The 57,671-nt window shown below is 35.0% G+C and carries 60 protein-coding genes (2 of these 60 cut by a window edge); 2 read left to right on the plus strand and 58 right to left on the minus strand.

The window, feature by feature from the left end; genetic code table 11:
* The 14 genes from asnS to I7822_RS19655 all read right to left on the minus strand — a co-directional run.
* On the minus strand, positions 1-1,247 hold the 5' portion of the coding sequence (gene asnS, locus I7822_RS19590) for an asparagine--tRNA ligase (RefSeq protein WP_207980770.1). Its footprint begins 46 nt before the window's first position; 1,247 of the gene's 1,293 nt are visible here — the first part of the coding sequence; the start codon lies at positions 1,245-1,247; the stop codon falls past the left edge of the window.
* A gap of 110 nt (positions 1,248-1,357) precedes the next feature.
* A complete protein-coding gene (locus I7822_RS19595; RefSeq protein ID WP_207980771.1) occupies positions 1,358-1,852 on the minus strand; it encodes a cell wall elongation regulator TseB-like domain-containing protein in 495 nt (164 codons plus the stop codon).
* Between the two features lie 15 nt (positions 1,853-1,867).
* Entirely contained in the window at positions 1,868-2,038 is a 171-nt protein-coding gene (locus I7822_RS19600) for a YpmA family protein (RefSeq protein ID WP_066331820.1), read from the minus strand.
* 204 nt (positions 2,039-2,242) lie between these two features.
* Complete coding sequence (gene dinG / locus I7822_RS19605) at positions 2,243-5,068, minus strand: ATP-dependent DNA helicase DinG (RefSeq protein ID WP_207980772.1); 2,826 nt, start codon at positions 5,066-5,068, stop codon at positions 2,243-2,245.
* 303 nt (positions 5,069-5,371) lie between these two features.
* Positions 5,372-5,755, minus strand: coding sequence for an aspartate 1-decarboxylase (panD, locus tag I7822_RS19610; protein WP_207980773.1), 384 nt, complete (start codon positions 5,753-5,755; stop codon positions 5,372-5,374).
* 68 nt (positions 5,756-5,823) lie between these two features.
* Positions 5,824-6,672 carry a pantoate--beta-alanine ligase gene (gene panC / locus I7822_RS19615; protein WP_207980774.1) on the minus strand — a complete coding sequence of 283 codons (849 nt, stop codon included), beginning with the start codon at positions 6,670-6,672 and terminating at the stop codon, positions 5,824-5,826.
* The gene (gene panB, locus I7822_RS19620; protein ID WP_207980775.1) at positions 6,669-7,508 is read right to left on the minus strand and encodes a 3-methyl-2-oxobutanoate hydroxymethyltransferase; all 840 of its coding nucleotides are present in this window, start codon (positions 7,506-7,508) and stop codon (positions 6,669-6,671) included. The genes panC and panB overlap by 4 nt, the downstream gene beginning before the upstream one ends.
* A 477-nt stretch (positions 7,509-7,985) precedes the next feature.
* Positions 7,986-8,966: a biotin--[acetyl-CoA-carboxylase] ligase gene (locus I7822_RS19625; protein WP_207980776.1), complete on the minus strand. Its 981-nt coding sequence runs from the start codon at positions 8,964-8,966 to the stop codon at positions 7,986-7,988.
* A complete protein-coding gene (locus I7822_RS19630; protein WP_207980777.1) occupies positions 8,936-10,150 on the minus strand; it encodes a CCA tRNA nucleotidyltransferase in 1,215 nt (404 codons plus the stop codon). The genes I7822_RS19625 and I7822_RS19630 overlap by 31 nt, the downstream gene beginning before the upstream one ends.
* Positions 10,151-10,276: 126 nt before the next feature.
* A complete protein-coding gene (gene bshA, locus I7822_RS19635) occupies positions 10,277-11,410 on the minus strand; it encodes an N-acetyl-alpha-D-glucosaminyl L-malate synthase BshA (RefSeq protein WP_207980778.1) in 1,134 nt (377 codons plus the stop codon).
* Complete coding sequence (gene bshB1 / locus I7822_RS19640) at positions 11,407-12,120, minus strand: bacillithiol biosynthesis deacetylase BshB1 (RefSeq protein ID WP_207980779.1); 714 nt, start codon at positions 12,118-12,120, stop codon at positions 11,407-11,409. Before bshB1 ends, bshA begins: the two co-directional genes overlap by 4 nt.
* A 176-nt stretch (positions 12,121-12,296) precedes the next feature.
* A complete protein-coding gene (gene mgsA, locus I7822_RS19645) occupies positions 12,297-12,704 on the minus strand; it encodes a methylglyoxal synthase (protein ID WP_207980780.1) in 408 nt (135 codons plus the stop codon).
* Between the two features lie 13 nt (positions 12,705-12,717).
* Complete coding sequence (gene dapB, locus I7822_RS19650) at positions 12,718-13,515, minus strand: 4-hydroxy-tetrahydrodipicolinate reductase (RefSeq protein ID WP_207980781.1); 798 nt, start codon at positions 13,513-13,515, stop codon at positions 12,718-12,720.
* A 76-nt stretch (positions 13,516-13,591) separates the two neighbouring features.
* Positions 13,592-13,918, minus strand: coding sequence for a nucleotide pyrophosphohydrolase (locus tag I7822_RS19655; RefSeq protein WP_207980782.1), 327 nt, complete (start codon positions 13,916-13,918; stop codon positions 13,592-13,594).
* Between the two features lie 146 nt (positions 13,919-14,064).
* On the opposite strand from I7822_RS19655, the gene I7822_RS19660 reads away from it, so the two are divergent.
* Positions 14,065-14,937: a YitT family protein gene (locus I7822_RS19660; protein WP_207980783.1), complete on the plus strand. Its 873-nt coding sequence runs from the start codon at positions 14,065-14,067 to the stop codon at positions 14,935-14,937.
* Positions 14,938-14,998: 61 nt separating this feature from the next.
* On the opposite strand, the gene ypjB is transcribed toward I7822_RS19660, so the two are convergent.
* From ypjB to I7822_RS19845, 37 genes are all read right to left on the minus strand, one after another.
* Positions 14,999-15,790 (minus strand): sporulation protein YpjB, encoded by a 792-nt coding sequence (gene ypjB / locus I7822_RS19665; protein ID WP_207980784.1) that lies wholly within the window; start codon positions 15,788-15,790, stop codon positions 14,999-15,001.
* An 85-nt stretch (positions 15,791-15,875) separates the two neighbouring features.
* The gene (gene lhaT, locus I7822_RS19670) at positions 15,876-16,472 is read right to left on the minus strand and encodes a lipoprotein heptaprenylglyceryl N-acetyltransferase LhaT (RefSeq protein WP_207980785.1); all 597 of its coding nucleotides are present in this window, start codon (positions 16,470-16,472) and stop codon (positions 15,876-15,878) included.
* Between the two features lie 307 nt (positions 16,473-16,779).
* Complete coding sequence (locus I7822_RS19675) at positions 16,780-17,547, minus strand: menaquinol-cytochrome c reductase cytochrome b/c subunit (protein ID WP_066331899.1); 768 nt, start codon at positions 17,545-17,547, stop codon at positions 16,780-16,782.
* A gap of 79 nt (positions 17,548-17,626) precedes the next feature.
* On the minus strand, positions 17,627-18,301 hold the full coding sequence (gene qcrB, locus I7822_RS19680; protein ID WP_066331901.1) for a menaquinol-cytochrome c reductase cytochrome b subunit: 675 nt from the start codon (positions 18,299-18,301) through the stop codon (positions 17,627-17,629).
* 4 nt (positions 18,302-18,305) lie between these two features.
* On the minus strand, positions 18,306-18,812 hold the full coding sequence (locus I7822_RS19685) for a Rieske (2Fe-2S) protein (RefSeq protein ID WP_207980786.1): 507 nt from the start codon (positions 18,810-18,812) through the stop codon (positions 18,306-18,308).
* A 144-nt stretch (positions 18,813-18,956) separates the two neighbouring features.
* On the minus strand, positions 18,957-19,409 hold the full coding sequence (locus I7822_RS19690; protein ID WP_207980787.1) for a YpiF family protein: 453 nt from the start codon (positions 19,407-19,409) through the stop codon (positions 18,957-18,959).
* A 519-nt stretch (positions 19,410-19,928) separates the two neighbouring features.
* A complete protein-coding gene (locus I7822_RS19695; RefSeq protein WP_207980788.1) occupies positions 19,929-20,480 on the minus strand; it encodes a ReoY family proteolytic degradation factor in 552 nt (183 codons plus the stop codon).
* Positions 20,481-20,559: 79 nt separating this feature from the next.
* Positions 20,560-21,828 (minus strand): tetratricopeptide repeat protein, encoded by a 1,269-nt coding sequence (locus I7822_RS19700; protein WP_207980789.1) that lies wholly within the window; start codon positions 21,826-21,828, stop codon positions 20,560-20,562.
* A gap of 375 nt (positions 21,829-22,203) precedes the next feature.
* Positions 22,204-23,124 (minus strand): hypothetical protein, encoded by a 921-nt coding sequence (locus I7822_RS19705; protein ID WP_207980790.1) that lies wholly within the window; start codon positions 23,122-23,124, stop codon positions 22,204-22,206.
* A gap of 226 nt (positions 23,125-23,350) precedes the next feature.
* A complete protein-coding gene (gene aroA, locus I7822_RS19710) occupies positions 23,351-24,646 on the minus strand; it encodes a 3-phosphoshikimate 1-carboxyvinyltransferase (protein WP_207980791.1) in 1,296 nt (431 codons plus the stop codon).
* Positions 24,647-24,700: 54 nt separating this feature from the next.
* Complete coding sequence (locus I7822_RS19715) at positions 24,701-25,804, minus strand: prephenate dehydrogenase (RefSeq protein ID WP_207980792.1); 1,104 nt, start codon at positions 25,802-25,804, stop codon at positions 24,701-24,703.
* A 201-nt stretch (positions 25,805-26,005) separates the two neighbouring features.
* On the minus strand, positions 26,006-27,091 hold the full coding sequence (hisC, locus tag I7822_RS19720; protein ID WP_207980793.1) for a histidinol-phosphate transaminase: 1,086 nt from the start codon (positions 27,089-27,091) through the stop codon (positions 26,006-26,008).
* Positions 27,092-27,212: 121 nt separating this feature from the next.
* On the minus strand, positions 27,213-28,028 hold the full coding sequence (trpA, locus tag I7822_RS19725; RefSeq protein WP_207980794.1) for a tryptophan synthase subunit alpha: 816 nt from the start codon (positions 28,026-28,028) through the stop codon (positions 27,213-27,215).
* Entirely contained in the window at positions 27,994-29,220 is a 1,227-nt protein-coding gene (gene trpB, locus I7822_RS19730) for a tryptophan synthase subunit beta (protein WP_207980795.1), read from the minus strand. Before trpB ends, trpA begins: the two co-directional genes overlap by 35 nt.
* Complete coding sequence (locus I7822_RS19735; protein ID WP_207980796.1) at positions 29,201-29,857, minus strand: phosphoribosylanthranilate isomerase; 657 nt, start codon at positions 29,855-29,857, stop codon at positions 29,201-29,203. The genes trpB and I7822_RS19735 overlap by 20 nt, the downstream gene beginning before the upstream one ends.
* Positions 29,850-30,614, minus strand: coding sequence for an indole-3-glycerol phosphate synthase TrpC (gene trpC / locus I7822_RS19740; RefSeq protein ID WP_207980797.1), 765 nt, complete (start codon positions 30,612-30,614; stop codon positions 29,850-29,852). The genes I7822_RS19735 and trpC overlap by 8 nt, the downstream gene beginning before the upstream one ends.
* Entirely contained in the window at positions 30,607-31,626 is a 1,020-nt protein-coding gene (trpD, locus tag I7822_RS19745; protein WP_207980839.1) for an anthranilate phosphoribosyltransferase, read from the minus strand. Before trpD ends, trpC begins: the two co-directional genes overlap by 8 nt.
* Positions 31,595-33,142: an anthranilate synthase component I gene (trpE, locus tag I7822_RS19750; RefSeq protein ID WP_207980798.1), complete on the minus strand. Its 1,548-nt coding sequence runs from the start codon at positions 33,140-33,142 to the stop codon at positions 31,595-31,597. Before trpE ends, trpD begins: the two co-directional genes overlap by 32 nt.
* Before the next feature lie 405 nt (positions 33,143-33,547).
* Entirely contained in the window at positions 33,548-33,913 is a 366-nt protein-coding gene (gene aroH, locus I7822_RS19755; RefSeq protein WP_207980799.1) for a chorismate mutase, read from the minus strand.
* On the minus strand, positions 33,910-35,004 hold the full coding sequence (gene aroB, locus I7822_RS19760) for a 3-dehydroquinate synthase (RefSeq protein WP_207980800.1): 1,095 nt from the start codon (positions 35,002-35,004) through the stop codon (positions 33,910-33,912). Before aroB ends, aroH begins: the two co-directional genes overlap by 4 nt.
* Complete coding sequence (gene aroC, locus I7822_RS19765) at positions 35,004-36,176, minus strand: chorismate synthase (protein ID WP_207980801.1); 1,173 nt, start codon at positions 36,174-36,176, stop codon at positions 35,004-35,006. Before aroC ends, aroB begins: the two co-directional genes overlap by 1 nt.
* A 77-nt stretch (positions 36,177-36,253) precedes the next feature.
* Positions 36,254-37,030 (minus strand): CheR family methyltransferase, encoded by a 777-nt coding sequence (locus tag I7822_RS19770; protein WP_207980802.1) that lies wholly within the window; start codon positions 37,028-37,030, stop codon positions 36,254-36,256.
* A 207-nt stretch (positions 37,031-37,237) separates the two neighbouring features.
* Positions 37,238-37,684, minus strand: coding sequence for a nucleoside-diphosphate kinase (gene ndk, locus I7822_RS19775; protein WP_207980803.1), 447 nt, complete (start codon positions 37,682-37,684; stop codon positions 37,238-37,240).
* A 112-nt stretch (positions 37,685-37,796) separates the two neighbouring features.
* Positions 37,797-38,759, minus strand: a complete 963-nt coding sequence (gene hepT / locus I7822_RS19780; RefSeq protein ID WP_207980804.1) for a heptaprenyl diphosphate synthase component II — start codon at positions 38,757-38,759, stop codon at positions 37,797-37,799.
* 188 nt (positions 38,760-38,947) lie between these two features.
* Positions 38,948-39,661, minus strand: a complete 714-nt coding sequence (locus tag I7822_RS19785) for a demethylmenaquinone methyltransferase (protein ID WP_207980805.1) — start codon at positions 39,659-39,661, stop codon at positions 38,948-38,950.
* A gap of 2 nt (positions 39,662-39,663) precedes the next feature.
* Positions 39,664-40,449: a heptaprenyl diphosphate synthase component 1 gene (locus I7822_RS19790; protein WP_207980806.1), complete on the minus strand. Its 786-nt coding sequence runs from the start codon at positions 40,447-40,449 to the stop codon at positions 39,664-39,666.
* 374 nt (positions 40,450-40,823) lie between these two features.
* Complete coding sequence (mtrB, locus tag I7822_RS19795) at positions 40,824-41,048, minus strand: trp RNA-binding attenuation protein MtrB (protein ID WP_066331986.1); 225 nt, start codon at positions 41,046-41,048, stop codon at positions 40,824-40,826.
* A 218-nt stretch (positions 41,049-41,266) separates the two neighbouring features.
* The gene (folE, locus tag I7822_RS19800) at positions 41,267-41,833 is read right to left on the minus strand and encodes a GTP cyclohydrolase I FolE (protein WP_207980807.1); all 567 of its coding nucleotides are present in this window, start codon (positions 41,831-41,833) and stop codon (positions 41,267-41,269) included.
* A 285-nt stretch (positions 41,834-42,118) separates the two neighbouring features.
* Positions 42,119-42,397 (minus strand): non-specific DNA-binding protein Hbs, encoded by a 279-nt coding sequence (gene hbs / locus I7822_RS19805; protein ID WP_034332307.1) that lies wholly within the window; start codon positions 42,395-42,397, stop codon positions 42,119-42,121.
* Between the two features lie 712 nt (positions 42,398-43,109).
* Positions 43,110-44,588, minus strand: a complete 1,479-nt coding sequence (spoIVA, locus tag I7822_RS19810) for a stage IV sporulation protein A (protein WP_207980808.1) — start codon at positions 44,586-44,588, stop codon at positions 43,110-43,112.
* Positions 44,589-44,918: 330 nt separating this feature from the next.
* Positions 44,919-45,641 (minus strand): YphF family lipoprotein, encoded by a 723-nt coding sequence (locus I7822_RS19815; protein WP_207980809.1) that lies wholly within the window; start codon positions 45,639-45,641, stop codon positions 44,919-44,921.
* A gap of 26 nt (positions 45,642-45,667) precedes the next feature.
* Positions 45,668-45,868, minus strand: a complete 201-nt coding sequence (locus tag I7822_RS19820; protein WP_066331999.1) for a DUF2768 domain-containing protein — start codon at positions 45,866-45,868, stop codon at positions 45,668-45,670.
* Positions 45,869-46,689: 821 nt separating this feature from the next.
* Positions 46,690-47,721: an NAD(P)H-dependent glycerol-3-phosphate dehydrogenase gene (locus I7822_RS19825; protein ID WP_207980810.1), complete on the minus strand. Its 1,032-nt coding sequence runs from the start codon at positions 47,719-47,721 to the stop codon at positions 46,690-46,692.
* A gap of 95 nt (positions 47,722-47,816) precedes the next feature.
* Entirely contained in the window at positions 47,817-49,127 is a 1,311-nt protein-coding gene (gene der, locus I7822_RS19830) for a ribosome biogenesis GTPase Der (RefSeq protein WP_207980811.1), read from the minus strand.
* Between the two features lie 324 nt (positions 49,128-49,451).
* On the minus strand, positions 49,452-49,643 hold the full coding sequence (locus I7822_RS19835) for a capping complex subunit for YIEGIA (protein WP_066332019.1): 192 nt from the start codon (positions 49,641-49,643) through the stop codon (positions 49,452-49,454).
* On the minus strand, positions 49,640-50,533 hold the full coding sequence (locus I7822_RS19840; RefSeq protein ID WP_207980812.1) for a YIEGIA family protein: 894 nt from the start codon (positions 50,531-50,533) through the stop codon (positions 49,640-49,642). The genes I7822_RS19835 and I7822_RS19840 overlap by 4 nt, the downstream gene beginning before the upstream one ends.
* A gap of 1 nt (position 50,534) precedes the next feature.
* A complete protein-coding gene (locus I7822_RS19845) occupies positions 50,535-51,134 on the minus strand; it encodes a YphA family membrane protein (protein ID WP_207980813.1) in 600 nt (199 codons plus the stop codon).
* Between the two features lie 132 nt (positions 51,135-51,266).
* Between I7822_RS19845 and I7822_RS19850 the strand changes: the two genes are divergently transcribed.
* The gene (locus tag I7822_RS19850; protein WP_066332037.1) at positions 51,267-51,401 is read left to right on the plus strand and encodes a YpzI family protein; all 135 of its coding nucleotides are present in this window, start codon (positions 51,267-51,269) and stop codon (positions 51,399-51,401) included.
* A gap of 109 nt (positions 51,402-51,510) precedes the next feature.
* Here I7822_RS19850 and fni read toward each other — a convergent pair whose 3' ends face one another.
* The 7 genes from fni to ypeB form a co-directional block, all read right to left on the minus strand.
* On the minus strand, positions 51,511-52,566 hold the full coding sequence (gene fni / locus I7822_RS19855) for a type 2 isopentenyl-diphosphate Delta-isomerase (RefSeq protein WP_207980814.1): 1,056 nt from the start codon (positions 52,564-52,566) through the stop codon (positions 51,511-51,513).
* 11 nt (positions 52,567-52,577) lie between these two features.
* The gene (gene rpsA, locus I7822_RS19860) at positions 52,578-53,726 is read right to left on the minus strand and encodes a 30S ribosomal protein S1 (RefSeq protein ID WP_207980815.1); all 1,149 of its coding nucleotides are present in this window, start codon (positions 53,724-53,726) and stop codon (positions 52,578-52,580) included.
* Between the two features lie 169 nt (positions 53,727-53,895).
* Positions 53,896-54,471 carry a lysophospholipid acyltransferase family protein gene (locus tag I7822_RS19865; RefSeq protein WP_207980816.1) on the minus strand — a complete coding sequence of 192 codons (576 nt, stop codon included), beginning with the start codon at positions 54,469-54,471 and terminating at the stop codon, positions 53,896-53,898.
* A 4-nt stretch (positions 54,472-54,475) separates the two neighbouring features.
* Complete coding sequence (cmk, locus tag I7822_RS19870; RefSeq protein WP_207980817.1) at positions 54,476-55,147, minus strand: (d)CMP kinase; 672 nt, start codon at positions 55,145-55,147, stop codon at positions 54,476-54,478.
* A gap of 145 nt (positions 55,148-55,292) precedes the next feature.
* On the minus strand, positions 55,293-55,469 hold the full coding sequence (locus I7822_RS19875) for a YpfB family protein (RefSeq protein ID WP_207980818.1): 177 nt from the start codon (positions 55,467-55,469) through the stop codon (positions 55,293-55,295).
* A gap of 111 nt (positions 55,470-55,580) precedes the next feature.
* The gene (locus I7822_RS19880) at positions 55,581-56,243 is read right to left on the minus strand and encodes a flagellar brake protein (RefSeq protein WP_207980819.1); all 663 of its coding nucleotides are present in this window, start codon (positions 56,241-56,243) and stop codon (positions 55,581-55,583) included.
* Between the two features lie 258 nt (positions 56,244-56,501).
* Positions 56,502-57,671 carry the 3' portion of a germination protein YpeB gene (ypeB, locus tag I7822_RS19885; protein ID WP_207980820.1) on the minus strand. It continues 174 nt past the right edge of the window, so 1,170 of the gene's 1,344 nt are visible here — the last part of the coding sequence; the start codon falls outside the window, past its right edge; it ends in the stop codon at positions 56,502-56,504.

A 57,671-nucleotide genomic window follows, 5' to 3' on the forward strand; every position in this document is an offset into this window, starting at 1 on the left:
CGTACATGCTCTACACCGCTAATCCAAGCTACTGTTCGTTCAAGTCCTAGTCCAAAGCCAGAGTGTGGAACAGAACCATATTCTCTAAGCTCTAAGTACCATTTATATGCATCACTATCTAGATTATGTTGATCTAAGCGTTGTTTAAGTAATTCCATATCATGTATACGTTCAGAACCACCAATAATCTCACCATAGCCCTCAGGTGCAATCAAGTCAGCACATAGTACTACCTCCTCACGATCTGCGTCAGGCTGCATATAAAATGGCTTTAAACTTGTTGGGTAATGAGTAATAAATACTGGTTTATCATAGTTTTCGGCAATCGCAGTTTCATGAGGAGCACCAAAATCATCACCCCATTGGATTTCTGTAAAGCCTTTTTCATGAAGGAACGTAATCGCATCATCATACGTTATTCTTGGGAATGGCGCTTTTATTTGCTCTAATTTAGAAATATCTCTTCCTAAAGTATTTAATTCCAATGAACAGTTTTTAAGCACACTCTGTACAATATAAGATACATATGCTTCTTGAACATTCAAATTGTCCTCAAATTCATAAAAGGCCATCTCTGGTTCAATCATCCAAAATTCAATTAAATGACGGCGTGTTTTTGATTTCTCTGCTCTAAAGGTTGGCCCAAAGGAAAAGACTTTTCCTAATGCCATTGCTGCAGCTTCCATATAAAGCTGACCACTTTGTGAGAGATAAGCATCCTCATCGAAATATTTCGTATGGAAAAGCTCTGAGGTTCCTTCAGGAGCACTTCCAGTTAAAATTGGTGGGTCTACCTTTACAAAGCCTTCTTTATTAAAAAATTCATATGTCGCACGAATAATCTCATTTCTAATCTTCATTACGGCATGCTGACGTTTAGAACGAAGCCATAAATGACGATGATCCATTAAAAACTCAGTACCATGTTCTTTTGGTGTTATCGGATAATCAACTGATTCAGAAATTACTTTGATTTCAGTTACCCCAAGTTCATATCCAAAAGGTGATCGTTCATCCTCACGTACGATTCCAGAGACATAAATGGAAGTTTCTTGTGTGATTGATTTGGCTTGTTGAAAAATTGCTTCTTCAACCTCTGCTTTTACAACAACACCTTGAATAAATCCTGTTCCATCTCTTAATTGTAAAAAAGCAATTTTTCCACTTGAACGTTTATTTGCAACCCAAGCTCCAATTGTCACTTCTTGTCCAACAAATTTTCCTACTTCTATTATAGTCGTTTTCACTAAATAATTCCCTCCAAAAAGCTCCGATGTCAAATCAATTATGTACTAACCAAATACTATTATACTTTATTTTAAGTATGTGTAGCAATCATCTCTATTTAGGATTCCTATTAATCCTTAATCGCCATATGCTTTATGATCTCACCATCATAAAAGTTGACAAAATCAAACGTGTAACGCTCTGATTTATCACGATATTTCACTTCCCAGATTGGGATTCCTTCATCCATACCTAACTTTACATCAACAATATTCGCTGGATTATATGCTTGATTCACCTTAGCTATTGCTTGTTCCTCAGTAATCCCAGAAGACTGTTTTTTTACGATTACTGTCTCATTCTTCTTAGTTTGAGGAACCCAAACATAAACCTTTTCATCCTTACTATTTTTCCCAGACATGACATGATATTTTATTTGTCCATTATATGTTTCAATCGTATCGATTGAAGAAAGCTTTCCTTTTTCTAAAGCAAGCTCTTTAGAATTTTCATGGCCATCCAGGTATTGTTCCCTTGCAGCACTATATGTACTAGCAAATACCCACGCAGCAATAATCAGGATGGCGACTGTTATAATTAGTGTAATTAATGTTTTTTTACCCATTCAATAACGACATCCTTATGTTCGATAAATTGTAAATACACACTTTTTTTGGTCTTCCTGATCTAATGCTAGACCGAACATTAAATCATCTCTTTTTAATGTTCGATTTAATATATCAACGATTTTATATAGGTCTTCTGAATGGTCGACAGTAACTGTCGATACGATTTCAATTTTACTTTCCATGACATAATCCTCCTACGCGAAACAAAATTTGTAACTTATATGTCTGTTTAGTCTGGACACAATAACATTACAACAAACTCTTACTTGTTGTACCAGAATCCATTATAACAGTGTAAATACTTTAGTATGATAATAATTTTCTCCTAACTCACACCATACTTGGCTGATTCTAGTTGCTTTGAGACAATTGAATCAGCCTCTTTTTTACTTTATCCAGTCTTCAATGGAATGAGTAAGTATATGCATCGGTTTTTTTTCAATTTCAAGGTCTGGAATAGATTCAAGAAAATCTTTACCATATCTCGTAGAAACAATTCGGTTATCTAAGACAAATAGTATCCCTCGATCTGCTTCATTTCGAATAAGTCTACCGAAGCCTTGTTTAAAACGTAAAATCGCTTCGGGAAGTGAATAATGATAAAATGCGTTTTTACCACTGTTCTCCAATCTCTGAAATCTCGCTGCTACGATTGGCTCATCAGGAGATGCAAAAGGTAAGCGGACAATCATCAATGCTGTTAACTCATCCCCTGGAAAGTCAACACCTTCCCAAAAACTACTTGTCCCTAACAAAATAGCTTTGCCAAATTGTCTAAAGTTCTTTGTTAATCTTGATCGACTTCCACTTCCTGTTCCCTGCCCCATAATGATAAAATCATCAAGAGTTTCATCTTCTTTTAACAATTGATATGTTTTTCTTAGCATCTCGTACGATGTAAACAATACAAGGATCTTACCATCGGTTATTTGGGCAACACTACCTACATTAGCAGCAATCGCTTCAGAATACTCATCAAGTGTGACTTCATTCACTAAAGGCATATCACTTGGAACAAATAGCTTAACCTGCTCCTTATATCTAAATGGAGATTTAAGTTGTAACTGTTTTGGATAAAAATCCGATAAGCCGACAGCCTCAATAATATAAGAAAAAGATTTCTTTACTGTTAATGTTGCAGAAGTTAAAATAACACTTTGTTTATTTGCAAAGAATTGGTCCGCTAAAAAATCAGCTATTTCAAGTGGCTGAGCATAAATGGAAACAGCATTTTTTGCGCCTTTCGTTTCAATTTCAATCCATGTAACAATTGATTCATCATTTTTGAAAAATAAATGATCAATTTTATCTTTATATTCCTTAACAACGGAGAGAACTTGTTTATATTCTTGATAAATGATTTTATTTTTTATTGAGAGTTCAGCATCATTAACTTTACCCAATACCTGTAATGATTTTTCCATCAAGATGATCAGATCGTACATGATAAACTTTATCCTATTAGCAAGTTCTAAAATAGAATCCCATGTTCGATTATTTTCTTCTTCCGTATTATATTTATAGGAAGTACGATTTAAGTGGGACTCCTTCCTACGATTTAAGACATAAGAATGAATACCTGAAAATAGTTGATGGCATTCCTCTTGCAGCTGTAGTAGATGTGCATCCATTTCTTGCAAGTAATGATGGTTTCGTTGACCAATTTCTTCACTAACACGTGCAAACTTATTAATAAGTCCATTTGTAAGAAAGGTTCCTAAACGATTAAGCATACTATGTACATCAAGATAAGAAAATCTACTTCCGAGCTGTTCACTAGCTACTCTATGAAAATGATGTGCCTCATCAATAATTACCTCTTGATGCAGAGGTAAAATTTGATGGTCACGTTCGAGATCAGACAATAGCATCGCATGATTTGTAATAATTATATTTGCCCTCATTGCCCTCTCTTTTGCACGCTGATAAAAGCAATATGCCAAAAAGGGATTTCTCTTTAAGGAAGATCCATCAACATGAAGTTGATTCCATAAAACCTTGCCACCAGAAGGAATATTTAGTTCATCTACATCCCCAGTTTCCGTTTCTGTTAACCAGAGAAGCAGCTGTGCCTTTGTCAGGATGAAATCATAGTTATCTTCAGGTTCTTTTAGTGACTGCTCAAACTTCTGTAAACATAAATAATGACGTTGTCCTTTTAAAATTGTAGTCGTGAAAGGAAAGGGTAGTATTTTTTCAAGAAAAGGAATATCACGCTCAATCATTTGTGATTGTAAGTTCGTTGTATATGTACTTACAATGATTGGTCTTTGTTCTTTTTTTGAATAAAATATCGCTGGAACTAAATAAGCGATCGTTTTTCCACTTCCTGTTGCAGCTTCAAATAACCCATGTTGATGCGTATAAAATGCATCAAAGATTTCTTTCATCATGGTCATTTGTTCTGTTCGCACGTTATAAGTAGGAAGGATATCAGTTAACTTGCCATTTTTATTTTGAAAAAGCTCGATAAACTCTTCAATAGAAAGAATTTCTCCTACCGAGTCATTTACATTTTCATGGATGTTTAATTCAACTTTTTTAATAGCCAATGATCTAATCAAATCTAAATCTGCTCTGTCTTGCTGTTGCTCTATTTTCACTAATTTAACTGAGATTACACCCTCTATTATTTCTTCAATATCACTAATAAAGGACCTTGAAAGCTTTGATAACTGCTGAAGGGTAATAACAGGTAAAGCCTTTAATTTATCAAATATCCGTAATAATAACAGGGCAGTTACTTCTGCATCACTATCTGCACGATGTGGATGTTCATGATTAATATTAAATCCATCACTTAAATCAGATAATTTAAAGCTTTTTTCGGTAGGAAAAGCAATTCTTGCTAATTCAACTGTATCTAGTATTGGTCCTGAAAATTGATATCCACAGTTCTTTAGTTCTTCCTGTAAAAAGGATAAATCAAAATAGACATTATGAGCTACAAAGTAAGAATCAGACAGCAATGAAATTAAATCCTCAGCTATTTCTTCAAACGTTGGTGCTTCCTCTACCATCTCATTTGTAATTCCTGTTAATTGTTCAATAAATAAAGGAATTTTTTGCATAGGATTAACAAAGCTCATAAATCTATCGACAATTTGCCCCTGTTCAATAACTACAGCAGCAATTTGAATAATCCTATCTCCTTTTTTTGGGGCATTTCCTGTTGTTTCTAAATCAATAACAACATATCGTTGCACATTCATCTGTTGACACCTCTATTATTAAGAAACGCAGGGCGCGTCTTTCTTGGGAAGTCGGAAATCTATTGGTCAGACTCATTAAACTAAGCTAAAGGTAAAAATCAAGTTGTTATTCCTATGATCTATACTCATAAGGAAATCTGACCTCTTTCATATGATTCTCAATCTTAACTTAACTATATCATATTTTTAATCGAAAAAAGGACTGACTCATTTTAAAAGACTAAAAATCCCTGTTATTTAGTAACAGTGATCCTAGAGTCTTTTGAGAGCCAGACCTCGAAATTGACAGGTTAACTATTCAATTTACAAAATTGTTGCCGCTGGTTCATGTCCTAAAATATCAACAATCTTATTATTTTCATCCATAATTGCAACTTTGGGTTTGTGTGATGGAACATGTTCTTCGGCAACAAGCGTGTAGGTTAGAATAATCACAACGTCGCCTTCTTGCACTAACCGTGCAGCTGCACCATTTAAACATACAACCCCACTACCTCTTTCACCTGCAATAATATAAGTCTCAAATCTGGCACCATTATTATTATTAACTATTTGAACTTTTTCGTTCGCAACCATACCTACTGCATCAATAATATCTTCATCTATTGTAATACTGCCTATATAATTCAAATTTGCTTCTGTTACACGAGCACGATGAATTTTAGCATTTAACATTGTACGAAACATGAGATTCTCCCCCAATTCTTTCTAATCTATATTTAAAATCTCTCATTTTCTACTTTAAAGATCAGTTTTTATTCAACTTCAATCGTTATATTATCAATTAGCCTTGCGTTTGTAAACTTGACAGCGATGGCAATGATCACTTTTCCGCTAATTACCTCTATTTCCTCCAAATTTGGATAGGAAAGGATCTCGACATAATCAATTTCCCCATCTGTTTCCTGTGAAATGGTGTTAGTAATTAGAGCTTTCAGTTTTTCTTTATCACGTTCACCTTTTGCAATTTCATTTTTTGCATTAGACAAGCTCTTATAAATAACCGGTGCTTCATTACGGTCTTTTTCATTTAATTTTACATTTCTCGAACTTTTAGCGAGCCCATCAGCTTCTCTGATTGTTGGGACTGATACTAACTCAATTGGGAAATAAAATTCATTTATTAACCCATCAATGACTGCTACTTGTTGTGCGTCCTTCATTCCAAAATATGCTCGGTCAGGTTTAATGAGGTTAAATAGCTTAGTTAATATTGTTGCGACTCCATCAAAGTGCCCCTTTCTTGATCTCCCACATAAAACATTCACACGAGATTGGACTTTAACTGTATATGAAGGCTCAGTTGGATATATTTCTGGCACAGAAGGGGTAAATAATAGATCAACACCTGATAATTTCGCAAGTTCTTCATCTCTATGTTGATTTCTTGGATATGAATCATAATCCTCATTAACACCAAATTGTAGAGGATTTACGAAAATACTTAAAACGACAATATCATTTTCCTTTCTTGCCTCTTCAAGCAATTTCACATGACCCTCATGTAAAAATCCCATTGTTGGCACAAAGCCTATTGTTTGATTGCTTTCTTTATATTTATTGATTTGCTTAATTAATTCCAGCTTAGTCGTTACAACATTCATTTCTTAACCCCTCCATATAAGCCATTAAGCTCTTCTTGCTTCATATTAAAAGAATGCTTTTCTTCAGGGAAAGATCTATTCTTTACCTCAGAAATATAATGACTAATTGCTGTCTCAATTGTTACAGCTACCTGAGCGTATTGTTTTACGAATTTTGGCACAGTACCTAAGCCATAACCTATTAAATCGTGATAAACCAATACTTGACCATCAGTTTGGCAACCAGCACCAATTCCTATTGTCGGTATCGTTAACAGCTTCGTTATCTCTTCTCCTATTTGACGGGGAACACACTCTAACACTAGGGCAATAGCACCAGCAGCTTGACATTTCTTAGCATCTTCAATTAGTTTTCTGGCAGCTTCAGCATTTTTCCCTTGAACTTTATAACCTCCTAGTACATTTACAGCTTGTGGAGTAAGTCCGAGGTGAGCAACAACTGGAATACCACCATACGTAAGTGCTGCAATTATATCTGTAACACCATCAGCACCTTCAACCTTTACCGCATCAGCTCCACCCTCTTGCATAAGTCTTGCTGCGTTTTTCAATGATTCATCTTTTGAAAGATGATAAGACATAAATGGCATATCTGTTACAACAAATGTATTTTTCGCTCCACGTTTAACAGCTTTTGTGTGATGAATCATATCATTTATTGTGACGGGTATTGTAGAGTCATATCCAAGTACAACCATCCCTAATGAATCACCTACAAGAATCATATCAACACCAGCATACTCAGCTTGTTTTGCACTCGGATAATCGTAGGCAGTTAGCATTGTGATTGGTTCTCCATTTTGTTTCATGTTCATAAAATCAAGTCTTGTCTTCATGTATACCCCTCCTATTTAGTAGAAAAAATGGGTTTATCCCCAAGGCCTAGTGGCATTTTTCTTATCCAAAAGTTATGAATATTTTGGTCGCTTTTATAAAATTCTTAATAGAATCTAATTTTACGTAACGACTTCCTTACTTTCTTGTACAACGGTCAATTCATTTTTAGGAACGGGGGAGAAAAATATCAATTTAAACGTTTTTTCAACGAAAAAATCCTTCTTTCGACAAAGAAAGAAGGATTTGTAAGCATACTAAAATCGGTTTTCATCCCTCTGTCCTAGTCCTTTTTGGATCAAGGCAGAATTTCATTTCAATCAGTTGTGTTTAGACTCTACCATTACTATTAACTAAAGTAGAATGCTTCATGAATTTATTATTCCCACTTCAATGAGGTGTAGTTCTAATAGATACTACCCAAGTGAAAGTATATCAGAAAGTAATCCTTATTACCAACGGTGAAAACCGAATACCTGTTATTTCAATTCAATATCTGCAGAGTAAATCTTTTCAATCCTTTTATCACACGTTTCAATTAACAAAGCACCATCATCATCGATACCAATTGCTTTTCCTTCCACAGTACCTTTGAGAGTCCTGGCTATCAATATTTTATTTAAACTAATTGCGTAGCTTTCCCAAAGGAGTTTAATTGGTTTAAATCCTTTAGATAGAAATAAGGAATATAGACTTTCAAACCTTAACAAAATCGTCTGAATAAGTTGTGCTCTTTCCCAAGATGTTCCCGTTTCAATAAGAATGGATGTTGCAATGGTTTGTAAGTCTTCGGGAAAATCCTCAGTTTTCTGATTAACATTAATACCTGTACCAATAATGACCGAATGTACTTGATCTGCCTCAGCCTGTAATTCTGTTAATATCCCGACAACTTTTTTTCCGTTAATCATAATATCATTTGGCCATTTTATATCAGGCTTGAGTGGTGTAAGCTCCTCTATAGCTTGTACAATGGCAACAGCAGTAAGAAGTGTGAGCTGCGGTGTTGTGTTAACAGGAATATTAGGTCGAATAATCATACTCATCCAAATTCCTGTACCACTTGGTGAATACCATGCTCTAGACATTCTCCCTCTCCCATTAGTTTGTTGGTCTGCCACGACAATTGTTCCTTCTTGTACACCATCATTTGCTAAACTTTGTGCTATTTTCTGTGTAGAGGTAACCGTCTCTTCAAAATGAATAGTCCGACCCATCATCTTTGTTTTTAATCCTAAGTGAATCTCATTACTGCTAATTTTATCGGGCTTTTTCTTTATACGGTATCCTAATCTTCGAACAGCTTCAAGTTCATATCCTTCTTTTCTTAGCTCTTCAATATGTTTCCATACGGCTGTTCTGGAGCAACCAATCGTTTCACTAATTTTTTGACCTGATAAAAATTCCCCATCTGCTGTAGAGAAGGCTTTTAATAGTTTTGTTCGAAGTCCAGTTTGCATCTCATTAGCCACTCCTTTATAGCAGACTTATTATTTTCAAGTTTTTTCGAAATAATTTCTTTCTCAACCTCTTTAATAGCTTTTGAAACCCAAGGACCTGGTTGTTTATTTACAAATTGAATAAGGTCATGTCCTGTAATTACGAGCTGTTCTCTGTGTTGAATAGGTAATTCAAGGATAGAATTCTTTATCCTCTTTACATTGGCATCTAAGTTCAATGGATCTGTCATTACCGAACGAATCCTTTCAACTGAAACAGCTCTATCATCCCCAGCTTCATATAATAAAAAGTTAGACCAAGATTGCTTGTTTACGACTGTTAAATATTCTATATTTTTATCGACAGCCTTAATGAGCTTTACTGGTAATTTCCACTTTCTTAAGAATGATTGAACAGACTGCGGGTCTATACAATATGTAAATATCGTCCAAAGTTCTTCACTTGTTTTCAGATATTCTAATCTATATGTACTAAGCTTCTTCAATTCATCTTGTTTCATTTCTAGACCAGGTAAATAATTATTCATTCCTGTTTCTAATATGATTTCAAGGGCGCTTCTTTGGTTTATCCCTTTAAGTAGCTTCTCAATCTCAATGGTTTTTCGTTCTACTGAAATGACATCTAACAGATGTACATGATCTTTAATAGATAATCTAGTCTCAGGACAAAGTGTAAAATCCAATTGACTAACAAATCGAACAGCACGGAGCATTCGTAAAGCATCTTCGGTGAATCTTTCAGATGAAGAACCAACAGTTTGAATAAGCTTTTCACTTAAATGAGATTTCCCATTAAAATAATCTAGAATAATCCCATCTATATCCATTGCCATCGCATTTATTGTAAAGTCCCTTCTTTTTAAATCCTCTTTTAAGGATGTAATATATGAAACCTCTTTAGGGCGACGGAAATCTACATATTCTGATTCAGTTCGATAGGTTGTCACTTCATATGGCGTGTTTTTGTGCAGCACGATAATTGTTCCATGCTCTGCTCCAACATCAATCGTATGATCAAACAATTTTTGTACATCTTTTGGCTTTGCTGAGGTAGCAATATCGACATCTCCTATTCTTCGATTCAAGAGGTGATCACGAACTGCGCCTCCAACATAATAGGCTTCATAGCCTGCAAGATGTAACTTTTCTAAAATAGGTTTTGCATTATCAAATGGGGTCTCCATTTTTCTACTCCTTGTCATACTCAAGTCGAAATTGACGAATTAAGCTTGGAAAAACTGAAATCAAGCTTACTTTGTTCTGGCCACCATAGTATTTCCTTCATTTTGATGGGTATGTAATTACATCTATCAAGTTGTAATTAGGTCATAGTAGATTGACTCATATTGGGACACGATTTTATCAGAATGAAAAGAATTTCTTGCGATATATATAGCTTGATCTGACATTTTTTTATGTAATTCATCATCTGATAATACATGGATAGCACGGAATGCGACTGTTTCAATATCGCCAATATCACATATATATCCTGTTTCGCCTTCAGTAATAACTTCAGGAATTCCACCAGTATTTGTTCCTATACATGGGACTCCACATGCCATTGCCTCTAATAATACTAAGCCAAAGCTCTCTTTCTCTGAGAGTAAAAGCATAAGATCACTTAATGAATATAATTCCTCTAAATTATCCTGTTTCCCTAGAAAAAGTACTTTGTCGGTTAGACCTAATTCACGAACAAGCTTGCTCACAAATGTCATTTCTGGTCCATCTCCAACAAGTAATAGTTTGGCATTAATCTTGCGTTGGATTAAATGAAAAGAATAAACGACATCCTGCACACGTTTTACTTTTCGGAAATTAGATACATGAATAATGACTTTTTCATCATCACCGATTCCGTATTCTCTTTTAAGATGTGTGGCATCTTTTTTCCGATACACTCGATCATCAATAAAATTATAAATCGTCTCGATTGTTTTTTTAGGTTGTATTAACTCATTGGTTTGACTAACTAAAGCATCTGATACAGCGGTTACTTTATCTGATGCTTCAATTCCAAAGCGGATTAAATCTGAAAGTGATTGATCATAACCTAAGACCGTAATATCCGTACCATGTAGTGTAGTAACAATTTTAAGGTCATCATCAACCATTTGCTTAGCTAAATAAGCACAGATTGCATGTGGAATTGCGTAGTGAACATGTAATAAGTCCAATTTCTCCCTTTTAGCAACTTCAGCCATTTTACTTGCTAATGCTAAATCATATGGTGGATATTTAAAGACTGAATATTGATTCACTTCAACTTCATGAAAGGTTATATTACAATATACTTTATTTAAACGAAAAGGCAGACTTGAAGTAATAAAGTGGATTTCATGTCCACGTTCTGCAAGTAGCTTTCCGAGCTCAGTTGCAACAACTCCAGATCCTCCTACAGAAGGATAGCAGGTTATGCCAATTTTTAATTTTTTACTCATTGTCTTTCACCTAAAAGATCTTCTGAAAGTAGAATCGGATTTTTCGTTTTAAATCCTTCAGCGTACATGACCCCAACCTCTTTCCCATACAGCCTTTCTCTGCTCTCAACAGATTCAATGTACCCGTTTGTTAGTGGAGTTTCCGTTGAACCCATTGTCTTTTCGAACTGGCTTTCATATGCTCGTAGGCTTGTTATTTTCTTTTCGATCGTATTTGAAATATCGATAACAAAATCAGGCTTATGAAACCCGTTAATCATATAATAATAAATGGATTGTACACGGTGTGATGGTTGGTCAAGTGTATCCTTATATTTACGAATTCCTGCGGAGAAAACAGCTTCCTCTACCAGTCTCGCACAATGTCCATGATCTGGATGGCGATCTTCAAAATAGGGTACAAAAACAATTTTTGGCTGATGTTCTCTAATAACGGTTACTATAGATTGAATTGCTGATTCTGTTAGATAAAGTCCACGATCTGGCAATGTTAATTGAATTCTCTTTGTCACACCTAAAATTTCCCCTGCTCGCTTTGCTTCTTCTTGACGGACAGAAACAGTACCATTTGAGGAAAGTTCTGCTTTCGTTAAATCACAAATTCCAATTTTAAAGCCTTTATTTGCATATTTTGCAATCGATCCACCCATCCCAATTTCTACATCATCAGGATGAGCACCTATTGCAAGAATATCTAGTAATATACTCATTTTCCTCTCCTTAGCTAAAGAAGGATACTCTGAAAGAGCTTCGCTAACCTTTTAAAAAACCATTCTGTAACTTTGGTTTTATTAAATGGATAGCATACTCCTTCCTCTCCATTATCTTTGTATTGGAATTGTACAAATATTCTATTTTCACAAAAATGTAAATTGCTCAAAAAACATCAATTGTCTTTAGAATGGATAACCTCTCTCCACTCTAAATCACCACGTTCTAGTCCACGGATCAAGATCTCGGCTGTCCCCATATTTGTTGCTAGTGGAATTGAATAAACATCACATAAACGAATAAGTGCTGTAATGTCAGGCTCATGAGGTTGTGCGGTTAATGGATCTCTAAAGAAAATAACAATATCCATTTGATTTTTTGCAATAAGTGCACCAATTTCTTGATCTCCTCCAAGTGGTCCTGATTGAAAACGGTGGATCGATAAACCACTAGCTTCTTGAATTCTTAACCCTGTTGTCCCTGTGGCGAATAGTTCATGATCTTTGAAGATTGGTTTGTATGCCAATACAAACTGTACAAGATCCGTTTTCTTTTTATCATGAGCAATTAATGCTATTTTCATTTTATTTTCCCCTTTATTCAATAATGTTTTCTAATCCATACACTAATAAATCTACTTTCATCACATTTTCAACAGCAAGTTTAACTCCTGACATAAACGATGCGCGATTATATGAATCATGACGAATTTTTAATGTTTGTCCATCGCCACCAAACATGACTTCTTGATGAGCGATTAATCCAGGTAAGCGTACACTATGCAGACGAATCCCCTTATAATTTGCACCTCGTGCTCCAGTAAGTATTTCCTTTTCTTGTGGATGACCTTGTTGCTTCTCTTCTCTAACTGCTGCGATCATTTCTGCCGTTTTTAAGCCTGTACCAGACGGAGCATCTAATTTTTGATCATGATGTTGTTCAATTATTTCAACGTCTTGAAGATACTTTGCTGCCATCTGAGAGAATTTCATCATTAAGATCGCTCCTATTGCAAAATTCGGTGCAATAATAGCTCCAATACCTTTCTCAGTTGTTAGATCTTGAAGCTCTGTTAAATCCTCCTCAGAAAACCCTGTTGTACCTACAACAGGTCTAACCCCATTTAATAAAGCTTTTTTTGTATGTATCTTACCAATCTCTGGTGTAGTCAAATCTATTAATACATCTGGATTCGTTTCAAAAAAGCATTTATCAATATCTGTATAGATAGGCACATCTACATCAAATCCATCGAGATCCTTTAGGCTTTTTCCTTCATGTTTATGATCTACAACTGCAACTAATGAAAAGTGTGTTGTTTCCTCAACTAGCTTTACTGCTTCACTGCCCATTCTACCACGAGCACCTGCGATGACAATTTTAATCTCTTTCATTTTCCAAACTCCTTTATTATAGTGTCTAGTTTCTGCGATTTTTTTGCCCTAGGCTGAACAAGGCGTATACGTATTACTATTCTATTTTAGTCCAGCGGTCTTTGTCCCGTGTTTTAAATTTATTCATAACAAGATCGTGTGCTTTTTCCAAATCTATATTTAATGAATTAGCAAGACATATAAGAACAAATAGAACATCACCCAGTTCTTCTTCTATTTCCTTTTCCTTTTCAGAAGCCTTTTTCGGCTTTTCTCCATAATAGTGATTGATTTCTCTCGCTAGCTCGCCAACTTCTTCTGAAATCCGAGCCATCATTGCTAATGGTGAGAAATATCCTTCTTTAAACCCGCTTATATATTGGTCAACATCATTTTGAAGGTCTTGCATCGTTTTTTGCTCCATTTGCTTCACCTCATTTACTTATCAATATAATGTTAGCTAATACCATTAAGTTTTACAATTATTTCGTCATCATTTTTTCAAAATTTGCACCTTGACATTCTATCAACTATAATATTTTGGCATGGTTGCATTTTTGGAGGTGTCTAATGTTTGGTGATATTCGTTTAAAAAACATATTTTTTATCTTAATTGGGTCAGCCATATTTGGATTTGGACTTGTGCATTTTAATATGCAAAATAATTTGGCAGAGGGTGGGTTCACTGGTATTACACTCATGCTCTACTTCCTGTTTAAGTTTGATCCATCAATATCCAACTTATTATTAAATATACCATTGTTTTTTATCGGTTGGCGTGTTCTAGGAAGAACTTCATTTTTATACACAATGATTGGTACGATTAGTTTATCGGTCTATTTATGGATCTTTCAACGTTATCAAATTAATATGCCTTTAAATGATGATTTAACGCTTGCAGCTCTTTTCGCTGGAGTTTCACTTGGTATCGGGTTAGGAATTATTTTTCGTTATGGTGGAACAACCGGAGGAGTCGATATTATCGCTAGATTATCTCATCGTTATTTAGGGTGGAGTATGGGAAAAACAATGTTTCTATTTGATCTATGTGTCATTACATTGTCTTTAATTACTTACCTCTCCTATAAAGAGGCAATGTATACTCTTGTCGCTGTTTTTGTAGGAGCACGAGTTATCGACTTTATGCAAGAAGGAGCCTATGCAGCAAAAGGTGCTACTATTATTTCAAGCCAATCTGAAGAAATTTCAAAAAGAATAATGAAAGAAATGGATCGAGGAGTAACTGTATTAAAAGGACAGGGGTCATTTACAAAACAGAATCGAGATGTTTTGTATTGTGTAGTAGGAAAAAATGAAATTGTTAGATTGAAAAGTGTTATTACATCGGTTGATCCTCATGCATTCGTTGCTGTTAGTGATGTCCACGATGTTTTAGGAGAGGGATTTACGTTAGATGAAAATAAAAAACCTATACAACGGTAGATCGGGTACAAATTACTAGATTAATACAGCTAAGAGAGGTTAGAATTCTAACCTCTTTTTTCTATTGGTTATTATTTTCCCTTTTCGCTTGTTTTTCCTTTTCTCCTCGGTACTTTCTCCAACCAGAGTATGATAATGATAATAAAATCACACTCCCAGTTGAAATTATGACCCATAGTAATGATGGATCTGCCTCATCCTCTTTCACTCTCTCGAAAAGTGCTTTTAATTCCTCTTCCATGATAGCTAATTGCTTAACACGACTCGTTTCAGGAATCTCTTGGAACAAGCGATCCTCTACTACAGAAATATGGGCATCCATCTTTTTAACACGTTGACTATCAAAATCAACTTGTATACTAGGGTAAATCACTTCATATAAAGCTAAGAATTGATTCCAATCATGTTGGAAGGATTGAATGTCCCCTTCTTCAACATCACTTTTCATTTGAGAGAATGTTTCCATAATTGATGATTCCATCGAACCCCATAATGGTTGATGCTCAGATACCATTGCATCTACAACTAAGCGGAACTTTGTTAAGGAACGCACTTTTTCATCTGTACTTACCTTTTCATCTTGTATGATATCTTTTGCATTTTTGTGAGTACTAGTAATAGTTCTAAAATGATCTAGTGATATATACTCTCTATCAATTGGTATTTCTTCAAATTTAACAGCAAAATATTCAAGTAATTGGGCAGACTCGCTAAAACGTTCTTGCTTCGCTAGTTGTAATGCTGAATCAGAAATCTGATTTAACGATTCCCAGTCATAAGTTTCTTCTGCGAGTGCTGGTTTTATGTGAATCAGCACCATTCCAATAATGAGTGCGACTATCCATTTCTTCATCCTTGTCCCCCCTAGAACTTCTACTAAGAATCGTATGTAGAAATGGACAAGGTTAGACCAAATTATTTCAAGCTAAAAAAGTTTTTTATTTTGGTAGGGTTAATTGGTAAGACCGTTTATTTAGTACTAAAACATAACCAATTAAAAGTGAAATGATACTTAGCCAAAAAGTAAAGTAACCAATATGATTACTATAATCCATTAACATGCTATATCGCGGCATCATCCCAAAAACATAGTCAATTACATCATTATGTAAAGTCCAAACAGCAGCAACTAATAAATGCCAAATTTTAAAGCGATAATACGGTGCATAAAGTAAGCCTTGTATAGCCATTCCAAAATGAGATGCAATTAACATGTACCCCTCCCAAGGTAAACTTCCATCAATCAACAATACTAAAATGTTCATTATGACGGCCCAAATCCCATACTTGAATAGCGTAACAATTGCTAAAGCTTCTATTAGAGGAAAATTTTTACGAATTAAAAACCCAAGTAAAACAATCAAAAAAAATAAACTTGCAGTGGGACTATCAGGAACAAATAAATAAAAGTGTGCTGGAGTTTCAGACAATTGATATCTGTACCAATAGTAACCGTAAAAGGTTCCGAAAAAGTTAATTAAAAACATGGCGATTAAAATAGGCTTCTGACCTAAAACATATTGAAATATTTTCATTTTCCCACTCACCAGACTCTTTGTTATTTATTAGAAATGCACTTGTACCTTTATCAACCTCGGGTAATTAAGACAATTGTGAAAAAGAGGAATCTTTACCTCAATTGTTAAGGGGTATATGACATAGAAAAAAGAAAAAATGGATTTTGTTTTTCCAAAGATAAACTAGATGACGGTTCTGACACTAATACAAATAATTTATACTTTCTTATATTGCTTTGATTTTCTCCATAGTCCTGATGGCGAATGTCTTTTTTACTTAGATATAAATTCTAATCGTGCAAAAAAAGCTGACAATAGTCAGCTTTTATTTTGCCGTAACACCAGAGATAAATTCTGATAATACTTTTAATTGTTCATCTGTGCCTTTGAATACGCCAGCAGGCATAGCACCTTGACCATTTTTAGCAATATCCGCAATTTTGTCAGGTTCTAATCCATTATCAACTAGAGCCTTACCTGCAGCTCCACCTTCAAGATTGTCACCATGACAAGATATACAGCCTTGCTCCTGATAGATTGCATAACCTTCAGATTCTTTATCAATATCTGCTTCTGCTTTAATCTTACCTTGTTCAGCTGCAGCTTCCCAGTCATGAGTTGCAACAGATTCCCAAGTTAAGTAAAACGTACCCGCTACACCTAGAATCATCATTCCTACTGCAATAGGACGCTTTGCCGGACGACGATGTGGACCACGGTCTAAAAATGGAGCTAACATTAAAGCACCGAAAGCTAGACCTGGAATAACAATTGCTCCTATAACCGTATAAGGACCAGATGCATAAGAATATTTCAACAATTGGTATAAGAATAAGAAGTACCAGTCTGGTAATGGAATGTAACCAGCATCAGTAGGGTCAGCCACACGCTCAAGCGGCGATGGATGTGCTACTGTTAAACATAAAAAACCAATTAAGAAAACAGCACCTACTAGCCACTCCTTTAAAAGGAAGTTTGGCCAGAACGCTTCTGTTTTTCCAGGATATTCTGAATAGTCCTTCGGAATATTCGGCTTTCTCTCTGCAGGAATACGAGAGTCACCTACAAATTTCATACCTTTTCCGCGATGCATGATTTCCCCTCCTTACTAAGGTGGTTTCCGATAAAAAGTTAATTTTATCGGTTTTAAATTTCTATTTACTCATTCGATCCTATAGTGGACCAGAAATACCTTGCTTACGTATCATGATAAAGTGAGCTGCCATTAAACCGAAAAGTGCAGCTGGTAAGAAGAAAACATGGATAGCAAAGAAACGTGTAAGTGTTTGCGCACCAACGATTTCTGGATGACCAGATAATAATGTTTTAACTGTTGGTCCAATTAGTGGTACTGATTCAGCAATTTGCAATGTAACCTTTGTTGCAAATAACGCTTTCATATCCCATGGTAATAAATAACCTGTTAAACCAAGACCTAGCATAATAAAGAAAATAAGTACGCCAACAACCCAGTTTAATTCACGAGGTTTTTTATATGAACCTTGGAAAAATACACGTAATGTATGTAGGAACATCATAACTATTACAAGACTAGCTCCCCAGTGGTGCATACCACGGACAATTTGACCAAAAGCTACTTCGTTTTGCAAATAGAAAACTGATTCCCAAGCATTTTTAATATCTGGTACATAATACATTGTTAAGAACATACCAGAAAGAATTTGAATAACTGTTACAAAGAATGTCAATCCGCCGAAGCAATATACAAAGGCAGAAAAATGGTGTGCAGGGTTTACGTGTTCAGGAACTTCATGGTCAGCAATATCTCGCCACATCGGCGTAATATCTAAACGTTCGTCAACCCAATCATAAATTTTGTTAAGCAATAGATTACGCCTCCCCTCGTGGTTTTGCTTTACCTAAGAATAAGTAGCCGTCCTTAACTGCGTGCACATAAACATCAAGTGGCGCAATTGGCGGTGTTCCTTTAACGTTTGTTCCATCTTTTTCATATCGGCCATAGTGACACGGACAGAAAAATTGGTTCGGATTGGCTGGGTCGTTATTCCAACCGACAGTACAGCCTAAGTGCTTACAGATTGGTGATAAAGCAGTAATTTTGTCACCGCTTTTAAAAACCCAAGCTGATCTTGTTTCTTCTGATTCATACCAAGCATCTTTTTGTTTGATTTTAAAGTCAAAGCGTTGAGGTTCTTCCGTTATTTCGTCAACCTTTACAACTTGTACTAACTCTGTTTCTTCTGCTGGTCGGAGCACAGGGTCAAGTGCGAAGCGAACCATAGGCATAAGCATACCTGCAGCCATGAAACCGCCTACACCGGTAAGCGTGTAGTTTAAGAATTGACGTCTAGAAACTCGATGTTTTTTCTCGCTCATCATTTTCCCCCCTCTATCTTAAGCTAAGTCCGTTTAGGACATACGGAAATGACATATAAAACTAGGACATACTCATGATATATCAATCTTTCCACGAGGTCAATAAAATCCTGATTTGTATTCTTGGAAATAAAAAGGTTTTTTTCAATTATTCCAAGATTGTAATAAAATGTTCAAAATTTGTTCGACTTGATCCATTAAAAGCTTTCTCATCAAACTATCATCCATATGCTCAAACGGTACTGATGGTAACCAAATAAGATGATCCTTTAGCTGTTCGCATTTACTGTTTTTTAAAGTTTCATCACTTGTAAGAAAAAGAACATGCTTAAATTCCTGTTGTATTTCATTTTTCCATTCTATTACATTTTCAATCACTTTCTCAGAACTCTTTAAATATGAAAATGAAGGAAATAAGAATACTCTTCCTTTTAATTGTCTCTCAAGTTCATCTGAAACATACGTAATAAACTCACCTTTTGACACTGTACCTTTAAAATCTGTCTTTAAAGAAACAGGGATTAACGGAATTATCGCAGTATCTACATACTCTTTTGATTGGTTAATTACATCTACATCACTTGCAACCCACTTCAATTTATTCCACTCCTAACCGATTATTTTACGACTAGATCTATTATAAAGCTTGTCTTACAAATTGTTAAATATGAAGCATATAAAGAGACTATGATAGTCTTTGAAAATTGGAAAAGTTCTTAAAAAGAAGGCTTTGTTAAAGCTCACTGTTGATTTTGGAACTTTTGTTGATTGATCAGATATGTGAGACTCCTGTGGGAGTGCGTATCCAAAGGGAGACCCCACAGGTGAAAAGCACCGAAGAGGCTCCCGGACCGCCCGCGGGAAGCGAACGCATGCAGCGGAAATCAACAACCAAGTTTAACAGACATTCATACCAAATTATTAGCACATATATGAATGAATTAAAAAGTTATCTACAGTTATTTCAGGGGAGAGCCAAAAAGAAAAAAAGAAGCCACACCTAGTGCATAGGTTGTTAGCTTCTTTAATAGTCTCTAGAATAATGAAAATTTTTAATACTTTCAAAAAGTGTTACTCTTTATAGCAGCTTAAGATATGTAGGCCGCTCTTACTTATTTAACCTTGATGATTTTTCAAGTTTATCAATTGCTGTGTAAGTCTTTGAAATCCCTCTTTGTCTTGAAGATCAAGAGCTTCATCAATTAATTGTAACAGTTTTTCCTTTTGAAAGGTTTGAAGGGAATGATCTAGAACTTTTTCAGCAACTTCACGATCTTTCTCATTTCCATGTAAGTGTTCGGGCATAAATGGATTTGATTCTAATACAGCGGCGTACTGTGGTGATTGATAAACAGATCTAAAATTAAGTTGAATAAAAAGTTCTTCATCTTTATTTAAACGTATATCATGGAATGATTTTTCTGCATCTGTTGTCATTACGTTTTCTTTATAAAAGCGAAAAGGAACTTCTTCAACACAATGCGTTGACATGATTATCCCCCTAGGACAATACTGTGCTTGCTCAACAAAATGAACTTTTTCCATTAAGGTATCATGACTCATTAAATAATTTAAAATCCACACACATTCTCTTCTTTTCAGCTGATAATGGTTTAAAAACCACCTGACAAAATCTTTCTTTTCGTGGACAGATACAGGGGCCACCATACAATTCCCTCCTCTGCAGTTCAATTAATTCATACTATGTTAATTCCACAAAAACAAAATAAAATCCTTCTTATTCCCCTTAAATCTCATCTTCTAATTGTAGCAATATCTCACCAATTTCGACATTTGAAGGGTCTTGCATTAATATTTCCCCAAATATTTTCTTAGCTTCTTGCTTACGACCTTCTTCCAATAAAAAGTAACCATATTCATGAAGAAATTCTCGTTGATCCTTGAAAGAATTATATGCAAGTTGATAATGATTTAATGCCTGTGTATACTCTTCTTTTTGATGATAAGCTCGTGCTAAGTTCCATTCAAACTGAGGATCCTCTTCTCCATATCTTTTACTTTCAGATATTAAATCAATTACATCATCATATCTCTCTTCTTGAAGAAATATATGAGTTAATGTAATAGCTGCCTCAATATGACCTGGATCTATGGCAAGTGTTTCACGCAATAAATTTTCAGCATCATGCATATGGCCAGATTTAATGGCAATCTTACCACCATATAAGTACAGTTCTTTATTATACTCATCAACCTTAATTCCCTCTTGAACTGTTTCAAGACTTTCTGGTAAAAGACCTTCGTGCTCATACGCCCTTGCCAAGTACAAATAAAGGGAAGAAAAATGCGGATCTACTTCTTTTAGCCTAGTAAATTGTTGAATGGCTGTTTTATAAAATCCTCCTTGAAAAGCAGTAAAACCATATCCAAATAACGTGTTAAGTTCCTCTTGTTCGATTACTGCTTGTTTATAATAATCAAGAGATTCCTCAAACTCACCTGTAGCGCTTAAACACTCAGCTAACCTTTGTTCAATTGAAACACCTGAAATAGACTTTTGATCTTTTACGATTGCTTTATAAAAAGGTATTGCATGCTTATATTGGCCTTGGTGAAAATAAAATTCACCTAGTGCGAAATCAATTACAGGCTCTTCAGGTAATAATTGCTTTGCTTCTTGCAATTTTTGTTCACTGACCTCAGCTAAACCTTGCATTTGATATAAATCAGCTAAAAGGAGAAGCGCTTGCGGATATGCCTCATGGTCAGATGTAATTGTATTTAATAAATTGATTGCTTCTTCCTCTTTCTCCAAATCTAAGAAGAGTTCGGCTAAAAATAATGTTACTTGTGTTTCCTCAGGATACAGAAAATGAAGTTCTTCAACAATTCCATGTGCTTGATCAATGATACCCCATTGATAATATAGATCAGCTAAATGGAGTTTTTCTTCATCATGAAGTGTTGGAAGGATATTAGCTAATAAATTTAATCCTTCTTCTGTTTCACCTTTATTTACAAGATTTATTGCTTCGTTTAGTACTTGATTAAACATAGTAATTCCTTTCTTTATAAACAATTGGTTAAATTATTAGGCTGTTTTCGCAAGCTTTGTTGCTATTTACCAAGTAATGCGGTTTGGTTGATTGCAGCGAGAGATACTCGCTTTCCGTGGGGAGGGCGGTGAGCCTCCTTGGCGTAAACGCCTGCATGAGTCTCACCTGTCTCGCTGCTCCCACAGGAGTCTCGCAATCCGCTCCAATCAACCTGAAATAGTTTTTGTGTTAGTAGCAACAATCTTTTAGAAAAGAGCCAATTATTAATACGACATACATATTAAATAACTTAAAGGTTTATTTAAAACTAGATGTTTGATGTCTTTGAGGTTTTCCCCTATTTCGTATTGTTATTTACATATCTTTATCATACATCAAAATGAAGCTGATTGTGGTATGAAACGACTTGAAATTGTGATAAAACATTCCTCGCCAATTCCTGGATGAAATGAGATTTCTCCGTTTACATTAATTAATCTTCCTTGGTGTGCAGTAATGTTCGGAAGGTCTTCTTCATAATTGATAATAGGCTTACCATCGGTATGATACCTTATTTCGTTTAGTTTGTACAAATTATAATTTACTTGTCCACCTACACGAATATCTCCTTTTTCAGGATAAATACCTATTCTCATTAAAACATCTTTTGTTAATGGTACTCCTTCTTTTAATGGAATTGGAATGGAAGATAATCGATGTTCTTTCATTATTCCCCTCCATACTTGAAGGAGCTTTTGCTTTTTATTATTAGCAGTGCTTTCATCTCGTAAAAATGGAATAAGAGTGATTGGATTTGAAAACATTGCGTCTCTTATCCATCCCCAGGATTTTGAGGTGAGCTTATCAGTATCATCAATTTCCACAAAAACTACAGAAATATTTTCTTGTTTACATCTTCTTAAAATTGAAGGGCTCAAAGCTTTAAATGGCATCTTAATACTAATATAATAATCAATCGGAGAATTAATCATTAAGTGTCTTTTTTGTTTTATTTTTGCACTTAGTTGTTGTTCATAATCTATATTTACAACCGTTAGAAGTGTTGTACATCCTCTTTTTAAATATTTTTCAATGATAGTTTGTTTGAATTCTTGGAAATGAAGTAACGTATGAAGAGAAAAATCAAGCATGACATATCCTGGGGTTAATAAATAAGAACTCATATCCATTTTCATAAAACGAATATTTTCCATCGTGTGACGCATAAATTCAATTTTATTTTTATCAATTAATATTGATGTTTTCTCTAGCCCATCAGACTTTAATAGATTTGCCCTGTCAATGATATAACTCATGATACACTCCCCACCTTTCATCCTCTATAAGACAAGCTATGTGGGGATCTGATAAATTATGCTCATTGTTTTCACTCCACAGTACAGAATTTTATAAATTCCTAAAGACAAAAAAAGAGATAGCTTTATCATTAATTGAATCAAAACCAAGCTTGGTTTTGATTTACTAATCAATAATAGAAAGCTTATCTCAATAGTTTTTTTGAGTAGGAAAGAAAGTAAAATATTATTTAGATAATAATGACAAATGGTCAAAAAAGTTTGGATAAGATACATCAATTGCTTTAGCATCTTCTAAGTTAATTGGCTCTTCGGTAATACATGAAGCAATAGCAAGCATCATCCCAATTCGATGATCTCCATGACTAGATACAGTTGCATTTCCTAGCAATTTCGATTTACCTGTAATAACCATACCGTCGTCAGTCGCCTTAATGTTTGCTCCTATTTTTGTTAATTCACCGACTACCGTATCGATTCGGTTCGTTTCCTTCACTTTAAGCTCACTTGCATCTTTAATGATTGTGTCACCTTCAGCCTGAGTTGCCAATAATGCTATAACTGGAATTTCATCAATTAGTTTAGGAATTAAGTCACCACTAATGGTTGTTCCTTTTAAAGATGACGTTTTAATTAAAATATCAGCAATTGGCTCAAAAGTCTGGTCTTCATGTGGGATTATTTCAATTGAAGCACCCATCATTTTTAACACATCGAGAATTCCTGTTCTTGTCGGGTTAATGCCGACATTTCTTAAGAGTATTTCACTATTAGGGACAATAGCTCCTGCAACAAGGAAAAAGGCTGCAGATGAGATGTCACCTGGTACAAAGATATTTGTTGCTTTAAGGCTTTGCCCACCTATAACTGAAGCTGATCTCTCGTCCTCTTTAACTTTAACGCCAAACGCTCTTAACATTCGTTCAGTATGATCTCGCGATTTATGTGGTTCAGTTACCGTTGTTTCTTCTTGATTTGTCCGTAATCCTGCTAATAGTATTGCTGATTTTACCTGAGCACTAGCAACTGGTGATTCATAGTTTATCCCATGTAGGTTGTTACCACGAATTGCTAAAGGAGTATATTGTCCATTTTCTCGTCCATCAATTGTTGCACCCATCAGCTTTAATGGATTAGTTACACGAGACATAGGTCTTTTTGCAATTGACTCATCACCAATAATACATGAATGGAAGTCGGTTCCAGCTAAAATACCCATCATTAATCTGGTTGTCGTACCTGAATTACCTACATCTAGGATCTCTGAAGGCTCTTTTAAACCACCTAAGCCTTTTCCTTCGACAGTAACAAGCCCTTCTTGAATATCGATTGCTACACCCATTTTTCGAAAACAGGAAACTGTACTTAAACAATCAGCACCCATTAAAAAATTTAAAATTTCCGTTTTACCATCTGCTAAAGCCCCAAACATTACAGCTCGATGGGAGATTGATTTATCCCCTGGTACTTCAACAGAACCGGCTAAGCTGCTTACCTTAGATAACTTTTTAAAATCTGCCATTAAATCCACCTCTATTAAATACATATGAATTCTTTTTTAGTTGATATCCACTTGTTATATGATAAATGTATCATAATTTGAATATTTGCCAATACAATCTATTGCTAATTCACGATCACGTTCAGTTTGAAAGCTTAATCTTAATACTCCATAAATCTCTTCTCGCGTTTCAATAATTCGAATATTAGTTAAACTTATTTCTTCCTTCGCTAAATAACCAGTTATCTCAGAGATAATACCTGGGTAATCAGGAACATCCACAAATAAGTCATAGAATGATGGGATTGCCCCTTTTTGTTTTTCAGGCAAACCATCTCGATATTGTTTCGCATGCTCAAAATACGTATATAATTGATCAGCTTGTTCATTTGCTACAAAGCTTTTAACTCGTTCCATCTCAGAAATCCATTCTTCAAACAGATTTAACAATGGACCTTTGTTGTGTAGTAAAATATCTCTCCACATTGCAGGGTTGCTAGAGGCAATTCGAGTTATATCTCGAAAGCCGCCAGCTGCGAGTCTTTTAACAAGAGGAAATTGTTCTTCATAGCTTTCTGCTTGATACACCAAGCTTGCAGCAACTATATGAGGAAAATGACTTATTACCCCTGTCACCTTATCATGTTCCTCAGGAGACATCTCTATGAAATTAGCTTTCGTTCCTTCTAGGACCTCTGTTAGAACTGAAAGATCATGTGGGGTTACATATTCTGAAGGGGTTAATATGTAAAAAGCATTCTCAAATAAATGAGGCTTTGCGGCTAAAATCCCCGACTTATGTGAGCCAGCCATCGGATGGCCTCCGATGAATTTAATTCTACCATTTAGATATTTAGTTGCACATTCTACTATTTTCACTTTTGTACTACCAACATCTGTAATAATTACACCCTGTTTCAACTCCACAGCTTGAAGCTGTTCTATGATGTTTATTGTTTGCTGAACAGGTGTGGAAATAAAAATAATATCAACAGAGGCTAGATTCGGAAAAAGAGTTGGAGAGATTTCATCAATAGCACCAATCTTTTTTGCTAGCATCACTTGATCTTCATTTATATCAAATCCAATGATATGTATTGAAGGATCTTTTTGTTTAATTGATAAAGCAATAGAGCCCCCTATTAAGCCGAGTCCTATTAAATAAATGTTTTTCACCATCTAAATCACCTTTTTTGCCTATCATTCTTAGAGGCTATTCATAGATAAAGTAAGGGTTATACTAAATGAAATTATAAAAAAAGAACATTATATGATTGTATATTCAATACGTTTAATAGTTGTTGCATATAAGATAAAGTATTCTAAAATTTAGTCCTCTCTTCTATTTGAAAAGAGGACTAAAACTTTAATCTATTATGTTTATTCAAGAACGAATTCTTTTAATATCTCAATTATTTCTGCATTTTGTTGTTCTGTCCCAACTGTAATACGTAAATGAGTTGGAAAACCTAATGCATTTCCAGAACGAACGATATACCCTTTTTTAAGTAAAGCATTAAAAACTTCATCTGAATCTCTCTTAAAATCGATTAAGATAAAATTTCCTTCTGATGGGTAAAAGTCTAATTTTAGATCTTCACAGAATTGGTAGAATTGTTGCAGACCTTGTTTATTTTTATCGCTGCATTCAGAAACAAATGCTGGATCTTCTAATGCAGCAATTGCCGCAGCCTGTGCTACACGACTCGTATTGAATGGTTCCCTTGCAGGCTCAATTTTTCGAATTAAGTCAGCATTTGCAATCCCATAGCCAACACGCAAAGCAGCAAGTCCGTATGCCTTTGAAAAAGTTCTAAGGATCATTAGATTCGGATAATCATTTAAAAGTGGGACCGTTTGCGGGTAATCTTCTGCCACCACATATTCATAATAGGCTTCATCAACTACAACAAGAACATGTTTAGGTACTTTACTTAAAAAATCTAATAGTTCTTGTTTTTTAACATATGTACCAGTAGGATTATTTGGTGTGCATACCCACAGCACTGTAGTGTTTTCATCAATCTGAGTGAGCATTGCATCAAGGTCATGGTCACCATCAACAAGTGGAACTTCTCGAATCCCTGCTCCTTCAATCACAGCATTATGTTTGTATTGAGGAAATGTTGGAGTAGCCATCACCGTATTTTTTTGTGGGCTTAAAAGTGCACGACAAATAATTTGTACGACTTCGTCAGACCCATTTCCAAACAATAATTCATCTTCATTTACACCTACATGCTTAGCTACCTGTGTACGAAGAAGAGCACTATATCCATCTGGATATATAGCTAACTGATCAAGCTCATCTAGTATTGCTTGTTTTGCTTTTTCTGAGCAACCATAAGGATTTTCATTTGATGCAAGTTTGACTACTTTTGTTAAGTTAAACTCTTTTTTCACTTCTTCAATCGGTTTTCCTGGTTGATATGGTTTTAAACTTAGTAACTGCTCTTTTATTTGCAAAGCATAACACCTCTCCTACTATAAGTGAAACTTAATCAGAGGGAACTTCCCTCTGACAATGTTGTATTCTATCTTAAAGTGTTCATTTAATTTATGCAATCAAATAATAAATTGCATGTGCTTATACATACTCTTTTCTTTCATTTTCAAAGCCAAAGGTTTGAGCGAATTCTCTGAATTCTTCAATTGCCTTTATCCGAGTTGATTCATTTAATAAAGATGTTTGTAGACGTTCGATTTCTCGAACTAATGCACTCCCTACTACAACACCATCGCAAATGCTAGATAACTCTTCAACCTGCTCTTTAGAAGAAACTCCAAAACCTACGACGACAGGTACATTGCTATATTGTTTTACTTCATCTAAGAAAGAGGTTATTGAGTTATCAAAATTCTTTCTGACACCAGTTACTCCTAAGGAAGAAACACAATATACAAATCCTTCTGCACTTTCCGCAATCATTTTAATTCGACTTGATGATGTTGGAGCAACAAGAGATATAAATGAGATTGAATGCTCCTGACATTTTTGACGAAGTTCCGTACTTTCTTCAAACGGGATATCAGGAATGAGCAAACCATCAATCGTATTTTCTCGCAGTAAAGCGAAAAAGGATTCCTGTTCTAATTGTAACACAGGATTGTAATACGTGAATAGAATAATCGGAATATTTACACCTTTTTTCCTCATTTCAGGAACCAGCTTCATTGCTTTTACTATATTCATTCCGTTCTTTAATGCTCGGCTAGACGCTTTCTGAATAACGGGTCCATCCGCTACTGGATCAGAGTACGGTATCCCTAGTTCGATTGCAGACGCACCAGCCTCTTGCAATGCAACTGCTAAATCTATTGTTGCGTCTCCATGTGGATCACCAGCAGTAATAAATGGAATAAAAAGTTTATTTTGTAGTGGCTGCTTGAAGAGTGTCTTCATGTTTTGCTTCCTCCTTGAAATGAGACATTAAGGTGTGTACATCCTTATCTCCTCTACCTGATAAGCAAATAAGAATACTTTCATGACTAGCCATTTGTTTTGCATGTTCAAAAGCAGATGAAAGTGCGTGTGCAGATTCAATTGCTGCTAGGATTCCTTCTTCTTTTGCCAATAATTCTAGCGCAACTAAAGCTTCTTGATCTGTTACACTTTCATATTTCACTCTTCCTGTGCTTGCTAAATGAGCATGTTCAGGTCCTATACCAGGATAATCGAGCCCTGCAGAAATTGAATATGGTTCTGTAATTTGACCATATTCATCTTGTAATAAATAGGTTAATGAACCATGAAGAACACCTTTTGTTCCTTTTGTAATTGTAGCAGCATGCATGTCTGTATCAACACCCATTCCAGCTGCTTCTACTGCAACTAGATCGACATTTTCACTTAAAAATGCAGCAAACATACCAATGGCATTACTTCCACCACCAACACAAGCCATTACTTTAGTAGGCAGAGTTCCTTCAATTTTTTGAAACTGATCTTTGGCTTCGTCACCAATAACACGTTGAAACTCTCTAACGATATAAGGATATGGATGTGGACCAACAACCGACCCAATAATATAAAAATGATCCTCACAATGCTGAACCCAATAACGCATTGCCTCATTTGTTGCATCTTTCAATGTTTTATTTCCACTTGTTACAGGAATAACCTCTGCACCAAGTAACTGCATACGAAACACATTTAACTGTTGACGTCTAACATCCTCTTCACCCATGAACACTTTGCATTCCATACCAAACTTTGCAGCGACAGTTGCTGTTGCAACACCATGCTGCCCTGCACCCGTTTCAGCAATAATCTTTGTTTTACCCATTCTTTTCGCAAGCAAAGCTTGTCCGATGGCGTTATTAATTTTATGTGCACCTGTATGGTTTAAATCTTCTCTTTTTAGATAAATTTTAGCACCGCCAAGTTTTTCTGTTACATTCCCTGCAAGTGTAACAGTAGTTGGTCTTCCAGAGTATTCATTCAATAAATGATGATACTCTTCTAAAAATGCCGGGTCTTGCATTGCTTCTTTATGTGCTTGTTCAATTTCTGCTAATGGACTCATTAATGTTTCAGGTACGAAGCGTCCACCAAACTCTCCATATCGACCATTCTTATCTGGATATATCGCCATACTCTAACACCCTTTCTTCTATTCGTTCGATCTTATCCTTACTTTTCTTGTTATCTACTTCTATACCACTAGATAAATCGATTCCTTGAGGGTGATATGTTAATAGTTTTTCAATATTGCTTTCATTGACACCACCAGCAATAAAACATAACTTGTTAGTATCGCGTGAGAACTTTATATACTGAGGGACTGCAGTCCAATCAAAGCTAACACCTGTTCCACCCCATTGACCTTTCATCCTTGAATCGATGACAAATCCATCGACAATATTTTTAAATGAATGCATCTCTTCAAGTGTTTTAGGATGATGATGAAGAGCTTTCCAAACAGTGCCTACAAAAGTCTCTTTTACTTTTTTGATATCCTCATAGGATTCTTTTCCATGAAATTGTATAACATCAATAGGAAGATTTGTTAAAACATCAGTGAGTTCATTTGCGGTAGGATTAACAAAAACCGCAACAAGTTTTTTTGCAGTAATATCTACTTCTTTTAGCCATGTTTTTACGATTTTTGGATCTACTCTCCGTTTACTTTCTGCGAAAATAAGACCGATGTATTCAGCTTGAGAGCTAGAAACAATTTTCAAATCATCAAGAGTACGAATTCCACAAAGTTTTAATAACGGTTTAGGCATTGATACTTTCTCCAAACAGTTCTTTAATTGCTACAGCTTGATCATCTTTTCTCATAAGCGATTCTCCAACTAATACCGCCTTAGCTCCATATTGCTGAACAAGATTTAAATCATCCCTTCTATATAGGCCGCTTTCGCTAACAAGTAACGTATCCTTTGGGATTGAAGATGCCATTTCTTCTAACTGCCCAATATTTGTTTCAAATGTTTTTAAGTTTCGATTATTAACCCCTAGAATTTTCGGTGTTACAACCTTTAATACCTTTTCTAGTGTTTCTTGATCATGCACCTCTACTAGTATATCTAGATTTAACTGTAACGCATATTGATAAAGTTCCTTTAAAAGCGTAGGGTCAAGCGCTTCTCCAATTAATAAAATGGCATCAGCACCAATTCGATTTGCCTCATCAATCTGAATATGATCGATAATGAAATCTTTTCTTAATATTGGAAGGTTTACAGCCTTCTTTACATCAGTTAAATACTCTCGTTTCCCTTGAAAGTATGGGGTATCTGTTAGTACTGACAAACAATCTGCTCCACCCTTTTCATATGCTAGGGCAATTTCAACAGGATGAAAATTCGCTTTTATTAACCCCTTTGACGGTGATGCCTTTTTGACTTCTGCAATAAGACCTATTTCTCGATGAGGAGCTTTTAATGCATCATAGAAGGAGAGACGTGGTAGTTTCTCATCATTAGGCAAGATTAGTTTTTTTATTTCTTCTTTCTTCGTTTCTATTATTTTATCAAGCATAGTTTTCCTCCCGCTGATGACGTAACACCGTTAATTGCTGTAAAGCTAAACCGTTCTGAATCGCTTCCTTAGCAAACATAACACCATCTGCAAATGATTGGACATAGTTTGCTACATATAGTGCAGCTGCTGCATTAATTGCTACAATGTTTTCAGCACTTTTTGGTGCTGTTCCTCTAAAAATACTTTCGATAAGTTCCGCACTTTCTTGCGCATTAGTTACTTTTATATCTTCAATATCGCCTTCTAATAGCCCAAAGTCATTTGGATGGAGAACATATCTCGTGATCACTCCGTTTTTAAGCTCAACGACATCTGTCTCAGCGGATATAGAGATTTCATCCAACCCATCACGTCCTGTGACAAGCAATACATGCTCTGCACCTAAACGATTTAATGCTTCTGCCATTTTTTCAGCATATTCAGTTGAAAATACACCAATTACTTGCCTCTTAGCATTAGCTGGATTTGATAATGGTCCTAGTAAATTAAAAACAGTTCGAAAGCCGATTTCTTTTCGAGGATTAACAGCATGCTTCATTGATGAATGGAACATTGGCGCGAATAAAAAGCTCATGTTTTTGTCATCAAGACTTTTTACTGCTTCATCTTGTGTTGTTTGAATATTTATACCTAAAGTTTCAAGGACATCTGCACTTCCACTTTTAGAGGAAAATGCACGGTTTCCATGTTTTGCAACTTTCACCTTTAATGATGAAACAACTATTGCAGCAGCCGTTGATATATTAAAGGTTGAGGCTCCATCACCACCAGTGCCACACGTATCGACAACATCGCTTTCATAGTGTATCGATGTCATATGATTTTTCATTGATTTTGTAAAACCAACGATTTCATCAACTGTTTCGCCTCTAAGTCGCATAATTGAAACAAGGCTAGCAATTTGACTTGGTGTTGCCTCACCTTCCATAATCGAATCCATTACTTGTTCAGCCTGTATTTCAGTTAATGTATTCCCTTCAATACATTTTGCTAGTAGCTCTTTCATCACCATTGACCTCCTCATTAAAAACCTTTTCTGCTAATTGGATTGCTTTTAACATGGCACTCGCTTTATTACATGTTTCTTTCCATTCAAGCTCAGGAACACTATCAACAACAATTCCAGCTCCAGCTTGCACATAAGCAATATTATTTTTAACAGTTATCGTTCGTATTGTAATACAGGAATCAATATTTCCATCAAAGCCTACATATGCGACACAACCAGCATAGCTACCTCTTGCTGTAGGTTCTAATTCTTGAATGATTTGCATTGCCCGAATTTTTGGAGCACCTGATACAGTTCCTGCTGGAAATGAGGAAAGTAGTGCATCAATCGGGTGAACATCACTTTTAATTCTTGCTGTAACCTTTGAAATTAGGTGCATAACATGTGAAAATCGCCCTACCTCCATTAACGTCGGTGTTGTTACTGAACCGTATTCCGCTACTCGGCCGAGGTCATTACGTGCCAAATCAACTAACATATAATGTTCTGCTTTTTCTTTTTCGTCATTTTTTAATTCTTCTTCAAAATAAAGATCTTCCTCTGTTGTTTTTCCACGTCTTCTTGTTCCAGCAATAGGATGAATTTCAAGATGTTTATTTTGAATATAAATTAATCTTTCAGGAGAGCTACCTACAAGCTCTGTATCATTAAAACGAATATAAAACAAATACGGGGATGGATTTACAATTCGTAAAATACGGTATAATGAAAAGCCATCAGTTGAGATCGGAATTTCAAATCTTTGTGACAAAACTCCTTGGAAAATATCTCCTGCACGAATGTATTCCTTTACTTTCTCAACATCCTCTAGAAACTTACTCTTTTCATAATTTGATTTTATTTCATCGAAATTAACGTCAAATTCAGCTGAAACTGGTAATGGTAAATGTTCTGGCTGCTCTTTTTGCTTCAGCTTACTTATATACTTGTTCATTTTTGCTTCTGCAAGCTGATAAGTTGCTTTAAGATGCACTTCATCTTCAACTTCTTCTCCATTTACTCGTTCAAAATGGATAAAATAGAGCTGTTTCTCTTGATGATCAAAGGCAATAACTGTTTCACAAACAAAAAACATACAATTTTGCTGCTTAAGATCGTCTGTTACGTGTTTATCTACCTTTTCTAAGATCGATACTGTGTCATAGCCAATATAACCAACCGCTCCTCCTACAAAAGGAATATCCAATTCAGGAAGTTTAATAGCCAAATGGTCTTGCAAATTCTCGAATATTTCCGTTAGCGAATGAGACTTTGAAAGTGTTTTTCTTTGTTCATTTAAAATCGAAAATTCTCCATGATTTTCTTCAATAAATAAAAATGGATTTAGACCAATAAATGAGTAACGAGACCAGCTGGATTCCGAATCCTTGCTCTCTAATAAGTAAACAGCTTCATCCTGAAAAAGCTGAAATAATTGAATGGGTGTAAATGTATCAACGATATATTTTTTGACAATGGGGATAGTTCGATAGTGCTTACTATCTTCACAAAATGTAGTAAAAGAAGAAAAATTCAAATTGACTCACTCCTCCAATAAATTTGGAGAATGAGGATTTAGGAGGTAATAAATATTTGAAGATTGTATAAGCACATTTTCTTTTACATACAAGGACAAGACTTTAATAGGTATGTCCCTTTAGTATGTTTATAGTATACGAATACTTAAAAGAAAAAATAAAAACCCAAAAACACAGTGGTTTTTGGGTAGACTTGTGCCGTTAATAATAAAACCTCAGCTAAACTAACTCATTCTCTGCTACCCTATACTATACTAATCTATTCTACTCAACTAATTAACTAATCAATCTTCTTCATCATGTTATTACATTACACCAATTATTGTCAAGGTTAATGTAAGATTGTTCTGAATCTTTACAATACAAAATCAATACTTCTATTAAGTTCAACTATTGACAAATGATTAAATAATAGATAAATCTGGCCTTAGCTTAACAGCTTCTTCCAAATAAACATGATGGATATTTTCTTGCTTTTCATTTGTTTCTACAGTCATCATAATTCTTATACATTTCGCAAGACTGTTAGGAACTGGTATTTCCTGCATGCACATAACAGGAACATATGTCCAGCCTCTTAGTGTTCTTAAAGCTTTTGCTGGAAATGTTGCTGTTAGGTCCTCTGTTACTGTCATAATCACTTGTGCAACATTTTCAGGTCGTATAGCATTTTTACGAATCATTTCATGTATCAACTCTTCAGTAGCTTTTAAAATAACATCTTCTTCGTTTTCATTAACAGTTGTTGCTCCTCGAATTCCCCTAATCAACCTTTTTCACCTCGTTCTTCAGCTCTCCACTCATCAAGTAAAGAATACAATTCATCCTCAGAAAAAAGCACTGATGTTGTCACACCGATTTCTTCTAATAAAATCATTGTCAATTGATTCGACTTAGTTTTTTTATCTTTTTTCATTTTATTAATCAATTGATCAGTTGTTTGTGAATCAGGCACTTCTGTCGGAAAACCAATCGCTTTAAACCATGATTTCAATTCAAAGTATGGAAGCGTAACATTAAGTGTTTTATTACTTAACCATGTAGCAAATAGCATACCAATTGCAATACTATCACCATGTGAAAGCTTCCCATAGCCTGCTTCTGCTTCTACTGCATGTCCAAGTGTATGTCCGAAATTTAAGATTGCACGAAGTCCTAATTCCTTTTCATCCTTTGAGACAACATCCGCTTTTATTTGGATCCCTTCAAGAATCATGCGTTGTAATTTATCTGTTGTTATGTCTTCTAAATGGCGAATTTCTGAATATAAGAACTGATACAGACTTTCACTCCGAATAAGAGAATGCTTAATAACCTCTGCAAAACCTGACCTAAGTTCATTTGTTGGCAGGCTTTGTAAAAAGTTACTATCATAAACAACTGCTTTTGGTTGATAAAAAGCACCGATCATATTTTTTCCTTCAGGATGGTTTATCGCTACTTTTCCACCAACTGCACTATCATGTGCTAATAATGTTGTTGGCACTTGTATGAAAGGTACTCCCCTCATATATGTAGCGGCAACAAAGCCAGTTAAATCACCAACTACTCCACCTCCGAAGGCGATGATAACTGATTTACGATCTAGTTCTTGTTTCAAGGCATAAGAGTGGAGATCGTAAAACATATCAAATGATTTAGCTGCCTCACCACTGTTAATTACATACTTATAGGCTGTCCATTCCTGCTCAACCATATCGACTAACATATTACCATATAATTGATCAACATTTGTGTCTGTTACTATAAGAACCTTTGATGGAGAAAGGCTTTTTAATAGGGCAGGAAGTTCATTTATCGCTTCATTACCAACAAATACTGGGTAGCTTTCCTCAGTCGTATTGATTAAAATCGACTTCATTAAAAATCCCTCGTATATTCACGCATTTTCTTAATATTTTCTTTTATAAGATCCATACGATCAGCACCAAACTGCTCGACAATTGCATTTGCAATTTCCCATGCTACAACTGACTCTGCTACAACACTTGCTGCAGGGACTGCACAACTATCAGAGCGTTCAATACTTGCAGTAAATGGTTCCTTTGTTTCAATATCCACACTTTTCAATGGTTTATACAGTGTTGGAATTGGTTTCATAACCCCTCTTACAACAATTGGCATACCTGTTGTCATTCCACCTTCAAATCCACCTAGTCGATTTGTTTTACGAGTATATCCAGCTTCCTCAGTCCATTCAATCTCATCATGAACTTGACTACCAAATTTTCTTGCCGCTTCAAAGCCGATACCAAATTCCACACCTTTAAATGCATTGATGCTGACAATAGCACCTGCAATCTTACTATCTAACTTGCGATCATAATGTACATAGCTGCCAATTCCCGCTGGTAGTCCTTCAACGACAACTTCAACAATTCCTCCGATTGAATCGCCATTTTCCTTCGCTTGATCAATTGCTTCCATCATTTTAGTTTCAGCTTGACGATCATAGCATCTTACTTGTGATTCTTCTGTTACTGCTAAAAGATCATCAATATCACGGTATTCAGTATTTTCAGCCCTTACACCGCCAATTTCTAAAACATGTCCAACAACTTTTATATCTAATTCTGCTAAAATTTGCTTCGCTAAAGCACCAACAGCTACACGAACTGTTGTTTCACGTGCTGAAGAACGTTCTAGTACGTTTCTCATATCTCGATGACCATACTTCATCGCACCAACTAAGTCAGCATGTCCAGGACGAGGACGTGTAATTTGACGTTTTACTTCTTGTTCTTCTTCAGGAGTAATTGGCTCTGCACCCATTATTTTTGTCCAATGCTTCCAGTCTCTGTTTTCTACAACTAGAGAGATTGGAGACCCTAAGGCTTTACCATGTCTTACTCCACCCAATAGTTGAACTTGATCCTTTTCAATTTGCATTCTTCGGCCACGACCATAGCCCTTTTGTCTTCTAGCTAAATCTTTATTTATATCTTCTGCAGTTAAATTTAAACCGGACGGAACACCTTCAACAATTGCAGTTAATTGAGGTCCGTGAGATTCTCCAGCAGTTAAATATCTCATAATTCTCTCTCCCTTCAACGCACTAACGCTTTTAAGTACAAATATACCACAACTAGTATGAAAAAAATAGCTGATTTTTAACTCTTTTGATAAAAAAACGTATCAACAGAAGTGAGTTGATAACGCTCTGCATTAAAAATTTGTTCAGTACTACCAACAAAGAATATTCCCTGATTTTTTAAGGCACCACTGAATTTTTTATACAACGTCTCTTTCGCTTCTTCTGTAAAATAAATAAGGACATTTCTACACACAATTAAATCAAATTGAGTTTCAAATGGATCTGCTAGCAGATTCTGTTTCTTGAATTGAACTGCTTTCATAATTTGATCACTAACCTTATAATTCGTTCCTTCTTGTTTAAAATATTTCTTTTTCATATCATTAGGAACTTCATTTAGTGACCGTTCAGGATAAATCCCTAGCTTGGCTCTAGCAATAACATTTTCATCGATATCTGTTGCGATAATTTTCACTCTTGAGAGATCCAAAAGTTTCGAAAGGATCATGGCAATTGTATATGGCTCTTCACCTGTCGAACATGCAGCACTCCATATCTTTAACTGATTATTTTTTTCTAGTAGGCTAGGAAGGATTTTTTCTTCTAACACTTGCCATCTTTTATAATTACGGTAAAATTCAGAAACATTTATCGTAATCCGGTCTAATAATTCATAATATAAATCATTATCTTTACTAAGACCGTTGTAAAAATCACTAAAGCTAGAAAAGCCTCTCTTCTCATATAAAGATATTAACCTTCTCTTCATTTGAGCTTCTTTGTAAAGGGATAAATCAATACCTGTTTTTTGCTTTACTTTTGTGATAAATTGCTCATAATCCTTATCAACCATCGTATACTCTCCTATTACTTAACCAAAGCGATTAAAATAAATAACTTTATCTATTTATGAATAATTTATAGTATATCTTAAATTTGTGTGAATTTGCGCAATTTTTTTAAAAAACATAGCTTAACGCCCAATACTGGCGAAATCTCAGTTAAATTACCTACCCTAAAATCCATATCTAAAAAACAAGAAGCTAGCAAATGCTAGCTCCTAGTAAATCCAACTATTAATTAATTTATCATATGTAACTAACTCATTTTCATTAAAAAACAACGCAACTTCACGGTCTGCACTTTCAGGTGAATCAGACCCATGAATAATATTTTTACTAACAAACATGCTGTAATCACCACGGATTGTTCCTGGCTCAGCATCTTTCGGATTTGTTTTTCCCATCATTTTACGAGTGAGCTCAACTACATTTTCTCCTTGCCATACCATGGCAAACACTGGGCCTGATGTAATAAAGTTGACCAGATCATCATAGAAAGGTTTACCTTTATGCTCTCCATAATGTTGCTCAGCGAGTTCAACAGGAATCGTCATAAGTTTAGCCCCAACTAGTTGTAAGCCCTTTCTTTCAAATCTACCAACTATTTCCCCAATAAGCTGACGTTGCACGCCATCAGGTTTTACCATTAAGAATGTTTTTTCCATATTATATTCTCCACCCCATTGAAGTTTATGTATAGGCTTTCATGACCCCAAGAAAATAATACCATGCATAAGGATTATTATCAATAATGGGATGGAGAAAAAGTCGTATTAATTAAAATTTTCTTTTACCAATATACTTTGCGATACTAATCAAGGAAGACCTCGATCGATTTTTAGGTAAAGTCTCTACTATATCAAATGCTTTTTGAAGGTATTGATCACTAACTTTCGCAGACCTTTCGATTACATCAGATTCTAAAATCTTTTTTAATAGTGGTTGAATTTCTCTCGGAGTTGTTTCATTTGTTATTTTTTCTACTTCTGCTTTTATCATGGGATTTTCCAATGCAAACAAAACTGGGAGTGTTATATTCCCTTGCAGAAGATCACTTCCAACTGGCTTTCCAAGTTCTTCTTCAGTTGAAGTAAAATCGAGAATATCATCGGTAATTTGAAAAGACATTCCAACATAATAACCAAACCAATAAAGCTTTTTATGTATTTCTTCTGAAGCCCCTGTTGAAATGGCTCCTAATTGACAACTTACAGCTATTAATAAGGCAGTTTTTCTTTTAATTCGCTTTAAATATGTCCGAAGGGATTGCTCAAATCTATATTTGTCTTTTATTTGCTCAATTTCACCTAAGCAAACCTCTACAATCGTCTTGGATAAGATTCGATGTGCTAGAGAATCATCAATATTCGTCATGACCTCTAATGATCGTGCTAATAAATAGTCTCCTGTATACATTGCTATGCGATTATCCCACTTCGATTTAACTGTTGGTTTTCCTCTACGCAATTCAGCGTCATCGATAACATCATCATGAACTAGTGACGCCATATGAATTGTCTCAAGCGCAACTGCTACATATTTAACCCTATTTATATCATAGTTACCAAACATGGCTGATAGTAAAACAAAAACAGGCCGAATTCGTTTGCCTCCTGCTTGCAGAAGCTCTAAGTTCGCTTCTCTTAACAAAGGATGCTCTGAAATAGCTGTCTTTTCTAATTCTTGTTCAATTATTGAAAGGTCTGTATTCAAAAAGGAATACAATGCTTTAAATTTCATACTATTCACCTTAATACATCTTATTGTCGAACATATTATAACTATTTCTAGCTTTGAGATCCGTTTTCTTAATTACTATTTAAAATACCTGACTATTTTTAACTTTATTGAGTAATAACCATTCAGAATTATAGGAGTTTGCCTTTTTGTAAGCGCACAGACCCAAGAAGTGGTAACTAGTACATTCATTATTTCGTATTAGCTTTTATACCTAAATGCATTGCTGCCACTCCACCAGTAAATGGTTTTACTTGAATTCGTTCAAACCCTGCCTCTTTAAACATATCAGCAAGTTCCTTCATTCCAGGAAAATCACGAGCTGATTCTTGTAACCATGAATATTCTTGATAACTTTTTGCAAATAACTTACCAAATAAAGGCATAATAAATCGAAAATAAAAATAATATCCTTGTTTAAATAAAGGTGCTGTTGGTTGTGAGGTTTCTAAACATACAGCCTTGCCGCCTGGTTTTAAAACTCGATTCATTTCTTTTAAAACCTGCATGTAGTCTGGAACATTTCTTAATCCGAAACCAATTGTCACGAAGTCAAAGGATTGATCTTCAAAAGGTAGCTTCATAGCATTTCCATGAATAAGTTCCACATTCGATAAGCCAAGCTGCGTAACCTTTTGCTGTCCGATTTGAAGCATATTTTGACTAAAATCTAGTCCAATCACCTGTCCGTTAGGACCAACCTCGTTTGCAAGTGCAATACTCCAATCAGCTGTACCACAGCAAACATCTAATGCCTTTTGACCTGGCTTAACTTGCATTCGCTTCATGGTTTCTTTTCTCCATGCTATATGACGCTGAAAGCTTATAACTGAATTCATTTGATCATAATTTTTGTATATTTTTTCAAATACTCCATGGACTCTTTCTTCTTTAGATTGATCCATTTTTACAAACCTTCTTCCACAGTCTTTTTATAATGTAATGTTTCATAAAAACGAATGGATTGCAATCGTTTATGCAGTAGATTTTTAATAGCAGGAGTTTTATGAAAACCTGATTCTAAAAGAGAGGACGTCTCTTCAAAATACGTGTTACATACTCTCTTTAAATAGTTAATCGAGAACATGCTTTCATATTTTTGATTTTCGGGAATATTTGATTCGTTCTCAATTTGAAATTTTTCATGAGATAGTCTTTTATAAATTAAAAAATTTGTGGATAGCAATTTCCATCGATCAAGATTAAAATGTTCGGCTACACGTTGAAATAAAGCTGTTTCAACAATAAGCAAACTATCCATTATAGATTGAGTGTTGACTTCATCATCATGGTAGAGACTAATTTTATGCTCATTAATTTGCTTAATGGCAACAGCTAATGTTCTTACCATTTTGAAATCCTTTACCTCAGAAAGCATAAAATAATATAATCCACTAAAGTAATCGCCAGCCAATACTGTTAATTGTCTTTGCACAAATTCAGTAGAATTAATATTATTATGAGTTGTTACATCGTCATGAGTATCAAGGGCAATTTGAACAAGCATAGCCGTCATAATATAACTTTCTTTTAATTCCTCTGAAAGATCTATCTCATCAAAAATTGCACAAAAGAGCAATAGCTTATCCTCATCTATTTTTGGTAAAGGTAAATACTTTCCCAAAAATGGATGTGTGAGTTTCTCCTCTAACGCTATCTTCATTTTCGCTAACTTTACATAGATGTCCTGCAAATATATCACCCTTGTCCCCAATTTAACATTCTCTCTCTATTGATTGTTACAATAGCTGATTTCACGTAATAATCTATACAGAATCCACTCAAGTGGAAGCTAAGCGGTTAACGTGGAAAAGGGGACGGATATCCACCCTTGAGTGTTCGTCAATACCTATAATCCACATGTTTTATGTAGTAAATCATGCAATATAAATTAGTTCCATGGTTAAATAACCTTTTTAAATTAATATTGTAACATTAAGTTATTTTCTTTCCATTCAAAAATTAAATTACAATCAATTATAACACAATGAATCTTATTGTTCTTTATTAATCTACTTTATGCAGTTTACACTGTTTTTAAACGCAAATAAAAGCAGGGAACCCTGCTTATTTTCGTGAATCACTTTCTAATTCTCCAATGCCTGTTTGAATATGTGCTTTACCTCTTATTTTAATTGCAGAAGTATGTTCTGTAAACTGTGCGATCATCACTTCACCTTTATCTAGCTTTTCAGAGTGATGAAATCTAGTATCAGAACCTCTAGTAAGTCCGATCACGTTCACGCCATCCTCAATGGCTTTTATCATAACGAAGTCATTTTTTTGATTCATTCCTACACCTGCCTATTTACAGATTGTCTTTTTAAACTATTAAGATTATTTTAATGATATAAGTTAAACTACGGTTATTATGCTATTTAGACTTGCCAATAAACCATGCATTTCTAAAAATCAATCATATACTATCTCTATCATACCACTTAATAAATGATAAAGACTATCTTTATGTTTTAAAACATGTGATTTTCCACCCGGTTTAATGCACTAGCTCATCCTTTAATTAATGACAATACTTCTGCTCTAGCAGCTTCATCTTTTCTAAATATCCCTCTTACAGCAGATGTAACTGTTTGGGAACCTGGCTTTTTAACACCTCTCATTGTCATACACATGTGTTCAGCTTCTACAACAACCATAACCCCATGAGGTTCAAGAGATTTATTTATACTATCTGCTATGGTAGATGTGATTCTCTCTTGTAATTGAGGTCTTTTAGCTACTGCCTCAACTGCACGTGCAAGCTTGCTAAGACCTGTCACCTTGCCACCTTTAGGAATATAAGCTACGTGTGCTTTACCGTAAAAAGGAACTAAATGATGCTCACACATTGAATAAAAAGGAATATCTTTAACTAGTACTAGTTCTTCATGATCCTCACCGAAAATTGTTTTAAAATGTTCTGATGGGTCTTCATCTAACCCACTGAAAACTTCACCATACATTTTAGCCACACGTTTAGGGGTATCTAGTAAACCCTCTCGCGTGGGGTCTTCACCGATCGCTTCAAGTATTAATTTAACCGCTTGTTCGATTTTCCCAAAATCCACTTGTCCCATTTCTGTCCTCCTATTCGATTACATTTGATTCAGATTCTAGCATAAAAAAAAAGATAAAAGCAAAATATTAAAAGTGTAAAGAGTAGTACTGCAGGCTATCATTTAAGGTTCAAGCAATTCAAAGCAGAAGGTGTTTTTTCTCTTCAAGTATGGATTTCCCAATACCAATTGACGACACTCGTATTGGATAATTACAACATTCCTGCGACAAATGAAAAGCCCCTTAAAAAGGGGCTTCTGTGAAGAATGGCTGTATGTAATAGATATTACATGACAAACTATAACTTATTTTCCTGCTACAGCGTCTTTAAGTGCTTTACCTGGTTTGAAAGCAGGCACCTTGCTAGCAGCAATTTCAATTTCCTCACCAGTTTGTGGGTTACGACCTTTACGAGCCGCACGCTCACGAACTTCGAAGTTACCAAAACCGATAAGTTGTACTTTATCACCATCTTTTAGTGCATCTAAAATTGTATCGAAAACAGCATCTACTGCTTTAGTTGCGTCTTTTTTAGATAATTCACTAGCTTCTGCTACCGCATTGATTAGTTCAGTTTTATTCATGCCTTTCACCTCCTCCCAAAGGGATGGAATTACTATTAGTCTTCATTTCTTCACAGATTAGATAAATTCTATACATGATAGAACGTGAAAATACTATCAACACGCTTATCTTATATGATTTTTCTACATAATTCAATGATTTTCATCATGAATATTGGTGTTTTAGGAAGAATCGACCAATAGAGAAAATAATTTCTGTAAAAAGAGTAACATAATAAAACATGTGAATCAAGTTTTATCCTAATAAAAAACCAATCATATCAAGGGTTAATTACTAAAATAAGAATAAATGTTCTTATTTTATGTTTAATTTCTCCACTTACATTACATTTTTGTAAATATTATCTTAATATATGTCATAATTGAGCATGTGGTTTTATATTTTATATCTATTTAACTTTATTAATTTACCAGAATAATAAAAGCGATGAGAAATTTACCTTTCTTATATAACAAGGCTCTTTTCAAAGGGGGTGTTGCTTTTAATACAAAAACTATTTCAGGTTGATTAGAGCGGATTGCGAGACTCCTGCGGGAACAGCGGACAGGTGAGAACCCAAAGGCGTTTATGCCGAGAAGGCTCACCGCCCGCCCCGCGGAAAGCGAGCATCCTTTCGCTGCAATTAACCTCAAAGCATTACTTGGTAAAAAGCAATAAAGTTTGGTGAGTCAGCCCAAAACAAAAAAGACCTCTTAATTAGAGGTCCAAAAGTTATAAAATAATCGCTATTAATCCACCGGAGCCTTCATTAATAATTCTCTCCAATGTTTCTTTTAGTTTATAACGTGCATTTTCAGGCATTAAAGATAATTTTGCTTGAATTCCTTCACGGACAATGGAGCTTAAGCTACGTCCAAAAATATCAGAATTCCATATTGATAACGGATTATCCTCAAAGTCTTGCATTAAATAGCGTACTAATTCTTCCGATTGCTTTTCAGTTCCAATGATTGGAGCAAATTCAGACTCTACGTCAACTTTGATCATATGAATAGATGGTGCAACAGCCTTAAGACGAACACCAAATCTTGATCCTTGTCTAATGATTTCAGGCTCATCAAGACTCATGTCAGTCAAAGCAGGTGCTGCAATCCCATATCCGGTTTGTTTTACCATCTTTAAAGCATCCGCAACTTGATCGTATTCTGCTTTAGCATAAGCAAAGTCCTGCATTAACTGGAGCAAATGATCTTTACCACGAATTTCTACTCCTACAACCTCTTTCAAAATTTGATCATATAAATCATTTGGTGCATATAAATCAATCTCTGCAATTCCCTGACCCATCTCAATACCAGCTAAGCTTGCTTTGTTAATAAAATCATATTCACTAAATTGTCCGACAACTCGATCTACATCTCGAAGTCTTTTAATATCTTTCACTGTGTCTTTGACAGCTTCTTGGTAACTTTCACGTAACCAATGATCTTCTCTTAATACCATTACCCAGCTTGGTAAGTTTACATTTACCTCTAACACAGGGAATTCGTATAAAGATTCTCTTAAGACACTCATAACATCTGATTCCCTCATGCTTTCAACACTCATTGCTAGCACTGGAATATCATATTTTTCATTAAGTTGCTTACGAAGGGCTTCCGTTTCAGGATGATGAGGGCGGACCGTATTAATAATCATAATAAACGGTTTTCCCACTTCTTTTAATTCTTCAATTACTCTTGATTCTGCTTCTAAGTAATCCTGACGTGGTATATCTCCAATCGAACCATCAGTTGTAATCACACAACCAAGTGTAGAGTGCTCTTGAATAACCTTACGTGTTCCAATTTCTGCCGCTTCGTGAAATGGTATCGGCTCTTCATACCAAGGAGTATTAATCATGCGAGGACCATTTTCATCCTCATAACCTTTAGCGCCAGGAACAGTGTAACCTACACAGTCTACTAATCTAATATTGACTTCAAGTCCCTCATCCACATGAATAGAAACTGCTTGATTCGGGACAAATTTCGGCTCAGTTGTCATAATTGTTTTACCAGCTGCACTTTGTGGTAATTCATCTTGAGCTCTAGCTTTGTCAGATTCATTGTCAATGTTAGGTAGTACGACTAATTCCATAAACTTCTTAATAAAAGTAGATTTACCTGTTCTTACTGCACCAACCACTCCTAAATATATATCGCCACCAGTTCGTTCAGCGATATCCTTGAAAATATCTACTTTTTCCAAGTGATCCCCTCCCGATCATACAATATTGGGATAAAGCTTATCCGTCTTCTTATAGGACATTATATATGTATGACGTTGTCCTATTTATTTATGCCTTTGTTGCTAATTTTTTTTCCAATATCGATTTTTTTATTAATTACACCTCAAAAGTGAAAAAGAAAACCCTTCTTTTAGAGTTTATTCTTTAAAGAAGGGTTCATGACTTTTTTATGAAGTTTTTTTAAAATAGGCTCTGTTAAACTTGGTTGTTGATTTCTCTGCAGGCGTTCGCTCCAATCAACAAAGTGCCAAAATCAACAGTGAGCTTTAACGTAGCCTAAAAACAAAGTGTTATTCTTTCTCTACAATAAATACAGGTTCGCCTTTTTCATCAATTGTATATGGCAAAGAATATGCAGGAACAAAATAGGTATCCTTTACTAATAGATCCCTAATATCATCACCTGGCTTGTAAGAATGGTCCTTTTCTTGCAATGCTTTATATAAATCAATACGATAGTCTACATAAACTTTCGCGTTTTTATCGATAACTAAAGGTAAATGCTCCCCCGAAAACGGACTTTCAACTAATGGATCTTCCTCGTATCCAAGTTTCTCATAATCTAATGTGTAGATATCATTTGTTATAAGATCTTTAAATGGAGGATAACCATTTGATTGACGATAGACATCTAACCTAACCGTTAGTTCATGTATTGCCTCAGCAATACGTAAATCAATTAATTTCACTGTTGGGTTTTCTTCAACGTCTACAAGTGCATATAAATAGATTCCACCACTTTCAAATGCGGTTCCAGGTGGTTCAGCCATATATTTTGGAGATAACGCTGAAAAATCTATAGGATATTTTTGATAAATCGGTGTTGTCATGTCCCTCGTCTTTATTGGAAGTAGCCCACCTGATTCTTCCTGAAATCGATCTACAGAATTTTGGACTGCAGCAATTTGGTCTTCATAGGGTATTGTATTTTTCTGTAGTTTTTCTTCTGGATAGAGACAACCAGATAAAAGGAAACAGCCAAAAAGACAAGCCATAATCTTAATAAATTTCATCCGCAATAACTTCCTTTTACATTTAATTATTCGGTAACAGGGCCGCTGAATACGACAAACAAAATGATAATCCCTGCTAGAATCATAAAAATATAGGCTAATATTGTAAAGATTACTTTTAATAACCCTTTTAATTTAAAGCGACTTAGATAAATAAACAATATTGCAATAAACATAAACCCCATCGATGCAAATGATATCCACATTTTCATAAGGGCTGCACTCATAAACAGACTCCTCCTTTAAAACAAAAGCGCAAAAGCCTTGATCATTCTCGGGCAAACAAATTAGATATTCATGAATAAAAGCTGTATTTACATACAATTCGATATAGCTAGACGCTTACAGATGCAAGCGCTTATCCACATTACTTGAAATTTATCATTACCTAAGCATTATGAAGAGCGTATCCGCCTTGTTCATTATGTATTAAAATTTTAAGACCTACTATTTATAATATATAAAAGTTGATTCCATGGTCGATTATAATATACTTTACAAGGCTTGTCCAAGCGAGTCTTTTTATGATAATTCTTGTATGGAACCAATAAAAAACTGAAGTAAAGAGGGGACGAACTTTACTTCAGCAATTTATACGACTAAATAGTACCCATCAATAAGAACAACTCTTATTTGACTACGTTGCATTCTATGCGGATATAAATGATTTTGCATCCTCTAATGCCTAGATATACCGTGTAAACTTTACAAGTCAGGTTTATTGGTCAGGCTACCCAAGAAATCAGATCAAGCATGTCATATTTATCCGCAGTATTTTACATGCAGCTTTCATACCTTATAGGATATATTGTTCCTATTTTTTTAATTCTTCGTATTATATGCTAGGTATGATGTGTTTGTCACCTATTAACTGAAGGAAATAGGAAAGAAACTAAGCTAATTTATTTGAATAGCCACCCGATTTAGAAAATAGACTAGTTCTATTAATAAGCTAGTCCATTTAGGCTCGTCTTATTAATTTGTCATTTAATAGTATTTGTATTTTAACTATTTAAAGTGTGACTGAAGAAAAATTAAACGATTTAAATTATCGATTTTCCATAATGTTCACAAGGTCTTCCATTTCATGTGTTTTTACACGTGCCATTAAAGAATCAACCGCTACTTTTGGAGATTGTCCATTAAATAACACCTCATATAAAGCCTCAGTTATTGGCATTTTCACATCATATTTACGAGCAAGCTGGTAGGCAGCTTTTGTCGTCCGTACTCCTTCAACAACCATTCCCATATTTTCTAATACTTCTTCTAGCTTTTGACCTTTTCCAAGGAGATTTCCTGCTCTCCAGTTCCTAGAATGCACGCTTGTACACGTAACAATTAAATCTCCAATTCCAGTTAAACCTGAAAAAGTTAATGGATTTCCACCCATCTTGCTACCTAACCGTGCAATTTCAGCAAGTCCACGAGTAATAAGAGCAGCTTTTGCATTATCACCATAACCAAGGCCATCTGTAATACCAGCAGCCAAAGCTATAATATTTTTCAATGCTCCACCAATTTCAACACCAATAACATCAGGATTGGTATAGACGCGGAAATGTTGATTAATAAACAAATCTTGTATGTATTCAGCAGCTACCATGTTTTTAGATGAAGATGTTACTGTTGTAATATGTCTTTGACTTACCTCTTCAGCATGGCTTGGACCAGATAGGACAACAACATCTTTTAGTAAGTGGCTTGGCATTTCAGCTTCGATTATTTCTGAAATACGTAAGAGTGTATCAGGTTCAATCCCCTTGCTAACATGAACAATTGTAATGGCTTCTTCAATCACCTTCGTAATTTCATTCAAAACACCACGAATTGCTTTTGTAGGCACTGCAAGTACAACAGTTTGTGAACCCACCAAGCTTTCCTCTAAGTTTGAAAATCCCTCAATTTCAGCTGGCAATTCAACTCCAGGAAGGTATTTTTCATTTTTTTTCGTATTATTAATCTCATTAATTAATTCTGGACGATGACCCCATAACTTAACATTGTGACCGTTATCTGCAAGGACAATCGCTAAAGCCGTACCCCAGCTCCCAGCACCTAATACTGTAATTTGTTCCAAATTAACACGCCCCTTCTCATTAGGAAATGAGACTAACCTCCATTTATATAAAGTTAGCCTTATTCCTCATAATAGCAAATCATTTAAAGTAAGGATTACTTTCTTTCTCGAGTAAAGATTTTTATAGGTGTACCCTCAAATTCAAAAGCTGCTCTTATTCGATTTTCTAAAAAACGTTCATAAGAAAAATGCATGAGCTCTGGATCATTAACAAAAACAACAAATGTAGGTGGCTTGACTGCAACCTGTGACGTATAGAATATTTTCAATCGTTTACCTTTATGTGTTGGAGTTGGATTCATGGCAACAGCATCCATGACAACATCGTTTAAGACATTTGTTTGAACTCTTCTAGAGTGATTTTCACTTGCTAAGATTATATTAGGCATTAATGTGTGAATTCGTTTCTTTGTCATTGCTGACAAGAAAACGATCGGCGCATAGTCTAAGAATTTAAAATGATCACGAATATTTTCTTCAAATTCCTTCATTGTTCGTTCATCTTTTTCTACTGCATCCCATTTATTCACAACAATTACAACAGCTTTCCCCGCATCGTGAGCATAACCTGCTATATGTTTGTCCTGTTCAATAATTCCTTCTTCACCATCTATAACAACTAAAATAACATCAGAACGATCAATTGCCTTTAGTGCACGAAGAACACTGTATTTTTCTGTTGTTTCATATACTTTTCCTTTTTTTCTCATACCAGCTGTGTCAATAATAACAAACTCTTGACCTTCATATTTATACACTGTATCAATTGCATCACGAGTTGTACCTGCAATATCACTTACAATGACACGTTCTTCACCCAATATTGCATTTACAAGTGATGATTTCCCTACATTCGGTCTACCAATTAATGAAAACTTAATTGTTGTGTCATCATAATCTTCTGAGCCTATATTTTTGAAATGTTTCGCCACTTCATCTAATAAGTCACCTAGTCCTAAGCCATGAGAACCTGAAATCGGATATGGTTCCCCGAATCCTAGAGAATAAAAGTCATAAATATTTGCTCTCATTTCAGGGTTGTCTACCTTATTAACAGCAAGTACGACAGGTTTATTTGAACGATAGAGAATTTTGGCTACCTCTTCATCAGCAGCAGTTACTCCCTCACGTACATTTGTTAAGAAAATGATGACATCTGCTTCTTCAATTGCAATTTCTGCTTGTTGACGAATTTGTGATAAAAACGGTTCATCTCCGATATCTATTCCACCTGTATCGATGATATTAAATTGATTATTTAGCCATTCTCCAGAGTTATAAATTCGATCTCTTGTCACTCCAGGAATATCCTCTACAATCGAGACACGTTCTCCTACAATTCGGTTAAAAATTGTAGATTTCCCTACATTAGGCCGTCCTACGATTGCAACAACTGGTTTTGCCATGTCTTACACCCTTCCTATTTTACATTCCATTATTATGTTTCCACATTTAATTGTGAATTTCCTAAAGAGAAGAAGTCTCAACTCACCTACATATAAGATGAGAAGCTGTACATTCAACAGTCTATGAAAAGTTAAAAATGTTCTATATCTAATTTCATAACATTAAAAGTATTTTATACGACTGGGTAAACTTACAAAAGCACCAGCGCACTAACATCACACCTAATATGTAAAAACTAATTTCCCTCTACAAAAGAAACCCTTCTATTTAAACAAGAAGGGCTTAACTTTTATATATTAGCAAACAATTCATAAATACTCAACTTAGTGTTTCACAATAATATACAAATCCTCCCCAATTCCATGTGCGATTCCATCTAAAATTGCTTCAAGATTTTTGGCATAAAAATGCATTTCTTCTTGAGTTTTGCAAATGAAAATTGCTGTACCACCAGCTGCTTTCGTTTCATCAGTTGTAATGATAGCCAGTATGTATTTTTCAAGTACACTACTCATTTTATTCCTCCATGTCGGTTTGCCTTCGCTTCAGATGGCATTCTAATAGCATTTTCAAGTGTAGGACACTCACCAATTACTCGAATCGCTTTTTCAATATCGCGTTCTTGAGGAAGAACAAATACACCAAGTCGACCATCATCAAGATCTCTTTTTGCCAATGGAACCAAAGATGGTTCTCCTGAATCACGAACAACCCCTAATGCAGTTGATACATCATGAAGTATCGCTTGTCTTTGCCCTAAATTGGCAATTGTTGTTTTTGAGTTGTCATTTTTAGGCGTTAGAACAAAACCTAAACCATACTTTAAAATCGCTTTTTGTTTATCAGGGATCCCAATATTCATTATATAAATATCATCAACATATAACCCTGCTCCTTCAAAATGAAGATCTGCTGATCTAATATTTACTATATCCTTTATTCTACTTCCAGCCATAAGCTTTCTACAAATAACGAAACAAATAGCCCCAACAATGATTGCAGTATAAATATTTACTGTCAAATAGGCAAATGTAGTGAGCAGAGATGTAAAAATAACTAAATAATTTCTACTTTCAAACGCAATTGCAATTCCTTCAATATATGTACTCCCCCGTGGAACAAGTTCAAAACCATCCAAAACGGTTAACGTATTCCTCTCCATGTTACGAACATCACGAAATTGAGATGCTGCTAATGTTAGAAAGGTAATCGCTGTAAAGTCCTCTTCCATAATCGATGGAACTGCAACTGTACCTAAACCAGCCGCAATAAAACCGAGAGCAATATGAATAATTTTCCCATGTAAGTAAGTAGGATATTGCCTGTAATCTGTTCTAAGCATATGGAGACGAGTAAGTACTCCAACTATCACACCAAAAAGTACTGGCATTGTGTATTCATTCATATCAACCTTGTTTCTCCTTTGCCGGTTTTTGTAACGTTTGTTCAATAAAGACAATAACTTGTTGAGATATTGTGCAAAGATAAATAATTAAGCACCCAATAACCATCATATCTAAAAAAGCAGCAGTCCCAATTGTTAAGCCTTTATGAAACTTACCTAAAATAAACCAGTATAAAAGTTCACCTTGACATACTGAAATAATGTAAAGAGCATACTTTTGTACAGTATGTTTTCCTAAATAGATGGCTAACACGCTGACAGCTACACTTACAATTAATCGATAATCGAACAAAAACCAAACTGGATCATAAATGCGGAAGAGTAAAATACCTGCATAAGCAAACATTAATGTTATTGTTGTCATATAAAAAGAAACTGCTCTTCGTTTTTTATGTTTGACGGCAAGATAATATCCTAAAAGCAAAAATAATAGAAGCGAAACCCTGACATAAAAATCTCCAATAATCATATAAAATTCACTAATGATGATGTTAAGCATTATAAAAATTGCTAATTTTATTCTCGTTTTTCCTTTTTTCATAAAAAAAGTCGTAACAACCCAAGCTAACCACATAAACCAATAAAAAAATATTCCTTCCACTCTCCACCCCTCCTACTATTCCCATTATGTCTTTTTCCAATTACCTTTAATCGAAAAATTAACAAAAAATAGCACTAATGAATAAAACAAAACAGACAAAAAATGATAATACACATGATAGGAGGTTTTAAAATGGGAAAAGATCGTCAAGAAAAAAAGCTTAGAAAAAGTGGAAGAGTAGAATCTGATCGTGATCAATCACTTAACTACCCTGGGGCTACAACATTAGAAGGTCCTGAATCCGCTAGAAACAGAAATAAAAAATAATTAGAAGTGTAAGCCTGTTCCTATATTATTGTCCTTTAAGAAGAAGCTTACTGTTCTCTGATAACAAAAAATGGCTAATTGGTTTAATAACCAACTAGCCATTTTTTCATCAATTTTTTCTGATGCAGTATCTCTTTGTATCGATGCCTCTTTCAGTTAACCAATGATGGGTTTTTCCACTGATAACTAATGGAGCATATTGAAGTTCCTGTATTGTTCTAGAACCAAGTGCAGTCATAATGATCGTTAATTCCTCTACCATTTGGTTAATTTCTTGTTCTAAATGCTCATAGCCCTTATCTATGAATACTTTTAGTAAATAACCAGCTATCCCTACTGCTGATGCTCCTAATGCTATTGCCTTTGCAATATCAAGTGCATCTTGAATTCCACCAGAACCAATTACAGGGATACGGTTTAAACTGCTTACCTCTGCAATTGAGGCTGTAGTTGATATTCCCCATTGATCAAAAAAATTGAGCATTTTTTGCCGTCTCATATTTTCTATCTTCGAAAAGTTTGTTCCACCAAATCCTCCAACATCAACAGCAGATACCCCTACCTCTTTTAACTTAGCGGCTACTTCTCGATTCATACCGAAGCCAACTTCCTTTACAATTACAGGTACGTCAACACCTTTGACAATTTGCTCAATTCTTGATAATGCTCCACTAAAGTCACGATCGCCTTCTGGCATTACTAGTTCTTGTACAACATTTAAATGAATTTGTAAAGCATTCGCTTGAATCATATCAACTGCTATTTTTGCTTGTTCAGTTGTTGCCTCACTGCCTAAATTCCCAAAGATTATTCCATCTTTATTAACTTTTCTAATAATTTCATAGGAAGGACGCTCACTCTTATCTTTAATCGCAGACATTTGTGAACCAACTGCTACTGCTATATTTGCATTTTTTGCAGCTTTTGATAATGCTTCATTTATAATTACCGTATCCTCACCACCACCACCGGTCATAGCGTTTATAAAAAGAGGCGAACTTAAAGTAAGTTCGCCAACTTTTGTTGATAAATCTATTTCTGCTACAGACAAGTTTGGTAGACTCTGGTGAACAAAGGTAATATCGTCGAATCCATTTGTGCGTTGTTGCCCCGTTGCTAAAGCATGTTGGATATGTTCGATTTTTCTTTGTGCTCTTTTGCTCACCTATATCACCATTATTTGAGTTTTTTTAATTGATCTCCAATCATTTCACCTAACTGGAAGCCAGAAGATGATTCTTCCCCAGCTTGGTAATTACGGAAATCTTCATCAGTTGCTTTTGTAGATTCTTCTAATTCACGAATGCTTAACGAAATGCGTTGTTCTGATTCGTTAACATCTAATACCTTAACTTTAACAGATTGATTTTCCTCTAATACTTCTTGAGGAGTCCCAATATGTTTATTAGAAATTTGCGAAATGTGGACAAGACCTTCAACTCCAGGTAATATCTCTACAAATGCACCAAAGGATACTAGTCTTCTTACTTCACCTTCAAGAACATCTCCAACCTTCACTTTGTCAGCGATACTTGCCCATGGTCCAGGGAGCGTTTCTTTAATAGATAAAGAAATTCTTTCATTATCACGGTCAACTGCTAGAACTTTAACCGTTACAGTTTGACCTTCTTCAACAACATCAGAGGGTTTGTCAATATGTGTATGGGAAAGCTGAGAAATATGAACTAATCCATCGATTCCACCAATATCAACAAAAGCACCGAAATCTGTAAGGCGCTGAACAGTACCTTCGATTGTAGACCCTACCTTAATAGAATCTAATAAAACTGATTTCTTTTCTGTTTGTTCTTTTTCTATTACAGCACGATGTGAAAGAATCACTCTGTTTTTCTCGCGGTCTAGCTCGACTACAATTAATGAAAGAGTTCTCCCCATGTATTCTGAAAAATCTTCTACAAAATGTGCTTCAACCAATGATGCAGGGATAAAGCCTCTTACTCCTAAATCAACAACAAGGCCACCTTTTACAACATCTTTAACTTCAGCTTGAAAGATTTCTTTTGATTCGAATTTTTGTTCTAATGATTCCCATGCTTTTTCTGCATCTACTGCTCTTTTTGAAAGAACTAATGCTTCATCTTCAACCTTAGTTACTTTTAATTCTAATTCGTCATTTTCTTTTGTCACATCAGAAGCTTTTTCTACATGAAGGCTAGAAAGTTCACTAATTGGAATAATACCAGTATGCTTACAGTTTTCAATTTCGACAATAACCTGTTTTTCTTCTACTTTTGTCACGATACCTTTTACGATATCTCCAACTTCAGGTGTTTCAACTTGTACGTTATTCAACTCTTCTACCATCTCAATTACCCTCCTTGGTCAAAACCTGCGCGACTTTTGATTAAATATATGTAAGATTTCATTTTATTTAAAAGGAATTTTTATTCATTAAAAATAAAATAAAAAAAACCTCTTTTAATAAACTTCTAATAAATGCTACTTTTTGTCAAGTAGTAAGTACTCAACTTGGTTATTTTTCGAGAAGTTTTCCTATTTCCCCCATAATAATCCCTGTCATTTCCTCAGTAGTGATTTTTTTCTCTCGATATTCATCCATATTAATAGGCTTACCATAAACAACACGTAATGTTTTAAAAGGTTTATATGGTCCGATAATTGCACATGGTACTACTGCTGCTGTAGAACGGAGTGCAAAAAATCCCGCGCCGGGAAGTCCTTTACCTAATTCTCCATCTTTGCTTCTTGTTCCTTCTGGAAAAAATCCTAAAACATTACCTTCTTTTAAAATTTTAAGACCTGTTCGTAGTGCTTCACGGTCACTGCCACCTCTATTTACTGGAAAAGTCCCAAAGTTCATCAGTAAGTCCTTTAATATTGGCACTTTGAATAACTCTGCTTTCGCCATAAAAAATACTTTTCTTGGTGCAGTAATTCCAACGACTGGCGGGTCATAATTGCTAATATGATTGGTACAGAGAAAAACCCCTCCATCTTTCGGGAAATTCTCTAAACCTTCAACTTTAATTCGATATGTTGGCTTTAAAATACCAGCTACAATTGATCTTGCAAAAGGATATAATGACACGTTATCAAAGCCTTTCTTCTATATAATCTTCTATTCTTTTTACGACATCGTGTATAGACAATGCTGTAGTGTCAATTTCGATTGCATCCTCCGCTTTCCTTAAAGGGGCAACTTCTCTTTCAGAGTCTAATTTATCACGATTGGCAATTTCTTGTTTAAGTTGTTCAAAATCAGATGAATAACCTTTTTTCTGATTTTCTTCATGACGTCTTTTTGCTCTTTCTTCAACAGTTGCTCGTAAAAAGATTTTCAACTCAGCGTCAGGTAATACATGTGTTCCGATATCACGACCATCCATTACAACGCCACCTGTTTTTGCCAATATCCGCTGACGTTTTAGCATCTCATCTCTTACTTTAGGGTGCATAGCCACAATTGACACATTATTTGTCACTTCATTTGACCGAATGATTTCCGTAACATTATCTTCGTTGACCAACACGATTTGACCATCTTCTGATGGCTGTAGTTCAATTATTATGGTAGAAAGAACGTCTGCTACCTTTTCCTCATCTTTTAGATCTATGTTTTCTTGTAATGCTTTGTATGTCAAGGCACGATACATTGCACCAGTATCTATATAAATGTATGAATAATGCTCAGCAATTATTTTTGCAACCGTACTTTTACCAGCAGCAGCTGGACCATCAATTGCTATTGAAATTTTATGTTTCATATTTCCTCCAAATAGGTTTTTAGTCTAGTAGTTTTAAATGTCATTAAGGTGCAAAGGAGAACGTATTTGGTTGATGCTTTAATAAATGTCTTAGTTATAGCATGCCAAATAAATGAAGCAGGTCAAATCCCCACCTGCATCATTTCTATTGACTAAATGTTTCCAGCCATTCTGTAACCGTAATTTTATTTACGCCCTCATATTGAACTACACGAGAAAGGTATGGTTGAATGGTCGATTGTTGAATCAATAGCTGCGCACATACTAATGCTACAAATTGAATGACAATTAATTTGATTAAAATACGTTCAAACCGTTTCATTGCTTCAACTCCGGTATTTTTTAAAATGCATCTAGCTCCAGCGTCCTATTAGCTCAATACTGATCGTTGTGCTTACGCTTTTATTCATAGTATGCATAAAAATACCATTATTTATTCTGTAATAAGTCCTTTTCTACGCATTTGGATTTGTTGCTGAAAGCAAAAACGAATCAATGTTTGTTGAGTGGCATCATCGATTTCTAAAAACTGTAGCGGTGCTTTTAAGAATAACTCATTTTCAGCAGGTATAAAACGGATAATTCTAGCATTTAGTTTTATATATTCAATTGTTTCATTTTGAAATGGTAGTGAAAACCATACAACTATCTCTTGACCTTGCTTCAATTTTGTAGATTTTGGGAGAAGGACAGCTGAGCCTCCAGCACTTATATCTGTTGTAACAGCAATTATAGGTTGAAGTTCATCTTGCTTAGGATGAATTGCAACATCAATTGAAGTATCAACCCTTACAAATTCTCTCCTTTGAATCCGAATTAACTGATTGTCACCAGGATATGTAATAGAAATCATTGGAATGTTTTCCTTCACACGTCCAGTAACCTCTGTTTGAAAACGAAACGCATTATGATCCTTGTTAACAAAAGAAGCGATTAGCTCTGTACCGAGCATCAAATAGGCCGAACGACCTGTAATTGCATTAATTGGATAATCGATATATAGTTGATTTCCTTTTCTTTCGACTAGCTTACACTTTAGCCTTTCACCATTACCATCTAATGTTTCTAAATTTATGACATCCCCAATTTTAAGCACAATATCACTCTTTCTGAATACTCTCATTCTTATTAAAGCATGGACCATTCCGATGCGCAAGAGTACAAACTTCAGAAAATAGATAAGTGTGTTAAAACGAAAGAGGATATCCTAAAAAATAAAACAATTAGGATATCCTTTGTAAATTTCTTATTTTATTTTAATGATAAAACAATATATGCGACCTTAAATTTCTTAGTATCTCAATTGAAAAATAAAGAATATTTATTCAGCTTTCACTTTGATTATTCAAAGTTCTTAAACCTCTTGAAAGATCGGTTCTGGATTTTTCAATTTCTCAATTTTTTCTTCCATACCATTTTCAGCATCAATAAAAATTCGATATGTGTCAGCATTAATTGTCCCTAGGAACTCATAGCATAGTACTTCTTCCCCTAATTCATTTATGATTATGGCTAGTCTATCCTGTTGTACTTCTAAACTTGGATTTAACCTTTCAGCAGCTTCCTTTTTAGAAATTTTCGGTTTTGGTATTTCCCTTTTTTTATGTGCAGCTAAATAATCACGTGCAGAAAGACCTATGACCTGACCATCATCTAAAGCAACTTTCATTCTTATTGAATCCGGATAAATTCTCACACCATCAACAATTGATACGAAAGAAAAGACCCCGATGTTATCATACTGAGCACTTTCAAATAGATCAAGATCTTCAAAGCCATGTTCATTTAAGAATTCTCTGGCATTATTAGAGGCTTCATTAAGACTAATAACATTTTCTTTAATGTCACGATTTTGAACTAAGTAAATGGGATGTCCACCTTTTTTTGTTAAATCCATATCGATATCAGTATTATTCTCTTTGTCGTGCATAGAAACACTATAGAAACCAAATGATGAGCCTTCACCGTTTTCTGTTACCTTCAAATCTGTTACTTTATTTGGGACAAAGGTTTTTGCAATTTTTATTGCTGCTTCTTTACTGATCTCTTTACCCTCTAACTTATCAAAACCTTCTCCTGTTTTATTCATGGATGTAAAACTTGCACCAAAATCAGACTCTGAGTATGCCTCTACATTTTTTTCGACTGTTTTAAATCCATCTATGATTGTATTATCCGCTTGCTTTTGTCCAGAAGCTAAAGCTAATTCAACATCCATCCAACGTAAATTGTTTTCAATGACTAAGTGTTGAACATTTCGTAGTTCATTTTGGATATCTTCCGATTTCGTGTACATTGACTTAAGCTTTTTATACTCTTCATCTGTTAGCGGTTCTTTCTCTAAATCACGAACAGCTGCTCGATAAGTAAAATCACTTATTCCAGCCAAGAGTTCTTCAGTTTTATTAAAAGGCAATAACGTTAAAGGAAGTTGTCCTACATCTGACTGTGCTTCAGATGTTATTCTCCACACGTCCGCTAGTGCAGGCGATAAGGATTGTTTTGAATTCATAGCTAATGTTGC

Source organism: Metabacillus bambusae (assembly GCF_017497975.1).
Lineage (GTDB): Bacteria > Bacillota > Bacilli > Bacillales > Bacillaceae > Metabacillus > Metabacillus bambusae.

Coding starts and splice junctions, on each gene's coding strand:
- ypjB (WP_207980784.1), bottom strand. CDS start 15,790: ATGAAGAAATGGATAGTCGCACTCATTATTGGAATGGTGCTGATTCAC.
- bshA (WP_207980778.1), bottom strand. CDS start 11,410: ATGAGTAAAAAATTAAAAATTGGCATAACCTGCTATCCTTCTGTAGGA.
- rpsA (WP_207980815.1), bottom strand. CDS start 53,726: ATGGTAGAAGAGTTGAATAACGTACAAGTTGAAACACCTGAAGTTGGA.
- I7822_RS19595 (WP_207980771.1), bottom strand. CDS start 1,852: ATGGGTAAAAAAACATTAATTACACTAATTATAACAGTCGCCATCCTG.
- I7822_RS19685 (WP_207980786.1), bottom strand. CDS start 18,812: ATGAGCGAGAAAAAACATCGAGTTTCTAGACGTCAATTCTTAAACTAC.
- mtrB (WP_066331986.1), bottom strand. CDS start 41,048: ATGAATCAAAAAAATGACTTCGTTATGATAAAAGCCATTGAGGATGGC.
- I7822_RS19735 (WP_207980796.1), bottom strand. CDS start 29,857: ATGCCTAAACCGTTATTAAAACTTTGTGGAATTCGTACTCTTGATGAT.
- I7822_RS19695 (WP_207980788.1), bottom strand. CDS start 20,480: ATGGTGGCCCCTGTATCTGTCCACGAAAAGAAAGATTTTGTCAGGTGG.
- der (WP_207980811.1), bottom strand. CDS start 49,127: ATGGCAAAACCAGTTGTTGCAATCGTAGGACGGCCTAATGTAGGGAAA.
- I7822_RS19625 (WP_207980776.1), bottom strand. CDS start 8,966: ATGCAAACTGGACTTCGAACAAAACTATTAAAAGCCTTCTCTACAGCA.
- panD (WP_207980773.1), bottom strand. CDS start 5,755: ATGTTTCGTACAATGTTAAATGCTAAAATTCATCGTGCTCGTGTAACA.
- cmk (WP_207980817.1), bottom strand. CDS start 55,147: ATGAAACATAAAATTTCAATAGCAATTGATGGTCCAGCTGCTGCTGGT.
- I7822_RS19815 (WP_207980809.1), bottom strand. CDS start 45,641: ATGAAATTTATTAAGATTATGGCTTGTCTTTTTGGCTGTTTCCTTTTA.
- I7822_RS19675 (WP_066331899.1), bottom strand. CDS start 17,547: ATGCATCGCGGAAAAGGTATGAAATTTGTAGGTGACTCTCGTATTCCT.
- trpA (WP_207980794.1), bottom strand. CDS start 28,028: ATGAAGACACTCTTCAAGCAGCCACTACAAAATAAACTTTTTATTCCA.
- aroA (WP_207980791.1), bottom strand. CDS start 24,646: ATGGCAGATTTTAAAAAGTTATCTAAGGTAAGCAGCTTAGCCGGTTCT.
- aroC (WP_207980801.1), bottom strand. CDS start 36,176: ATGAGATATTTAACTGCTGGAGAATCTCACGGACCTCAATTAACTGCA.
- I7822_RS19850 (WP_066332037.1), top strand. CDS start 51,267: ATGGGAAAAGATCGTCAAGAAAAAAAGCTTAGAAAAAGTGGAAGAGTA.
- panC (WP_207980774.1), bottom strand. CDS start 6,672: ATGAATGTTGTAACGACTAAGCTGGAATTAATTAAGCAAATCAATAAA.
- lhaT (WP_207980785.1), bottom strand. CDS start 16,472: ATGAAAATATTTCAATATGTTTTAGGTCAGAAGCCTATTTTAATCGCC.
- trpB (WP_207980795.1), bottom strand. CDS start 29,220: ATGGCGATATATCCAGATAAGAATGGTCGATATGGAGAGTTTGGTGGA.
- I7822_RS19835 (WP_066332019.1), bottom strand. CDS start 49,643: ATGAGTAGTGTACTTGAAAAATACATACTGGCTATCATTACAACTGAT.
- I7822_RS19600 (WP_066331820.1), bottom strand. CDS start 2,038: ATGGAAAGTAAAATTGAAATCGTATCGACAGTTACTGTCGACCATTCA.
- I7822_RS19700 (WP_207980789.1), bottom strand. CDS start 21,828: ATGTTTAATCAAGTACTAAACGAAGCAATAAATCTTGTAAATAAAGGT.
- I7822_RS19660 (WP_207980783.1), top strand. CDS start 14,065: ATGTTTGGTGATATTCGTTTAAAAAACATATTTTTTATCTTAATTGGG.
- ndk (WP_207980803.1), bottom strand. CDS start 37,684: ATGGAAAAAACATTCTTAATGGTAAAACCTGATGGCGTGCAACGTCAG.
- I7822_RS19715 (WP_207980792.1), bottom strand. CDS start 25,804: ATGGTGAAAAACATTTATTTAATAGGACTCGGCTTAATAGGGGGCTCT.
- bshB1 (WP_207980779.1), bottom strand. CDS start 12,120: ATGAGTATATTACTAGATATTCTTGCAATAGGTGCTCATCCTGATGAT.
- I7822_RS19705 (WP_207980790.1), bottom strand. CDS start 23,124: ATGAGTTATATCATTGACAGGGCAAATCTATTAAAGTCTGATGGGCTA.
- aroB (WP_207980800.1), bottom strand. CDS start 35,004: ATGAAGTCGATTTTAATCAATACGACTGAGGAAAGCTACCCAGTATTT.
- hbs (WP_034332307.1), bottom strand. CDS start 42,397: ATGAATAAAACTGAACTAATCAATGCGGTAGCAGAAGCTAGTGAATTA.
- I7822_RS19820 (WP_066331999.1), bottom strand. CDS start 45,868: ATGAGTGCAGCCCTTATGAAAATGTGGATATCATTTGCATCGATGGGG.
- mgsA (WP_207980780.1), bottom strand. CDS start 12,704: ATGAAAATAGCATTAATTGCTCATGATAAAAAGAAAACGGATCTTGTA.
- hepT (WP_207980804.1), bottom strand. CDS start 38,759: ATGAAATTTAAAGCATTGTATTCCTTTTTGAATACAGACCTTTCAATA.
- panB (WP_207980775.1), bottom strand. CDS start 7,508: ATGAAGACAAGACTTGATTTTATGAACATGAAACAAAATGGAGAACCA.
- dinG (WP_207980772.1), bottom strand. CDS start 5,068: ATGAATGTGCAACGATATGTTGTTATTGATTTAGAAACAACAGGAAAT.
- folE (WP_207980807.1), bottom strand. CDS start 41,833: ATGGGACAAGTGGATTTTGGGAAAATCGAACAAGCGGTTAAATTAATA.
- I7822_RS19655 (WP_207980782.1), bottom strand. CDS start 13,918: ATGGAGCAAAAAACGATGCAAGACCTTCAAAATGATGTTGACCAATAT.
- trpC (WP_207980797.1), bottom strand. CDS start 30,614: ATGCTTGATAAAATAATAGAAACGAAGAAAGAAGAAATAAAAAAACTA.
- I7822_RS19630 (WP_207980777.1), bottom strand. CDS start 10,150: ATGGAGACCCCATTTGATAATGCAAAACCTATTTTAGAAAAGTTACAT.
- I7822_RS19875 (WP_207980818.1), bottom strand. CDS start 55,469: ATGAAACGGTTTGAACGTATTTTAATCAAATTAATTGTCATTCAATTT.
- I7822_RS19840 (WP_207980812.1), bottom strand. CDS start 50,533: ATGAATGAATACACAATGCCAGTACTTTTTGGTGTGATAGTTGGAGTA.
- I7822_RS19785 (WP_207980805.1), bottom strand. CDS start 39,661: ATGGATCAATCTAAAGAAGAAAGAGTCCATGGAGTATTTGAAAAAATA.
- I7822_RS19770 (WP_207980802.1), bottom strand. CDS start 37,030: ATGGTTGATAAGGATTATGAGCAATTTATCACAAAAGTAAAGCAAAAA.
- dapB (WP_207980781.1), bottom strand. CDS start 13,515: ATGAAAGAGATTAAAATTGTCATCGCAGGTGCTCGTGGTAGAATGGGC.